Origin of the sequence: Serratia sp. Z4 (assembly GCF_009900725.1) — a bacterium.
GTDB lineage: Bacteria > Pseudomonadota > Gammaproteobacteria > Enterobacterales > Enterobacteriaceae > Serratia > Serratia nematodiphila.
In genome coordinates, this window is sequence record NZ_JAAABD010000002.1 from 629374 (window position 1) to 687044 (window position 57671).

The window sequence follows — 57671 nt, forward strand, 5'->3', positions numbered from 1 at the left end:
GGTGCGGGATGCTGTTTCTGCTGCTGGGCGCGTTGGCGCTCGGCGGTTGCATGTCTTCCGCCAAAAGCGTGCCGTCGCGCTACAGCCTGGTGTTCGATGCCGATCGCCAGGTCAACGCCGCCGCCGGCGCGCAACCGGCGCCGATAAAAATTCGCGTGCTGCTGCTGCGTTCGGATGCGGAATTCATGGATGCCGACTTCTTCAGTCTGCAAAACGACGCCAAAAGCGTGCTCGGCAATAGCCTGCTGGACAGCGATCAGTTCTTCCTGACGCCGGGCCAGACCGGCAAGACGCTCGGCGGGCAAAGCGCATTGGACGCACGTTACATCGGCGTGATCGCCGAGTATCAAAACCTGGACGGCAAGGCCTGGCGCATTTCGCTGCCGCTGCCGGAGCCCACCGAAACCAATTTCTACAAGGTATGGCAATTCTCGCCGGATGAGCTGGAAGCGCATATCGTCGCGGGCGTGAATGGCCTGCGCCCCGTAAAAAAGGTCGACTGATCTACCGCTGCGCTGAAGCGAAGTAACTATAGGTGTGATGATGAAAGATGCTCATAAGGTTGTCTGGACTGAGGGGATGTTTTTACGCCCTCACCATTTCCAGCAGGCGGAAAACTATCTCGAAGGCTATATGCGCAACTGGGGCCAGGCCCACAGCGGCTGTTTCTGGGGGTTCCTGACCCTGGATCTGGACCAAACGCTGCTGCGCCAGGGCAAGATTGCGCTCAACGCCGCCAGCGGCATCATGCCGGACGGCACGCCGTTTCGCTTTGCCGGTGCCCAGCAGGCGCCCGCGCCGCTGAGCATCGCCGACAACAAGACCGGTGAAAACGTGGTGCTGGCCCTGCCGACTTACCGCGCAGGGCGTGAAGACGTGATCTTTCAGGAAAGCCCGGAAGCGCTGGCGCGCTATCTGGCCTACGAGAACGAAGTCGACGATCTCAACGCCGTCTCGGTGGGCAGCGCGGCGCTGCAGTTCGGCCGCCTGCGCCTGCGGCTGATGCTGGAGAGCGAGCTGAACGCCGAATGGACGGCGCTCGGCGTCACCCGCGTGCTGGAAAAGCGCGGCGACAACAGCCTGCGTCTTGATACGGCGCAAATCCCGCCGATGCTGAACTGTCAGGGCAACCCGGTACTGAAGACCTTCATCAACGATCTGCAGGGCCTGCTGCAACAGCGCAGCCAGCAGATGAGTCAACGCCTGCTGCAGCCGGGCCGCGGCGGCAGTTCCGAAATGGTCGATTTCATGCTGCTGCAGCTGATCAACCGCCATCTCGGTCAGGTGAGCCATGCCTACCACCTCGACCATCTGCACCCGGAGCGCCTGTTCGCCGATTGGCTGCAGTTCGCCACCGAACTCGCCAGCTTCTCGGCGCAGCGCACCCCGGAAGGCCGCCTGCCGGTGTACGACCACGACAACCTGGCGCTGTGCTTCGGTAAGCTGATGCTGTTGCTGCGTCAAGGATTGTCAGTGGTGCTGGAAGACAACGCCATTCAGCTGACGCTGGTCGAACGATCCCACGGGTTGAACGTCGCCACCGTGCAGGACACCAAAATGATGCGCGACTTCGGTTTCGTCTTGGCAGTGCGCGCCGACGTGGCCGCCGAGGTGTTGCTGACCCACTTCCCGGCGCAAATGAAGATCGCCCCGGTCACGCGCATCCGCGATCTGGTGCAGCTGCAGCTGCCGGGCATCGGTCTGCGCACCATGCCCGTCGCGCCGCGCCAGATCCCTTATCACGCCGGCTATACCTATTTCGAGCTGGAAAAAGGCGGCGACCTGTGGAAACAGATGGAAAAATCCAGCGCCTTCGCCCTGCATCTGGCCGGCGAGTTCCCGGGGCTGGACATGGAATTTTGGGCGATTCGCAGCCATACGGACCGGTAACCTATGACTCAGGAAAATAGCATGGCGCCGGCGGCCAATCCGCTGGTGGACGCCGCCAACCCGCTGCTGAACGCCATTTCGCAGATCCGCCAGTCGGCCACGCACGCCAACCCGGCGCAGCTGCGCCAACAGCTGATCGACGAAATGCGCCGCTTCGAGATCCGCGGCCAACGCGCCAATCTGCCGTACGAAGTGATCATCGGCGCGCGTTATTGCCTGTGCACCGCGCTGGATGAAGCGGCGGCGCTGACCCCGTGGGGCAGCAACAGCGTGTGGTCCGGCAGCGGGCTGCTGGTGACCTTCCATAACGAAACCTGGGGCGGCGAAAAGTTTTTCCAGCTGCTGGCCAAGCTGTCGCAGAGTCCGCGTGAGCACATCAACCTGCTGGAACTGATCAATTATTGCCTGCTGCTGGGCTTTGAAGGCCGCTATCGGGTGATGGAAAACGGCCGTTCTCAGCTGGAAACCATGAAACAGCGCTTGCTGCAGCTGATCCGGACGGTGCGCGGCGGCTACGCCCCTCCCCTGTCGCCTCATGCGTTGGATCTGCCGGTACAGCAAAAACTGTGGCGCCCGCTGGTGCCGCTGTGGGCCTGCGTGGCGCTGACCGGCTTCCTGGCTTCGCTGCTGTTCATCGCCCTCAACTGGCGGCTGGGCGACAACACCAGCCCGGTGCTGGCGGCGATTTACCAAACCAATCTGCCGCAGGTGGCGATCGGTAACCCGGCGCCGGCCGCGCCGCCGACGCTGAGCCTGAAAAGCTTCCTGCGCAAAGAGATCGCCGAAGGGCTGGTGGTGGTGCGCGACGAAGCGCAGCAAAGCGTGGTGATCCTAAAAGGCGACGGGCTGTTCGACTCCGCCGCCACCACGGTGCGCGCCAACTATATCCCGGTCATCGACCGCATCGCCGCCGCCATGAACGGCGTCAGCGGCAAGATCCTGGTCACCGGCTACAGCGACAACCTGCCGATCCGCAGCGCCCGTTTCGCCTCCAACTGGGAGCTGTCGCTGGCGCGCGCCGAAGCGGTCAGCGCCCGCTTGCAAAAACACCTCGCCAACCCGCAGCGGGTCAAGGCCGAGGGCCGCGGCGAGAGCAACCCCGTCGCGCCGAACGATAACAAAGTGAACCGCGCGTTGAACCGCCGGGTAGAAATTACGCTGTTGGTCGCCCCGGAAAACACCCAGGCGGAAATCAACGGCTTGCCGCAAGGAACCGGAAAGTAATGCTCAGTACGTTATTCTCCATCATCACCAGCCGCCTGCTGTGGGGCTTTGTCGGCATTACCGCGCTGGCGTTCATCATCTGGATGATCGGCCCGCTGGTGGCCATCGGCGACTATCGCCCGCTGGAGCCGGAACTCAACCGCCAGATCGCCATTGGCGTCATCTACCTGATCTGGTTCCTGTGCCGCCTGATCCCGCGCCTCTACAGCGCCTGGTTCAACAGCCGCCTGCTGAGCAACCTGCGCGCCGCCGAAACGGTGCCGGCGGAAGACGGCAAGCCCGAGGTTAAACAAGACGATCAGCTGGCGCAGCGCTTCGACGAAGCGGCGCAGCTGCTGAAAAAGGCGCGCTTCGCCCCGGGCCAGGGCGACGGCAAACACCGCTGGATGACCCGCTTTAGCCGCCAATACCTGTACCAACTGCCGTGGTATGTGATCATCGGCGCGCCCGGCGCCGGCAAGACCACCGCGCTGGTCAATTCCGGCCTGCACTTCCCGCTCGCGGATCGCTTCGGCAAATCCGCGCTGCGCGGCGTGGGCGGCACCCGCAACTGCGACTGGTGGTTTACCAACGACGCCGTGTTGCTCGACACCGCCGGCCGCTACACCACCCAGGAAAGCCAGCGCGAAGAAGACGCCGGCGAATGGCAAAGCTTCGTCGCGCTGCTGAAAAAATATCGCACCCGCCAGCCAATCAACGGCGTGATGGTCACCATCAGCGTCGCCGATCTGCTGAGCGACAGCGCCGAAGCGCGCGCCGCCCAGGCCAGCGCGCTGCGCAAACGCCTGATCGAACTGTACGAACAGCTGGGCATTCACTTCCCGGTCTATGTGCTGGTGACCAAAACCGACCTGCTCAACGGCTTTATGGCCTATTTCGGCAGCTTCGACAAAGCGCAGCGCGACCAGATCTGGGGATTCACCTTCCCTTACGAACGCTCGCGGCAGCCGGACTTCAACCTGAACGCCGCCTTCGAACAGCAATATGCCCTGCTGCAACAACGGCTGGATGCGGCGCTGCCGGATACGCTGCTGATGGAGCACGACGCGCGCCAACGCGCCGAAAGCTATCTGTTCCCGCAGGAATTCGCCGCGCTGCGCCCGCTGCTCGGCCACTATCTGGAACAGGTGTTCGCCACCTCCAGTTTTGAAACCCGCTTTACCCCGCGCGGCATCTATTTCACCAGCGGCACCCAAGAGGGGCTGCCGTTCGACCGGGTGATGGGCGAACTGAACCGCTACCTGCAGCTGCCGACGGCCAACTCAGGGGCGCAGGCCAACGCGGCCTGGGACAGCGTGGGCCAGGAAACGCCGATCCCGGCGGCCAAGGGCCAGAGCTTCTTCCTGAAAGAGACGCTGGAATCGGTGATCTTCCAGGAGTCTGGGCTGGCGGGCAGCAACCGCTGGTGGGAATACCGCAACCGCGCCCTGCACTGGGCGGGTTACATCGCGCTGGCGGTGGTCCTGGCGGTGCTGGCGATGCTCTGGTTCACCAGCTACGGCAACAACAAGGCCTACCTGGCGGAAGTGGCCGCCAAGGTGCCCGGCGTCGAGCGCCAGGGGCAAAACCTGACGCAGGTGGGCAACGGCGACATGTTCTCGCTGCTGCCGTTCCTCAACAGCCTGCTGCACCTGCCGGACAGCCAGAACTTTTCGCTGGACGATCCGCCGTTCACTTACCGCATGGGGCTGTTCCGCGGCGATCAGGTCGGTGACGCCGGCAATGCCCTGTATCAAAAAGCGCTGAAAGAGCTGCTGCTGCCGCAGGTGGCGCAACAGATCGCCACCACGCTGCGCAACGATAACCACGGCGACGCGGACTTCAGCTATGAAGCTTTGAAGGCCTACCAGATGCTGTATCTGCCGAAGCAGTACGACGGCAAATTCCTGCGCGCCTGGGTGATGCTCAACCTGCAGCGCAACCTGCCGCAGGGCAGCACCCAAAAACAGCTGCAACAGATCGAATGGCACCTGAGCCAACTGCTGGATGCGCAGATCCAGGCCTCGCCCTACGCCAAAGATGAACAGCTGGTGGCGCAGGCGCAGGCCGCCATCAATCGGGCGCCGCTGTCGCAGCGCGTCTATGGCCGCCTCAAGCGCTTGCTGCTGAAACAGACCGACATCAAGCCGGTCAGCCTGGTCGATTTGGCCGGCCCGCAGACCGAGCTGGCGTTCAGCCGCAAAAGCGGCAAACCGGTCACCGACGGCGTGCCGGGCCTGTTCACCTCGCAAGGGTACTGGAAAGCGTTCAACGACAACATCGATCCGGTGACCGATACCCTGCGCAAGGAAGACGTCTGGGTGTTGAACAGCCAGACGCCGGAGCAGAAGAGCGCCGATTTGACCAAGACCATCCGCCAGCTGTACATGCAGGATTTCATCAGCGCCTGGGATGAGCTGCTGGGGGATATCCAACTGGCCAACATCGGCAACCTGACCCAACGCATCAGCAGCGCGCGCCTGCTGTCAGGCAACCCGTCGCCGATGCGCAACCTGCTGGTCAACGTCAGCAAAAACGTCACCCTGCGCGACGAGAAAAGCGACGCCGATTCCCGCTCGCTGCTGGCCAAAACCGAAGACAGGCTGAATCAAAACGCCAACCGCACGCTGGAGGCGCTGTTCACCAACCGGCCGGCCAACGCCGACGGCGACGTGTCGGCCCAGCCGGAACAGCTGGTGATGGCGCACTTCGCGCCGCTGCTGGAGCTGGCGCAAAGCCAGGGCGAAGGCAATAAGGCGATCCCTTTCGACAGCGTGCTGAAACAGGTCGATGAGCTGTACAGCTACCTGACGGCGGTGCAAGGCGCGGCCAACAGCGGCATGTCGGCGCCGCCGAGCGACATCATCCCGCGCCTGCAGGCCGAGTCCGGCCGCTTGCCGGTGCCGTTCAAACAGATGCTGCTGTCACTGGCGATCGGCGCCAGCAGCGACACCCAGCGCAAAGAGATGGAGAACGTGAAAAAGCGCATCAGCTTCGAGGTCGGCAGCTTCTGCCGCCAGGCGATCGCCGGGCGTTATCCGCTGGTGGCCCGGGCGCGCCAGGAAGTGACGCCGGACGATTTGGCGCGCATGTTCGCGCCGAACAGCGGGCTGATGGACAGCTTCTTCCGCGACAACCTGCAGGGCAAGGTCGACACTACCCGCGCCAACTGGCGCTTTACCCCCGGCGTGGACGGCAAGACGCTGCCCGGCGGCGAAGGCATCCTGCGTTCGTTCCAGCAGGCGCAGCGCATCCGCGACGCCTTCTTCGCCAACGGTACCGCGACGCCCTCGTACCGCGTGACCGTGCGGCCGGTGCGGATGGATAACGACATCCTCAACCTGACGCTGGATATCGACGGGCAGCTGTTCAAATACAGCCACGGCCCGCAGGTGCCGCTGGTGGTCAGTTGGCCGGGCACCCGCAATACCAACCAGGTGCATCTGCAGCTGGCGCTGGCCAACGGCACCACCGCCAGCCTGGTGACCAGCGGGCCGTGGGCGCTGAACCGCCTGGTGGATATGGCGCAGTCTTCGGGCACCGGCGGCCTCGGCCGTCAGGCGACGTTCAATCTCGACGGCCACCGCGTCACGCTGGAGTTCACGCCCAACAGCATTCGCAATCCGTTCCAACTGCCGGCCTTCTCGTGCCCGTAGCCCCGAAAGGACATGACCATGAGCACTGATTCAAGCGCCCCGACGAGCATCGGCTGGTACGGCAAACTTCCTTCCGCCGGTGACTTCCTGCAACGCCGTTTGCCTGACCCGGTGATCAACAACTGGGCCCACTGGTTCCATAACGGGCTGGTGAATTTGCAGCGCGATGCGCAGGGGCCAAACGATCACCCGTTCAGCAACGCGCCGGTGTGGAACTTCGTGATCCCCGCCACGCTCGGCAGCCAGTACGTGCAGATGGGCTGCCTGTTGCCGGCGCGCGACCGCGTCGGGCGGCGTTACCCCATCTGCGCGCTGCGCCTGTTCAGCCAACAGGATTGGCGCCCGCAACAGCTGAACATGGCGGCGAGCTGGTACCAACAGCTCGGCCATACCCTGCTGAACGGCGTGCGCAACGGCTTCTCCGCCGAACAGATCGACCGCACGCTGCAGGCGATCCCGGCGCTGCCCAGCCCGCCGGCGGAAGCGGACTCCGAGATATTGTCGATTATCGGGTTCCAGCATCCGGACGTACCGGGCCTCGGCTGGCAACAGGCCGCCGACTGTTTCGATCCGGCGCAGTACACCAGCTTCTGGTGGACCAATCAGGCCGACGGACACCCGCTCTACACCCACGTGCACAGCGGCAACCTCACCGTGCAGCTGTTTTCACTGCTGTTCGAGCCCAACGGCTGGGCGCGCCCCGGCCGCGGCGGCCAGTACCCGCAAATGTTTGATTAACATCGCTCGTTGAAGGAAATTTTATGGCTATCGACACCGATACCCTGCTGGCCCCGGTTGACGCGGACACGCCCTGCGGCGACAACCTGGAATACGACGCTGACTTTCTGGCCATGGCGCGCGCCGCCACCGGCAAAGCCGAACAGCAATTCGGCAGCACCATCATTCCGGAAGAAGCGCCGGATTGGGTGCAGGTCGAGCGTCTCGCAAGCTCGCTGCTGGCGCGCACCAAAGACCTGCGCGTCATGCTGTATCTCACCCGCGCCTGGACCCAGCTGCGCGGATTGCCGGGCTATGCCGACGGGCTGACGCTGATCCACCAGGCGATACTCCGCTACTGGGATGCCCTGCAGCCGCCGCTGGAGTTCGACGGCGAGGCCGACCCGCTGTTTCGCATCAACGCGCTGGCCGACCTTGGCGACAAGGCCGCGCTGGCCGCCAGCGTGCGCGCCGCGTCGCTGCTGAAAAGCGCCGCCGGTGAAATCTCGTTGCGCGATGCCGGCGCCCTGCTCGACGGCAGCAAGCAAGAGTGCCCCAACTTTCCCGGCGGCCGCGCACGGCTGCAGGATGAGCTGGCGCAACAGGATCGCCCCGAAGGCGCGCTGGTGATGCACATCGCCAACACCCTGGCCGCCATACGCAGCGAAGTCACCCGCCATCTGGGTGAAAGCGCGCTGCCGGAAATGAGCGCGCTGACCAAGGTCTTTTCGTTGGTGGCGCTCGCCGGCCAGAGCGAGCCCCCGGCCGCCACCGAAGCGGACGCCACACAGGAAACCGCCGCTGAGCAACCACCGGCCGCCGTGCAGAGCGCCTCTGCCCCACTCAACTGGCGCAGCGCGCAGATCCAGTCGCGCGACGACGCCCAGCTGATGCTGGACAAGGTGAAAAACTATTTTCGTCTTCATGAGCCAAGCCACCCGGCGCCGCTGATGATCGATCGGGTCCAGCGGCTGATTGCGCTGGACTTTATGCAAATCGTCCGCGATTTGGCGCCCGATGGGCTTAACCAACTGGAGACCATTCTCGGTCGCCCCGACCACGAGGAGAACAGCTAGCCGCCGACTTTTGTTCTCTTGACGACACCCGATACCGTCTGCCCCTGCGCAGACCCGAATCAGAACCTGACTCTCCCAGCCGGACGAGGCGCGTTCCCAATCGCCATTAGATGGAGTAAATCATGTCAAACTCGAAATCCCGCAGCGGGCAGAAATTCATCGCCCGCAACCGCGCGCCGCGCGTACAGATTGAATACGATGTCGAAATTTATGGCGCAGAGCGCAAAATCCAGCTGCCGTTCGTGATGGGCGTGATGGCGGATCTGGTGGGGAAAGCGGTCGATCCGCAAGCCAGCGTGGAAGAGCGCAAGTTCATGGAAATCGACGTCGACAACTTCGACGAGCGCATGAAATCGCTGAAGCCGCGCGTCGCTTACCAGGTTGACAATACCCTGACCGGCGAAGGCAAGCTGAACATCGATCTGACCTTCGAAAGCATGGAAGACTTCTCCCCCGCCGCTATCGCCCGCAAGGTCGACGCGCTGGACAATCTGCTGGACGCCCGCACCCAGCTTTCCAACCTGCTGTCCTACATGGACGGTAAAAACGGCGCCGAGGAGCTGATCTCCAAGATCCTGCAAAACCCGGCGCTGCTGAAATCCCTGACCGACGCGCCGAAGCCGGCGGTTAACGATGACAACAACGAGCGTGAGGATTAATCGATGAGCAACTCGCCTCAGCAACAGAATGCGTTGCAAACCACCGAGACTTTTTCCAGCGATGAGTTCAGCGCGCTGTTGAACAAAGAGTTCCGGCCGAAGACCGATCAGGCCAAAGAAGCGGTCGAGAACGCGGTGAAAACGCTGGCGCAGCAGGCGCTGGAAAATACCGTCACCGTTTCTTCCGACGCCTACCGCACCATCCAGGCGCTGATCGCGGAAATCGACGAAAAGCTGTCGCAGCAGATCAACCAGATCATTCACCACGACGATTTCCAGAAGCTGGAAGGCGCGTGGCACGGCCTGCACTACCTGGTTAACAACTCTGAAACCGACGAGATGCTGAAGATCCGCTTCATGAGCATTTCCAAGCAGGAGCTGGGCCGCACGCTGAAGCGTTATAAAGGCGTGGGCTGGGATCAGAGCCCGATCTTCAAGAAAATCTACGAAGAAGAGTATGGCCAGTTCGGCGGCGAGCCGTTCGGCTGCCTGGTGGGCGACTACTACTTCGATCACAGCCCGCAGGACGTGGAGCTGCTGGGCGAAATGGCCAAGATCGGCGCCGCCTCGCACTGCCCGTTCATCGCCGGCACCGCACCGAGCGTGATGCAGATGGAGTCCTGGCAGGAGCTCTCCAACCCGCGCGATCTGACCAAGATTTTCCAGAACACCGAGTACGCCGCCTGGCGCAGCCTGCGCGAATCGGAAGACGCGCGCTACCTGGGCCTGGTGATGCCGCGCTTCCTGGCGCGCCTGCCGTATGGCATCCGCACCAACCCGGTGGACGAGTTTGACTTCGAAGAAGATACCGACGGCGCGACCCACGGCAACTACACCTGGACCAACGCCGCCTACGCCATGGCCGCCAACATCAACCGTTCGTTCAAAGAGTTCGGCTGGTGCACCGCCATTCGCGGGGTGGAATCCGGCGGCGCGGTGGAGAACCTGCCGTGCCACACCTTCCCGAGCGACGACGGCGGCGTGGACATGAAGTGCCCGACCGAGATCGCCATCAGCGATCGTCGCGAAGCCGAGCTGGCCAAAAACGGCTTTATGCCGCTGGTGCACCGCAAAAACTCCGACTTCGCCGCCTTTATCGGCGCGCAGTCGCTGCAGAAGCCGGCGGAATACTACGACGCCGACGCCTCTGCCAACGCCCAGCTTTCCGCGCGCCTGCCGTACCTGTTCGCCTGCTGCCGCTTCGCGCATTACCTGAAGTGCATCGTGCGCGACAAAATTGGCTCCTTCCGCGAGCGCGACGACATGGAGCGCTGGCTGAACGACTGGATCATGAACTACGTGGACGGCGATCCGGCCAACTCCTCGCAGGAAACCAAGTCGCGCAAACCGCTGGCCGCGGCGGAAGTGCAGGTGGAAGAGATTGAAGACAACCCTGGCTACTACAGCGCCAAGTTCTTCCTGCGCCCGCACTACCAGCTGGAAGGCTTGACCGTTTCCCTGCGCCTGGTGTCGAAGCTGCCTTCGCTGAAACAAAACGACGCGTCCTGATGGACTGAAGTCAGGCCGCGGTAGTGCGGCCTGGCTGATGTATCAATCTCATCGTCAGCCTATCGCAGAAAACCCGGCTCGCATGTGGAACCAAGATAACGCGAAATAATTAAGCATTGAGCCATTAGCACTTAATAGTGGCTCGGTAACCCGTACCGATAGTTTTCGGTATTTAAGAAGGTGCATGGCACAAGGATATAAATTGGTAATGCATTACCACACTTGCAATTCCTGCTGCTATTACCTGAGTTTTTCAACGTAACGTTAATACTACTGTTAACCCTTAATAAAGAGTGAAGAAACTATGGCTATTGATATGTTCCTGAAAGTTGAAGGTGCCAGCGGCGAATCCAAAGATTCGAATCACAAAGGCTGGACCGACATTACTTCTTTCTCCTGGGGCGCTTCTCAACCGGGCAATATGGGCGTTGGCGGCGGCGGTGGCGCCGGTAAAGTGTGCTTCAACGATCTGCACGTCAACGCGCTGATCGACAAGTCAACCCCGGCCTTGCTGAAACACTGCTCAAGCGGCAAACACCTGACCAAGATTGAGCTGTCGGTTTGCAAGGCGGGCGGCACCCAGGTTGAATACGCAAAAATCACTCTGGAAGACGTGCTGGTCACCGCCGTGCAGTACACCGGTGCAGGCGGCGAAGACACCGTGGGCGTCACCTACTCCTTCCAGGCGGCGAAAGTGAAACAGCAGTACTGGGAGCAGAGCGACAAAGGCGGCAAAGGCGCCGAAAGCAGCGCAGGTTGGAACATCAAGGAAAACCGCGAAGCTTAATTGTTATACAACCTCCCCATTATGGGGAGGTTGGTTTGGCAAGCGATGTTTTTTAGATAAGGAAATCATGATGAAAGCGATTAGAAAAGGTGACAGAGGAAATCACGTAAAATCATTGCAAGAATTGCTTAATAAACAGGGGGCTATTCTTAACTCTGATGGCATATTCGGTCTAAAGACTGAATTAGCAGTAAAAAAAGTGCAACGTAAAAAAGGTCTGCATGTTGACGGCATCGCTGGTCGAAAAACATTCTTAGCCCTGGGTTCACACGTCGAAACTCGAGCACCACAACCTCCTATCGGTGGTAGTGCAGGTCGTCAAGGTCCCGGAGCTATGGGCATTTCACAAAGCGGTTTAAGGTTTATCTTTAACATTGAAGCATGGCGCGGAGTAAGTAACCACCTACATTGGCCTGGCGGTGCAAGCGGGGTCACTCTGGGGCCGGGTTATGATATGAAAGCTCGCTCTATAGAATCAATAAAAAATACCATGATCGCGATTGGATTAGACAACGCAACTGCAGATAAAATCAGTGCAGCCGCCGGGTTACATCATCAGCAAGCTAAAGACTTCGCGAAAGAAAATCACAATTTAGTGGTTTTAACCGACACACAGGAAACGGAACTACTTAAATTTATAGTACCTGCCTATGAAAGAGCTGTTAGGAATAAAATTCTTGTTCCACTCACACAACAAGAGTTTGATGCGTTAGTCTCCTTTGCTTATAATCCAGGTGGTCGACTCAACAACGTCGCAGCATTCATTAATCAGAGCAAAATATCTGATGCAATGACAGAAATAAAACGTGCCATTACCTCAGGTGGAAAAGTGATGAAAGGGCTGATAAACAGAAGAAATTACGAAGTCGAGCTCTATTTAAATGGAAACTATCGCTAAGGAATTCGCCACAATGAAATTATCTGCATTTTTAATTAGTAGCGTATTTTTCTCACTTACTGCATGTGCAGCAGAAAAAAACGTTAATGCCCCAACATCATCAACTATTGATGGCTTATGGCAAGTGACTCAGGTCAACATAGACAATGAGACTACCCGCACGCTTAGCTATCAATTTAACGATCCTCGATTACTAGGAAGAGTGATCAATATTTCCGCTCAATCAATAGAAAACAATCTGCCGGAAAAAGACGTCTGCACAGCGCCAACCTTAACTATTGAGAGAAGCACGCTAAATCAATTCATCGGCAAGTCGATGGGCGGAGATAAAAGCATCTCGGCTAAAAACTATGCATTGAAAGAAAACGGCCAAACAGAAGTCTCTCTTTTCAAGATCGCTTGTCACTCCGGATCATTCGGCCCAGCCGATAATGGTGCAGGCTCCAGCTTTGCCGCTCTCAATCCACAAAAAATGCTGGTTAATTGGTACGATGGTTCGCTACTGCAATTAGAACGGTTACCGAAAGATCCTAAACCTGCAGCGTCTTTCGACTGTGCTAAATCTACAAGCGTTGTTGAAAAAACTATCTGCTCAGACTTCAATTTATCCGCCTATGACAAAAGCGTTTCTCAAGCTTGGCTGTTGGCAAAAAAGCAGGCGGCCGATGCAGGAGATAAAAAACTGGTAGCCACTTTAAACAGCACGCAAAAATCTTGGTTACTGCAAAGGGATAAATGCCGTGATGACAAAGACTGCCTGGCCGATACCATGCAAAAACGAATCGATGAACTCACATCATACGATTAAAACTGTATTCCTACTCACGTTGGCGGTATTGAATACTGAAGCTTCCGCCAACGGAAAGTATTCCCCTGCCGAGTACCTCAGAAACTACGCGCTTAGCGTTTGTATCGCCGAGGGGTACTCAGCAAAAGAAGTCAAAAACGATGCCGCCGCCACCGCCAGGGGTTACATGGAGTTCGGCGATTACTCTCTGGAGGCACATACCGCCGTCAGGGCGCTGGCAAAAGAATTTCTGGCAAAGCCCTATGACAGCATGTCTGGGGAGCCGATGACGATGGCCAAGTGCATCGATCTTGTACATAGCCAAGCGTTGCAAGCCATCATCAAGAAGTACCAAGGGAAAGACGACAACTGATAATAAATACGCATCCTTACATATAATAAATGTTAGTTTAGAAAAATAGGAAAGGAATCCTGATGCAATACAAAACAAAAGCAGATCTGGATAGATCTGTCGATAAACTCAAAAAACTATCAAGAACGTTTTCACGACAGTATCTATACACCAACGAATCAAGAGCTAATTTTTCACTGGAAATAGACCAACTTATTCAGTTTGCACAAAGGGATATCAGTATACACTGCACATCCTACTCTGGGGCAATTAGTATAATTGAAGAGGAAATCAACAACCTCAAACAACAAGAATTCAGCATTAATACAGGTAAAGCCAAGCTCTTTGTCGCAATAAAAAAAGAAAAAAGAGAAAGATTTTCAAACCTGGTGATGAAACAAGTTGGTTTTGTCAGCGGCGGCTCTCAGATATTTGCCGGAATCGGAACCTGTGCACTTTCTGCAGGCATGGCCTGCGGGGGCGTTGGCGTACCGTTAATGGCTCAAGGAGCAAATAATGTTTACGAAAGTGGCTATTATTTACTTTTCAGAAAAGATAAGATTGGCAGTATAAGAGAGGCATACCACTACGCGGCTAACTATCTAGGCTATAATAAAAATGAAGCTGACATCGTTTATAGTTCCGTTGACATCTCACTATCCGGGTACGGTATATTTAGCAAGTCATTAAGACCTGACTCCTGGCGGTTGTTTAAACACATAAATAGCGATTATATTATTGGATGGAAAAAGCTTGGCACGGTTCCATTAGGCGCAGAGGTTTTTTCCAATGCCATAACTGGCTATGGAATTTACAAATTAATCGATGAGGAAACAAAACAGTGATCGATGACGTCACGCTTTCCACCTACTCTTACTCATTTGTGTTTTTATACTTTTTCCTGTCAGTCTTAGTATTTGTCGGGCTTTATCACCTAAAACAAAAAACCAACAATAAAAAATCCTATTCTCTTTTTGTGATGGCTACCATAGTGAATTTATTTGCAAGCATCATCCAGGGTTTAGTGTTTAACTATGGTTCTGAGATACTGGATCCAATGCTCAATATAAAATTTCAAGACTATGATGAGGTGTGGTACGCCAGTATTATATTCGCCCTTACTTACCTGTCTCAATTACCAACTAATCTCTATTACAAAAGAAAGGCTAAGAATAATGCGAATAATAGCAATGACATCACCTGACATATACAGTCTCACGTTATTATATTGAAGTTTTCGACCATATAATGCGTTAACCCAAAAAATTAGTCACTCACATTCAAAGATCTCTCTTAGGAAAGAAATTAAGTCAAACTCATCCAGTTATCGAGTTCCACTGTCTGGCCATAAGATCTAATCAGCAGGAATGCCTTATGCGATTTTCCATTGTAAAAAATAAAAGCGGCCAGGTTCCGCCGCAGAGCAGTTGCGATTTTCTGCCGCCGGGCGGCACCATCGGCCGCAGCGTGGACAACAACCTGGTGCTGCCGGACGAAGAGCGCGCCATTTCCCGCCTGCAGGCGATCGTGCATATTTCCGCTGACGGCGAATGCCGCATCACCAACCGTGGCAACGTCACCCGCGTGCTGCTGAACGACATTCCGCTGGAGCGCGGCCGCCAGGTTGAACTGCAGGACGGCGACGTGCTCGGCATCGACGATTACCAGATCGAAGTCAGCGCACTGCAGCAACACGCCGCGCCGCAGGCTCAACCGGTGGCCAAGGTCGCCGCCGTTGCCGCTGCTGCGGCCCCTGCAGCCGCCGCCAAAGAAAAATCCGCCGCGCCGATCCCCAACGAAATCTGGGACAGCCTGGTGGAAGAATTTACGCCGAACGCGCCGGCCGCCGTCACACCGCCGCCGATCGCCAATCCGGACAATCATCCGCTGCTGGATACCCCCGCTCGCGAGCTGAACCCGGCCGATCCGCTGGCGCAGCTGGCGGGCGATGTCGATCTGCGCCAACTGCAGCAACAGCAAACCGATCCGGCCGCCTTATTCAACACCGACTCCACTTTTGAGCGTGAGCATATCCTGGCCGATACCACCCCCAGCGCGCTGCTGGCGGAGCAGGCTGCGCCGCCGCGCCCGGCTCCCCCCGTCCAGAATGCGCAGCAACCGGAACAAGAGCTGGATCCGCTGGCGCTGTTCGGCGGCTCATCCGCGCCCGCTTCGCCAGAGACGCTGAACAGCAACGATCCGCTGGGGCTGCTGATGGGCGGCGCCGTGCCGCTGGCTCAGCCGGAGGAAGCGGTACAGCCGCCGTCCCCACCACCGGCGCCGATCGCCGCCCAGCCGGTAGCGCCGCGCCCTCAGCCGACGCCGCCGCCCGTGCAGAGACCCGAGCCGCAACCCCAACCCGCGCCGCAGTTCAGCCAGCAGGAACCGCCTGCGCAGCCGCCGCGTCCGCGCCAGGGCAACCGCCTGGGCATCGATCCGGTTGCCTACCAGTCCGCTCAGCGGCAGCACGCCGCCGCGCCGAATGGCGACACCTTGGAGGGGCCGCTGCTGACGGCGCTGCTGCAAGGCGTCGGTCTTGACGATCTGCAGCCGCAGCCACATTTCGACGAACAACAGATCCGCCTGGCCGGTCGCCTGCTGAGCCTGTTCTCGCAAGGCACCGTCGCCCTGCTCTCATCCCGCTCGATCCTCAAGCGCGGCGTGAAGGCGGAGATGACCATGATCCTCGACGAGGCCAACAACCCGTTCAAGCTGCTGCCTTCGGGCAAAACGGTGCTGATGCAGATGTTCGGCAGCCAGATGCCGGGCTTTATGCCGCCGGAACAGGCGGTGCGCGATGCGCTGATCGACCTGCAGGCGCACCAGCTGGGGATGATCGCCGGCATTCGCGCCATCATCGCCGCCATGCTGCAGTCGTTTAACCCGGAACGTCTCGAAGAAGAAGCGCGCAAGGAAGGCGTGGCGCCGCGTCTGTCGCTGCCCGCCAACCGCAAGGCCGCGCTGTGGGACTACTTCGTGAAGAACTATCAGCAAACCTCCGGCGAAATCGAGGACGATTTCCACACCCTGTTCGGCGAAGCCTTCCTGCACGCCTATGACGTTGAAGTGAATCAATACAAAGACTCACAGACCAAACCGGACGCGTAATGAATATCACCATAGCCTCTACCTCCAACCAGGGCGGCCGCGCCTCCAACCAGGATCAGACCGGCGAGGTGCTCGGCAACCGCGCCGCCTGCTTCGTGGTGTGCGACGGCATCGCCGGTTTTCCGGGCGGCGATATCGCCGCCAAACTGGCGCGCGACACCATTTTGCAAAACTTCGACGGCGAAAAGCACCTGAACGCCCAGAGCATTCGTCAGCACATTACGCGCGCCAATGCCGCCATCCACCAGCAACAGCGGCAGTCGGACGAATACAGCAAGATGGGCACCACGCTGGTCAGTCTGTTTATCGATCGCGATTACCAGCTGGCCTACTGGGCGCACGCCGGCGACAGCCGCCTGTACCTGTTCCGCCGCGGCTACCTGCATGCCGTCACCACCGACCACAGCCTGATCCAACAGATGCAGGACGCCGGTTATCAGACCAACGGCATCAACAGCAACCTGCTGTATTTCGCGCTGGGGCTCAACGAAGAGCGCGACGCCACCTACAGCGACGTGCTGCAGCTGGAAGACGGCGACGTTTTCCTGCTGTGCACCGACGGATTCTGGCACAGCTTCAGCCAGGCCGAACTGGAACAGTCGCTGCACATGGTCAACTCCCCCAGCGAGTGGATCGCCCTGATGCAGCAGGCATGGAAGAAAAACAATAACAGCGATAACTACAGCGCTATCGCCGTCTGGATTGGCTCACCGCAGGAAACCACCCTGCTGCATTCGCTGGCGGATGCGGAGCGGTTTCTGAGCCGCGACTGAGCAGCGCACATTCACAGCAAGGTTCACTATGAAATATTGGATGCCGGGGCTCGTCGCCCTGATGGCGGTGCCGACCGCGCAGGCGATGAACTATCGCCTGGTTTACTCCCCCAGCCAGAAGCTGGAAGTGTTTATCGATGACGTCAAAAACAGCAATCCGGCAAGCTGGTGCGGCAAAAGCATCCCGCTGCGTATCGTCTCGGCGCAAAGCCAGGATCCGGCGGTGCTGAACGACTTTCTGCCGCGCGTCGGCAATCTGTTGGAAAAGCAGTGCCCGAAAGCCGGCCACCTGCCCTGGACGCTGACCGACAAGCGCGGAGAGAAACTGGCCAGCGGCGAAGCCGCCAAAGCGCGCGGCTGGAAACCGGTGGTCAAACAAGCGGCCTCCGAGCCGCCGGAAACCCCGCCGCAACCGGCGATCCCTGCGGCGGTGGCCGTGACTTCTCCGCAGGCGGACAGCGCGCCGGCTCAGCGTTTCAGCCTGCCGCAGGGCTGCCACTTCCGCACCTTCTGGCGTGACGAGGCCAACGGCGGCTCGCTGTTCATTCCCGCCGGCGCTGCGCTGCGCTGCGGCGAGGACGGGTGGCTGCAGGGCAGCGGCGCGGTCACGCTGCAACAGGGCGGCCAAACCCTCTCGCCGACGCTATGGTTCCTGCAAGGTTACCCGCTGGCGCAGGTTAACGGCGGCGATCGCGCGCTGACCGTCGTCAGCGCCAACGCCCAACGGCTCATTTTGGGCGGCAACCCGCAGGCGCCGGGCAGCTTCCTGCTGCTGAACTTCGAACCGAAGCTGCACGCCTGGGCGTTCAACGGTGAAGCGATCGTTGAAATGCCGCGCGTCGACGCCGCCGACGAGAACAAGATCAAACAGCGCGTGCAGCAGGCGCAAACCGCCTGGCAGCCGCTGCTGAGCGCCCCCGCCCCGCTGACTTTCAAACTGGTGGAAAAGCTGGCCGCAGACCGGGTTGATCCCGCCAGCGGCAGCTACCTGTCGGTTAGCGGCGCCACTCACTGATTATAAGGAAAGCCTGTGAAATCATTAGCAAGCATGCTGCGAGGCCAGTCGATCGGCGCGGCCATCACCGCCGTCGAAAACGATATCAAGGCGAAACCGGCGGATGCCGACCTGCGCGCCGCGCTGGTGCAACTGCTGTGTCTGAGCGGCAACTGGACGCGCGCCAACGCGCAGCTGAAATCCTGGCAGGCGCTGAAACCGATCGCACAACCGACCACGCTGCTGCTGATGCAGTCAGTCAACGCCGAGCTGCAACGCCAGGCGGTGTTTGCCGGCACGGCCGCGCCGGCGCTGCTGCGGCAGGATCAGCCTTGGCTGAAACTGATGGTGCAGGCGCTGCATCAGGATGCGCAAGGGGCGGCCGAACAGGCCCAGGCGCTGCGTGATGAAGCGCTGGAGGCCGCTCCGGCCGGCGCCGGGCGGTTAACGCTGGCCGAAGGCGAACAAGAACGGCAGCTGCGTTTCGACTGGCTGACCGACGGTGACGGCCGCCTCGGGCCGGTATGCGAACTGGCGCTGAACGGCGTTTACTACTGGCTGCCGTTTGCCGACATCGCCGCGATCCAGTTCCAGGCGCCGCAGAGCGCCATCGACCTGGTGTGGAGCCATGCGCTGGTGCGCCTGACCGATGGCCGCGAACAGGTATGCCAACTGCCCGCCCGTTACCCGCTGGCAGAAGGCAGCGACGACGCGCTGCTGCTCGGCAAGCGCACCGAATGGCAACCGCTGGGCGACGGCACCCACTATGCGGGGCTGGGCCTGAAAACCTGGCTCAGCGAAAGCGATGAATTCCCACTGCACAGCCTGCGGCAGTTGAGCTTCGACGCGAGCGCCTGACCATGAACGATAAGCGCCCACCCCACTACGACGGCGGCGATCTGCGCCACCAGGGCTATCGCTATCGTCAGGACAGCGAACGCCTGACCTCGCGCGACAAAATGCAGCCGGTGCTGCTCGATATGCTGACCGACGACGAACCGCAGAAAAAGCAGGAGGCGCAGGTGCGCAACCTGGTGTCGCACAGCGAGCTGCGCCGCCGGGTATTGCGCGATCTGCAGTGGCTGTTCAACTGCGTCAACAGCGAATCCAATCTGGATCTCGGCGATTTTCCGCAGGTGCGGCGCTCCACCCTGAATTACGGCATCGCCTCGCTGGCGGGCAAGCGCATGTCGGACATCGAATGGCTCGACATTCAGCGCGCGCTGACCGAATCCATTCTCCATTTCGAGCCGCGCATTTTGCCCGAGGGGCTGCAGGTGCGCTGCATCTCGGATACCGGCTCGCTGGAGCTGCACAACGTGCTGTCGATCGAAATCAAGGGCCGCCTGTGGTGCGTGCCCTATCCGCTGGAGTTTCTGTTCCGTACCGACGTGGATCTGGAAAACGGCCACTTCGATCTGAAAGACATAGGGTAAGGCGATGGACAGTAAACTGTTAGATTATTACAACCGCGAGCTGGCCTATCTGCGTGAGATGGGCGCCGAGTTCGCCGAACAGTACCCGAAGGTTGCGGGCCGCCTCGGCATGCGCGGCATCGACGTGGCGGACCCTTATATCGAGCGCCTGATGGAAGGCTTTGCCTTCCTCACCTCGCGCGTGCAGCTGAAAATGGACGCCGAGTTCCCGCGCTTTTCTCAGCGCTTGCTGGAGATCATCTACCCCAACTACCTGTCGCCGACGCCGTCGATGGCGATCGCCGAGCTGCAGCCGGACAGCAGTAAAGGCGATATCAGCAACGGCTTCGTGGTGCCGCGCGGCACCATGATGGACAGCCAGACGCTGAAGAAAAGCGGCATCACCTGCAGTTACACCACGGCGCATGACGTCACGCTGCAGCCGGTGCGCATCGCCGGCGTCGAGCTGGGCGGCATTCCGGCCGATATCCCGCTGGCCTCGCTGGGGCTGCAGCACAGCGGCTGCGTCAGCGCGCTGCGCATTCGTCTTGAGTGCTACGAAAGTGTGACGCTCAACAACCTGCAGCTGGATCAATTGATGTTTTACCTGGCCGGGCCGGACATGCAGGCGCAGCAGCTGCTGGAGTTGCTGATGCAGCACAGCGTCGGGCTTGTCTGCCAAACGGTGGAGGCTCAGCCACAGCGGCGGGCGCTGGCGTTGGACGGGCTGCGACAGGAGGGCTTCGCCGCCGATCAGGCGCTGCTGCCCAACGATCTGCGCAACTTCGAAGGCTACCGGCTGCTGCAGGAGTATTTCGCCTTCCCGGCGCGCTTCCAGTTCTTCAGCGTCAACGGCCTGCGTCCGCTGCTGCAGAGCGTGCGTGAAGGGAAAAAGGGGCTGCGCCAGTTCGAGATCGTGGTGCTGCTCGATAGGCACGACGCCGCGCTGGAACGGGTGGTTGACGTTGCTCACTTGGCGCTGCACTGCACGCCGGTGATCAACCTGTTTCCGAAAGTGGCCGAACGCATCGCGATCAACGAAAAGAACCACGAATACCATCTGGTGGTCGACAATATCCGGCCGCTGGATTACGAAGTGTTTTCGGTGCAGCGGCTCGGCGGCAGCGCCAGCGAAAAACGCTACGAGCAAGAGTTTCGGCCGTTTTACAGCACCCTGAGCGCGGACGACGGCAACTATGGCGCCTACTTTTCGCTGCGGCGCGAACAGCGCACGCTGTCGGAGCACGCCCGCCGCTACGGCACCCGCACCGGCTACGCCGGTTCGGAAGTGTTCGTGTCGCTGGTGGACGAACGGCAATCGCCGTGGCACAGCGATCTGAAATACCTCACCGCCGACGTGCTGTGCACCAGCCGCGATCTGCCGTTGATGCTGTTGCAACAGGATCAGGGCAACTTCGTGATGCCCGATTCGATCCCGATCAAGCAGGTCTCGCTGCGCAAAGGCCCCACCCCGCCACGCCCGGCGCTGGCCGAAGGGATGATCACCTGGCGGCTGATCAGCCAGTTGCAGCTGAACTACCTCAGCATGATGGACGGCGATCCGGAACAGGGCGCCGCCAGCCTGCGCCAGCTGCTGGGGCTGTACGGCAACCTGAGCGAGCCGGCGATCGCCAAACAGATCCAGGGCGTGCGCCACTGCAACCTGCGGCCGGTCTATCGGCGTGTGCCGGAGCCGGGCCCGATCGTGTTCGCGCGCGGTATCGCCATCGATCTGACGGTCGATGAGCAGGCGTTCTCCGGCAACAGCCCTTACCTGCTCGGCAGCGTGCTGGAGCGCCTGTTCTCGCGCCTGGTGGCGATGAACACCTTCACCGAGATGACGCTCTCCAGCCAGCAGCGCGGCGAAATCGCCCACTGGCAGGCGCGCATGGGCAAAAGGACGCTGATATGAGCGCGGAGATGATCGCCACCGAACTGGCGCCGCCGCAGATCAATGCGCTGTATCGGCTGCCGGACGACTTCTGGCCGCGGCTGCGCAGTGCGCCTTACAAGCACGATCTGTTTCAACTGCTGCGACGCATCGACGCCCAGGGCGGCCAGCCCTATCTGCTGGGGCGCGCGCCGCTGCCGCGCCACGAGATGCTGCGCCTGGGCCAGGAGCCGTCGCTGTCGTTCGCGCCCTCCACGCTGGCGCAGGTGGCGCCACGCGCCAACAGCCCGCTGCACGACGTTTCGATCTTCAGCTTCGGCCTGTTCGGCCCCAACGGGCCGCTGCCGCTGCACCTGACCGAATACGTACGCGAACGGGTGTACCACCATCAGGACACCACCCTGCTGGCGTTCACCAACCTGTTCCATCACCGGCTGACGCTGCTGTTTTACCGCGCCTGGGCCGACGCGCAGCCGACGGTATCGCTGGATCGCCCGGACAACCGGCGCTTCGACGAGTATCTGTCGAGCCTGATCGGCATCGGCCAGCCGGCGCAACAGGAGCGCGACAGCATCAACGCCCACGCCAAGCATTTTATGGCCGGTCATCTGATTCGCCACAGCCGCGATCCGGAAGGCCTGAGCAAGATTTTGCAGCAGTATTTCAAGGTGCCGGTGCGCATCGTCGAAAACGTGCCGCACTGGCTGCGGGTGGAACCGCGCGAACAGGCGCGGCTCAAGGCCGGGCGCGGTGCGCCGCGGCTCGGCGAGTCGGCCTTTCTCGGCATCGCGGTGCGCGATATCCAGCACAAGTTCCGCATCGAGCTGGGGCCGATGCCGCAGCAGGACTATGACCGCTTCCTGCCGGGCGCCGAGCTGTGCCGGCAACTGCGCGACTGGGTGCGCCAATACCTGGGCATCGAGTTCGTCTGGGAAGTGCGCCTGATCCTGGCGAAGGAACAGGCGCACGGCATCCAGCTCGGCGGCGCGCAGCGATTGGGCCTGAGCAGTTGGCTGGCCGACCATCGGCGACAGCGCGATCTCGACGATCTGATCTTCAGCCCTGAACCGCTGGAAAACCCGTTCTGACCCTATTTCGGCCGACGCCCTGCGGCGCCAGGCCACCCTGAGACCTGAGGAAAACCATGTCTGAAATCAGCCGCTCGGTATTATTTGGCAAACTGGATAGCCTGTTATTCACCTCTCTGGAAAGTGCGACGGCGTTTTGCAAGCTGCGCGGTAACCCCTACGTCGAATTGGCGCACTGGCTGCATCAGCTGATGCAATCGCCGGACGGCGATCTGCAGCAGATCGTCCGCCACTTCGCGTTGGACGAGGCGCAGCTGGCGCGCGACATCGTCGAGGCGCTCGATCGCCTGCCGCGCGGCGCCAGCGCCATCTCCGATCTGTCCGAGCACATCGACAGCGCGGTAGAACGCGCCTGGGTCTATGGCTCATTGAAATTCGGCGCGGCGCGCATCCGCGGCGGCCACCTGCTGCTCGGCATTCTGAAAACCTACAGCCTGCGCCATCTGCTGAAGGCCATTTCCCCGCAGTTCGAGCGCATCAACGCCGATCTGTTGATGGAGCAGTTCGCCGTCATTACCGCTCACTCGGCGGAAAACGCCCAGGATGCGCCGGCGGAAAGCCGCGCCGAGAACGCATCCGGCGCGGCGCGCAGCGGTGAAAGCGTGCTGGCGCAGTATGCCCAGGATCTGACCGCCAGAGCGCGCGACGGCGAGATCGACCCGGTGGCCGGCCGCGATGAAGAGATCCGGCAAATCATCGATATCCTGATGCGCCGCCGCCAGAACAACCCGCTGCTGACCGGTGAGGCCGGCGTCGGGAAAACCGCGGTGGTGGAAGGCCTGGCGCTGCGCATCGTGGCCGGCGATGTGCCACCACAGCTGCGCGACGTGAAACTGTGCCTGCTGGACATCGGCATGCTGCAGGCCGGCGCCGGCGTTAAGGGCGAGTTTGAAAAACGGCTGCAGGCGGTGATCGACGAAGTGCAGTCCAGCCCGACGCCAATCATCCTGTTTATCGACGAAATTCACACCCTGATCGGCGCCGGCGGCGCCCAGGGCACCGGCGACGCCGCCAACCTGCTGAAGCCGGCGCTGGCGCGCGGCCAACTGCGCACCATTGGCGCCACCACCTGGTCGGAATACAAGAAATACATCGAGAAAGACCCGGCGCTCACCCGCCGTTTCCAGGTGGTGCAGGTGCACGAGCCGAGCGAAGACAAGGCGCTGCTGATGCTGCGCAGCACCGTCAGCCCGCTGGAGCAACACCACCGCGTGCTGCTGCTGGATGAAGCGGTGGACGCCGCGGTGCGGCTGTCCCATCGCTATATTCCGGCCCGCCAGTTGCCGGACAAGGCGGTGGCGCTGCTGGATACCGCCTGCGCGCGCGTGGCGGTCAGCCAACACGCCGAGCCCGCCCAGGTTGAAGACTGCCGCCATCGCATCGATGCGCTGCAGATCGAATTGGATATCGCCCGCCGCGAGGCCAAGGTCGGCATCGGCGATCCCCTGCGCCCGCAGGAGATTGAAGCTCAGCTGACCGCGCTGCGCCTGGAGCTCAAACAGCTGACCGAGCGCTGGCAGCAAGAGCTGACGCTGATCCAAGAGATCATCACACTGCGCGCCCAGCTGCACCGGCAGGAAGCGGAGGAGCCTGCCGGCGAAGAAACGGAGGCGGGCCCTGACGCCGACGCGCTGCGCGCCCAACTGGGCGAGCTGCAGCAGCAACTGAGCGCGCTGCAGGGCGAAGCGCCGCTGATCTTCGCCGCCGTCGACGCCAACATCGTGGCGGCGGTGGTGGCCGACTGGACCGGCATCCCGCTGGGCCGCATGGTGAAAAACGAGATTGAAGCGGTGCTGCAACTCTCCGCCACCCTGAACCAGCGCGTCATCGGCCAACGCCATGCGCTGGATCTGATCGCCCGCCGGGTGCGCACCTCACGGGCGCGGCTGGACGATCCGAACAAGCCGGTCGGGGTGTTCCTGCTGGCCGGGCCCTCCGGCGTCGGCAAAACCGAAACCGCGCTGGCGCTGGCGGAAACCCTGTATGGCGGCGAGCAGAACGTCATCACCATCAACATGAGCGAATTCCAGGAGTCGCACACCGTTTCGACGCTGAAAGGCGCGCCGCCCGGCTATGTCGGCTACGGCGAAGGCGGCGTGCTGACCGAGGCGGTGCGCCGCCGCCCATACAGCGTGGTGCTGTTGGACGAGATCGAAAAGGCGCACCCGGACGTGCATGAGATCTTCTTCCAGGTGTTCGACAAGGGCTGGATGGAGGACGGCGAAGGCCGCCATATCGATTTCCGCAACACCATCATCATTCTAACCTCCAACGTCGGCACCGATCTGATCGCCGGACTGTGCAGCGATCCGGAGCTGCTGCCGGAGCCGGAGGCGCTGAGCGGCGCGCTGCGCCAGCCGCTGCTGTCGGTGTTCCCGGCCGCCTTGCTCGGCCGCCTGCTGGTGGTGCCGTATTACCCGCTGACCGACGCCACGCTGGGCAACATCGTGCGCCTGCAGTTGGGCCGCATTCAGCGCCGCCTGGCGGAGAATCACGACATCGTCTGCACCTTCGACGACGCGGTCATCGAGCAGATCGTCAGCCGCTGCACCGAGGTGGAGTCCGGCGGCCGCATGGTCGACGCCATCCTGACCAACACCCTGCTGCCGCAGATCAGCCACACCCTGCTGACCGGCAGCGCCAACGACCAGCGCTATCGCCAGCTGCATATCGCGCTGCAGAACCACGAATTCATTTGTCAATTTCAGGCATAACGCCGCGGCCGCCGAGACGGCGGCCCTTTGAACACAGAGAGTCATCACTATGTCGGGAACCGGGATAACCAAACCGAATTCGAACAGCCTGCCGAGCGGCTATCGATTCAATGAATTCGAGATCCAGGAAGCGATCGGCGAAGGCGGCTTCGGCATCGTCTACCGCGCCTACGATCACCAACTGGAACGCACCATCGCCATCAAGGAGTACATGCCAACCTCGCTGGCGAAACGCAACGACGATCTCAGTATCGGGCTACGCGGCGAGCGCTTCGGCAAAACTTTCCAGGCCGGGCTGAACAGCTTTATTCAGGAGGCGCGTCTGCTGGCGCGCTTCTCGCACCCCGGCCTGCTGCACGTGTTGCGCTTCTGGGAAGAGAACGGCACCGCCTATATGGGCACCCAGTTTTACAGCGGCACCACGCTGAAAAACCTGCAGGCGCAGCAGCCGGAGAAAATCGACGAGGCGTGGATCCGTCGGCTGCTGCCGCCGCTGTTCAGCGCCATCAACACCATCCATCAGGAAGGTTATCTGCACCGCGACATTTCGCTGGATAATATCCAGATCCAGGAGAGCCAGCTGCCGGTGCTGCTGGACTTCGGGTCAGCGCGCAAAGAGATCGGCAACCTGTCGGACGAAACGGAGATCATGCTCAAACCGGGCTTCGCGCCGATCGAGCAGTACACCGAGAACAGCGACGGCGAACAAGGGCCGTGGACCGATATCTACGCGCTGGGCGCCGTGCTGCACACGCTGATCGTCGGTTCGCCGCCGCCGGTCAGCGTGGTGCGCAGCATCGAAGACAGCTACCAGCCGCTGACCGAGCGCCGCCCCGCCGGCTACTCGCCGGAGCTGTTGCGCACCGTCGATCGCGCGCTGGCGCTGAAGCCGGAAGACCGCCCGCAGACCATCGACGAAATGGCCGAGCTGTTGCACCTGCCGATCGCCGATGAAAACGAAATCATCAGCACCCCGGCCGCCGCGCCGGAGAACTTGCTGGTCGCCGCCAACCCGGCCGCCGCTGCGGCCGCCGCCGGCGCCGTTACCGCGCGCGGTACCCAATTCTCACGCCCGATGATGGCCGGCGCCGGGGTCGCCGCGCTGCTGGTGATCGGCGCGATCGCCTGGCTGAGCGGCGGCAAGGACGACGCCCAGGCCGTCGCCCAAAACACCGTGGCGTCACCGGCGCAGAAAACCCTGACGGAGCAGGCGAGCGCGCCGCAAACCGCGCAGCCTGCGGCGGCGGAACCTGAAAAAGCGGCGCCGCCGGCGCAACCGGTGGCGTTGGTGTACTTCAAACTGCAACCGGGTGAGCAGGTCAGCCTCGACGGCAAGCCGCAGCAGGTGACGCCGGGCGAAAACGGCTTCGCCAGCCTGAACCTGGCGCCAGGCCGTTATCAGTTGGAGATCCGCCACAACGATCGGCTGCGCCGCCAACAGCTCAGCATCGACACCGCCGGCACCTGGCTGGTCAACCCGGCCACCGCCGGTTAATCCCGTTCTGAAACTCCGCCGCGGCGGGGTTTTCCCTATTTCATGAGACTGACGAGCAACTGCCCCCTCATTGGCCGCGCGGCAAGGCCGCTGCAACGCCGGAGTATGCAGGGCATGACGTCAATCACAGAGGATGTTCTCATGTTGGATCGCATTATTGCGCACACGCCGCTGGGCCAGGAGCAACTGCTGTTCCGCTCGCTGGACGGCATCGAAGCGCTTTCCACTCCTTTCGACTTCTCTATTGAATTGCTGAGCACCGACGCGCGGCTCGATCGCAAAGCGCTGCTCGGCCAACCGCTGACGCTGGAGATCCCTACCCAGGGCTTTCTCAGCGCCCCGCGCTACCTGAACGGCAAGATCACCGCCATCGCCGTCAGCAGCGAAGAGATCGGCGGCACGCGCTACGCGGTGTATAACCTGCACGTGCAGCCGGATCTGTGGCCGATGACCAAAGACCGCAACTTCCGCATCTTCCAGGAACAGACGGTGCCGCAGATCGTCAAGACCCTGCTGGCGGAGCACAACGTGCAGCTGGAAGATCAGCTGACCGGCGACTATCGCCTGTGGGGCTACTGCGTGCAGTACAACGAAAGCAGCTTCAACTTCATCAGCCGCCTGATGGAGCTGGAGGGCATCTATTACTATTTCAAACACGAGATGGGCAAGCACACGCTGGTGCTCGGGGATGCGCCCCACCACCACCAGCCTTATCCCGGCTACGAGATGATCCCCTACCATCTGACGCCGTCCGGCGGCAGCACCAGCGAGGAAGGCATCAGCCAGTGGACATTGTCCGATCGCGTCACGCCGGGCATCTACAGCCTGGACGACTATGATTTTCGCAAACCTAACGCCTGGCTGTTCCAGGCGCGGCAAAACCCGGTCTCCCCCACGCCGGGGCAGATCGACGTTTACGACTGGCCAGGCCGCTATACCGAGCATCAGCAAGGGGAGTTCTACGCCCGCGTGCGCCAGGAAGCCTGGCAGGCCGAGCATCAGCAGATCCGAGGCACCGCCACCGCCATGGGCATCGCCCCCGGCAGCACCTTTACGTTGTATAACGCCCCGCACGCCGACGACAACCGCGAGTACCTGACGCTGCAGGCCAACTATCACCTGAAAGAGAACCGCTACGCCAGCGGCGACGATCAGAGTAGCGAACACCGTATCGACTTCACCGTGCTGCCGGCGGACGTGCCCTGGCACCCGCCGCAGCAGGCCAGCTGGCCGAAAACCCACGGGCCGCAGACCGCCCGGGTGGTCGGCCCGGCCGGCGAATCGATCTGGACCGATAAATACGGCCGCATCAAGGTGAAATTCCACTGGGATCGCTTCGGGCCGAAAGACGACGGCAGCTCCTGCTGGGTGCGCGTCTCCAGCGCCTGGGCCGGCCAGGGCTACGGCGGTGTGCAGATCCCGCGCGTCAACGACGAAGTGGTGGTGGACTTTATCAACGGCGATCCGGATCGGCCGATCGTCACCGGGCGCGTCTATAACGAAGCCAGCATGCCGCCGTGGGCGCTGCCGGCCGCCGCCACCCAGATGGGCTTTATGAGCCGCACCAAGGACGGCACCGCCGACAACGCCAACGCCCTGCGTTTCGAAGACAAGGCCGGCGCCGAGCAGGTGTGGATCCAGGCGGAGCGCAACATGGACACCCAGGTGAAAAACGATGAGAGCCACACCATCGCTAACGACCACACCCACCTGGTGGGCGGCAACCAGATCAAGCGGGTGGTGCTCAATCAGGCCACCGGCGTCAAAGGCGAATCCTCCGCGCTGACCGGCAAAACGCGCAGCGACGCCGTGGTCAATGCCTTTACCCTCGGCTCCGGCGAATCGCTGCGGCTCGAGTGCGGCGAAAGCGTGATCGAACTGCTGGCGGACGGCCAAATCAACATCACCGGCACCAGTTTCAATATCACGGTGAAAGAGGATGGCGCGATCAACACCGGCGGCCAGCTGGATCTCAACCAGCCTGGCGGCGCCGCACGCACCGCCGCACCGGGTGGCGGCCATCAGGCGGCAATCCAGAGCGCCGTCGATCAGTTGTTCCCTAAAGAGTAGGTAATTGGTACGCCGGGAAAGCCGGTTAACGCCGCCCCCCGGGCGGCAGTACCGGCAAAAACGCCGTCCGCTGTAACCCTTTTGGCAAGGAGATGAATAGGCTGGCGGCAAAATCACTGACGTTAAGCCAACACAACGGGCTGAATCTGTACCGCCCATCGATTCAGCCTTCTTTATCATTTCCCCTTCACCACTTCTTCACCGTCTGGTAAATCTCGAGGTCGAAATAGCCGTCGGCTTCGCAGTCGTTGAGATAGTGTTCATAGCTCACCCCCTCAACCGGCTGGTAGCCGCTGGCCGGCAGCAGCTTCTGATAGAACTCGCCCCACACCCGCTCGAAATCGCCATCGCTGATGCGCACGTGGTAGACCGCATACTGCCCGGCGGGCAGCGTCTGCACGGTGACGCCCTCGCTGCCCGCCGGCAGCGCGAAATCGTCCGCCACGCTCATCACCACGTCGGCGCGCAGCTTTTCCGGCGCCACTTCCGCCGGATCGTCCCAATACAACACCAGCCATTTGCCGAACGGCACGTCGTGGCGCTGCCGCCATGCCAACAGTTGCTGCGAGCCCTGCGGGATGGTCTGCGGATACGGCCCCACGACTCTCACTCCCACCACCTTCTCCGCCGCCTTATCGATAATCCTCACGCTCATCGCCCTTCCCCCTCACAATGTCTCAGGCGCCGATTTCGGTACGTACGTCCAGCAACTCGGGGAAAAAGGTCAGATCCAACGCCTTTTTCAGGAAACTGACGCCGCTGGAGCCGCCGGTGCCCGACTTAAAGCCGATGATCCGCTCCACCGTTTTCATATGGCGGAAACGCCACAGATGGAAACTCTCTTCGATATCCACCAGCTTCTCCGCCATTTCATAGGCTTCCCAGTAGGTTTGCGGGTTGTCGTAGATCACTTTAAACGCCGGCAGCAGATCCGGGTTGCGCTGGTAGGGCTGCGTCCAGTCGCGCTCGAGACACTCCTGCGGGATCGGCAAGCCGTGGCGCGCCAGGTACAGCAAGTATTCGTCGTACAGGCTCGGCGCTTCGAGGATCGCCTTCAGCGCGGCGTGCTTTTCCGCGTCGTTGCTGAACACCGCCAGCATGGCGGCGTTCTTGTTGCCGAGCAGGAATTCGATCGACCGGTACTGGTGCGACTGGAAGCCCGACGAACTGCCCAGTACGTCGCGAAACTCGACGTATTCCGACGGCGTCAGCGTTTCCAGCACCGCCCACTGCTCGAACAGCAGCCGCTGGATCTGTTTGACGCGCGCGAGGATTTTAAAACAGTGGCTGAGTTTGTCTTGCTGCACCAGCCGCAGCGCCGCCTGCAGCTCGTGCAGCATCAGTTTCATCCACAGTTCGGAGGTTTGGTGCTGTATCACGAACAGCATTTCGTCATGATGCGGCGGGTTGGAGAGCGGGTGCTGGCAGTCCAGCAGTTGGTCCAGGCACAGGTAGTCGCCATAGCTCATGCGTTTGGAAAAATCGGTGACAATCGCGCTTTCTAATTCCCGTTTGTTCATCTGTGATCTCCGTTGCGCCCAGCGCCCCATCGGCCTGGAACGTGCCGCAAAGAGAAAACAATAGTACAGAACCCGCCGCCCCGAAGGGCGATAAACGAGAGATGCTTCGCAGATCTCACTCATCTGCGTTAACACAGTGCCCCCACCCCCGCTGTTGTTTAGTAAACAACACGGCTGCCGCCTGACGACTCTCACAAATGCGCGATCCCATGCACGCGGCGCCCCGGTTGCAGCTTGCCTGCGGCCGGCTTCCCTTATAGATTGCAGGCTAACGGCAGGCAGCAAGGTAGCGGCAAATGGCAAATATTCGTGATGTGGCGCGGTTGGCCGGCGTGTCCATCAGCAGCGTGTCGAACCTGCTGAATAATCGCAGTCACCAGATGAGCGCGCAGACCCGTGAGCGCATCGAACGGGCGATGGCGACCCTGGGCTACCGGCCGGCTCAATCGGCGGCGGCACCCGCGCCGCAGGCGAAAATCATCGGCCTGCTGCTGCCGTCGATCGTTAACCCGAGCTTTTCGGCGCTGGCGCATGCGGTCGACGGCGCGGCGCGGGCTCACCGCTACCGGGTCTTGCTCGGCAACGCCTACCGCCAGGAGCAGGAGGAGGCCGCGTTTATCGACGATATGTTCCTGCACGGCGTGCGCGGCATCATCGTGGCGGCGAGCGACATTCGCCAGACCCATTTTGTTCGGGCCGCCGAGCGCGGCATGAAGATTGTCAGCTACGACAGCCCGTTTGCCGAACAGATGGCCACCGATAGCCGGCTGTTCGACAGCGTGTCGATGGACAATATCGCCGCCGGGCGCCTGGCCGCACAGCACCTGCTCGAACGCGGCTGCCGACACATCGTGTTCGCCACCGAAGCGACGCTGACCGTCGGGCGCAGCCACAAGATCGACGGTTTTCTGAGCGCCCTGGGGCACAGCCTGAGCGAACGCCAACGGGTGATCGAAGGCAAGGCCACCAGCGCCTACGGCGACACGGAAATGTTCGAATTGGGGCTGACGCTGGCGCCGCGCGTTCTCGCGTTGGCGCCACGCCCGGACGGCATCGTGGCGATTAACGATGCGTTGGGCATCGGGCTGATGGTGGGCCTGCGCGCCGCCGGCGTCCAGGTGCCCGCAGACATCTCTGTGATCGGCATCGACAATATCGCGCTGGCCGGCCTGGCCGAACCGGGGCTGACGTCCGTGCGGCCGCCGCTGGCGGAGATGGCGCAGCTGATGGTCGAACGCCTGATCGGCCGCATCAACAATGATTCGCAACCGCCCGGCGAGTTTCTCTTCCCGCCGACGGTCATCAGCCGGCGCTCGGTCAAAACCGCCGGTTAATACGGTAAAAACGACTTTCCCAGACGATGCGCAGTCGGCATCGTCCGGATCGTCACAGCTAAAAGCAGAAAAAATAGAATCGTCGCAATAAATAAACGGCGCGACGCTTTTATGCACGCAACGTCGTTATTCAGCTCTCCGCTCATTGCTTTGGGCCGGACCGCTATTATTCCGATTAACCACATGGGAAAAACCATGATGAAAAAAATAATGCCAAAGGATATTGAACGCAGCGCCATCAGGAAATTGACGCTGCATATCGTCCCCCTCATGATTTTATTGTATTTCCTGGCCTTTCTCGACCGTAACAATATGGCCTACGCCGCCAAAGCGCTGGAAGATAATTTGGGATTGACCGCCTCGGCCTTCGGCTTCGCCTCCGGAATTTTCTTTATCGGCTATTTCCTGTTTGAAATACCCAGCAACGCCGGCACCATAAAATTCGGCCCGCGCATCTGGTTCGCCAGAATATTAATTTCCTGGGGCATCTTCGCGACCCTGCTCGGTTTTGTGCGCACGCCGCTGGAGCTGTATATTTGCCGTTTTATGCTGGGCGTGTGCGAAGCCGGTTTCTTTCCCTCGGTGGTGTATTACTTCACGGTGTTCTTCCCGGAAAAGTACCGCACTAAAATTCTCGGCATGTTCATCATCGTCCAACCGCTGTCCAACGCGGTCGGCTCGCCGATTTCCGGCTTTATTCTCAATATTCAGCATGACTGGTTCGGGTTCGCCCCCTGGCAGCTGCTGTTCATCCTCGAAGGGCTGCCGCCGATCGTCATCGGCCTGTTGATCCCGTTCCTGATCAAGAACTCGCCCAAGGACGTCGGCTATCTGAACGTGGAGGAAAAGGCCTGGCTGATGAGCAACGCCGGCCGCTCCAAATCCGGTTCAAAAATCACGCTGGGCGACTTCCTCAAGGGCATTAAAAACAAGAAATACCTGCTCTACGCGCTGCTCAACTTCGGCATGGTGTGCGGCATTTACGGCTTCGGCACCTGGCTGCCGTCGATCATCAGCGCCATTTCCGGCGGCGATATCTTCCGCGTCAGCCTGCTGGCGCTCATTCCCTACGGCCTGGCCGCGCTGCTGGTCTATCCGTGGAGTCTGTGGGCCAGCAAAACCAAAAAACTCGGCGTGTTCGCCGGCCTCAGCATGGTGATCGCCGCCATCGGCCTGATGGGCGCGGTGACATTTTTTAAATACGACCCGTTCGTCGCGCTGTCATTCCTGTGCATCGCCGCCATCGGCATCTATACCGCCGTGCCGCCGTTCCTATCCATGCCCGCCAACATTTCCACCGGCGCGGCCGCAGCAGCCGGGCTGGCGGTGGTGAGCTGCATCGGCAATATCGGCGGTTTCGTCGCTCCCTATGCGGTGGGCGTGCTGAACGATCTGACCGGCAGCAGCGCGCCGGGGCTGTTTTTCCTGGCTTCGTGCCTGCTGGCCACCGGGTTGATCTGCATTTTCTACTGCGCCAAACAGCGTGAAGGCGTCATCAATTCTTAACGAACCAATAAGGAGTCAATCATGGGCGATCTTGCGGGCAAAAAGGTCTTTATCACCGGGGCGGAGCAGGGCATCGGCCGCGCCACCGCGGAGCGGCTGATCAAGGCCGGTTGCGACATCTATTTTCACTATCACAGCGACGAAAGCGGCCCCAAAGCGCTGGTGGCGCTGGCCCATTCATTGGGGCAAAAGGCCGCCTACGGCTACGCCGATCTCATCGATACCGACGAAACGCAGCGCTGCGTCTTGGCCGGCGCCGAGTTGCTCGGCGGCATCGATATCCTGATCAATAACGTCGGCGGCATCGTCGGGCGCAAATGGCTGGGCGAGATCGACCGCGCCTTCTGGCAAACCGTGATCGACGTGAACATGACCACCATGCTGAACGTCACCCAGAGCGCGCTCCCGCACCTGAAAGCGGCGCCGGACGGCGCCAGCATCGTTAACCTGGCCTCACAGGCGGGCCGCGCCGGCGGGCACGCCGGCTCGCTGGTCTATTCCGCCACCAAGGGCGCGGTACTCACCTGGACGCGCTCGCTGGCGGCGGAGCTCGGCGAGCACGGCATCCGGGTGAATGCGGTGGCGCCCGGCCTGATCCTCGGCACCCGTTTCCACAATCGCCACACCACCCAGGCATCGGCGGACGAAACCGTTCGCGCCATCCCGCTGGGCCGCGCAGGCACACCGGACGACGTGGCGCGCGCCATCGCCTTCCTGGCGGCGGAATACGACGGCTTCATCTCCGGCGCGACTCTCGACATCAACGGCGGCATCTACCGCATGTAATTCAGCTGCGGGCGGCGCGCTTGCCGCCCGCCCATTCAGGAATCGCTTTATGATCAAATCCGCCATCACTCACCCGCCGCTGCTCGCCGCGCTGGCGCAATGCGGGCATAAAACCCAGGTGTTGATTGCCGACGGCAACTACGCCTGCATGACGCATGCGCCGAAAGACGCCACCGTGGTCTATCTGAACCTGGCGCCCGGCACGCTCGCCGCCCCGCCAATCCTGGAAAAACTGCTGGCCTGCATCAACGTGGAAAGCGCGGCGCTGATGGCCTACCCGCCGGACTTCACCAACACTATCGAAGCCGAATACCGGCAGTTGCTGCCAGAACATTGCCCGATCGAGCACCTGCCGCGCGAGGCGTTTTACGCCGCGGTCAAATCGGATCGAACGCTGCTGGTGATCGCCTCCGGCGAACAGCGCCGTTTCGCCAATCTGCTGCTGACGGTGGCGCCGGTGGTGTGAAAGAGGTAGAGGGTGTGAGGGGTAAAATGAGGGGGCCAGCCCCCTCATGCCGTTACAGGTCAGCGACCCACTTCTCCAGCTCCCCCGCACGTTCCGCATCGATATAGCTGGTGGCCCAGCCAAACAGGTAAGCGAAGGCGAAAATGCCCACCGTCGACGACACCAGCGTCGGCGCGAAAAACGCGGCGATAGCGGAAAGCGTATACCCTACGCCGATCGACAACCCGAGCGCTTCGAGCTGGTTGCGGAACGCTTTCCAGTTGCCGGTTGAGAAACCTTCAATCGCGGCGTTTACCAGATCCGCGCCTTTGATCGCCCAATCCACCCCGGTGAAGACCTTGCCTAATACCCGCGCATTGCGGGCATACTGTTCCGCATCGATCATTTTCAGCCAGGTGACAATCGCCGCTTTGTCCTGCGCCTTAAGCTTTTTGTTCAGGCCCTTCGTCAATTGCTCGTAGGTTTTCTCCGCATCTTGCACGTTGCGGATATATTTTCCTTGTATTCCCGCCTCCAAATCCTTGGCGAGTTTGGCGTATTTCGCGCCGATCTTTTCCGCGATATCTTTATTGATACCTGCGGCCAGGCTGACGCCATCCTTGATGGCTTTTAATTCCGCATTTTGATATTCGACGAATTCCTTAACGATCGTTTTTACCGAGCCGGGCGATTTTACCGGTTTGCCGTTGGCATATTTCACCTCCATGGCATTCAGGTTATCCCCTCTCACCACGGCGATAAACGCGGGCCGGTTCTTATTGGCCTTATAGTAGAGGTTGTAGGTCGCCACTCCGTCTTGCTTTTCCACCTTCAAATGATGAAAACCGTAGTAACTCCCGGTCGTGCGGGTCGTCGAGAATTCGCCGGTTTTGCCGTTGCCATGCCAGCCGCTGACGGGCCGATCGCGATGCGAGTCTGTCACGAAACTGCCTAACGAAGAGGCGCCGATCTGCCCGGCATTCAGGCCATTGTTGCCGCCTTTGCCAGGAGTTGAGGGCTTGCGCGCATGGCCGGTTTCGATATCCCCGAGCGCCACTGTCACCCCCTTGGCGTTGACCCCCATCACCAGCCCCCCCAGGCCAATGTGCTTCGCCTGCTCGGCCGTCAAACCGGTGGCGGAAAGGCTCAGCGTGCCGGATGGGCTGACGCTTTCAATATGCAATTTCGCATCCGGGTTAATTCTGCGCGCCGCCTTAATCACCGCCTCCAGCTTCATGCGCAGCGCCGGATCGTTTTGGATCGCCGCTATCTGTTGCTGTTCCGGGCTGTTGCCAACGCCGGCGCCGCCGCGATCGCGATCGCCGGAATGGCCTTTATCGCCGCCCCCCGGCTCAGGGCCCGTACCGCGTTCAGAACTCCAGTTAGTCCCATCTCCTTTACCGCCATAATTAAATCCAGGCATATGCTTTCATCCTTATTTCGTTTTATTTTTAAGATGCCGATATTCTCGTTTAACGCGGATTGACACGCGCATTATCCCTATCGGCAAACCGTTTTTAGCTGCCCGTCATTTATAAAAAACTGCAGAAATAAGGACAACGGATGGCGGCTGTCTGGTCGGTGAAACAAATAGGATCGCGTCTGCAGAACCTGAATATATCGCCGCGGGACACACCTGGATGGCTGCGACCTGTTCAGAAGTCATTGGCACACACCATGAATTGCAATTACAATCATCGCACTTGCAACTTAAAGAGAATGCTCCGCATGTCGCCTCAACGTATAACACTGCCCGCCGCCTCGGCCAGAACCCAAACCCTGGCCGAAGCCTGTATCCGCAAGATGACCTCCGCCAGCCAAAAAGCCGGCGCTTCGCGCCCTTCTGCCAGCGCCTGGACGGCACAAACTCTGGGCGAACTCAACGCCAGCGGCGACATCTGGCTTATCGACGGCAGAAGGCGCGCCGAGCCGCCGATTTCCCGCTACGCCACCGCCTGGCCGCTCTGGTTTGGCCATCAATCAGAGCGTTATGAGAAGCCGCTGTTTTACTTCGTCAACACGCCCTCGGTGGACATGCTCCGCGGGCTTGAGCCGGAAACCAATCGCAAGGGGATTTTCATCAGCGATGCAGATACCGGCAGTGCCGATTTGCCGAAAGGCGTTCAGGCCTGGTTCCCGCTTCAGCTCACGGCCATGCCGGGCTGGTTGCCTTTCGATCCGGCCAATGCCAGAGAAACCGGCGCGATACTCCATCACGCCCTGCGCGCGCTCTATCTGGAGGGAACGAGAAAGATGGTGTATCTCGCGACCAACGCAGACAATGGCCCCCTCTCTTCAGGGGAGCCGTTTGTCGCAGAACAGGCGTTCAGGGGAATGTATCGCGTCGCCACCGCGGCAGACTCACCGTTGCAGGTTCGTCTGTGCGGCGCCGGCCGTGCGCTCGCCCGCGTTCAGCAGGCGGCCGAGGTATTGAAAAACTGGGGGATTGCGTCTGAAATCTGGAGCTGCCCCAGCTACACGCGGTTGGCGCAGGACGCCGAACTCGCCGACATGCAGCGCCAGGACAGCGGCGGCAAATGCCATCTGAAAACGTGCCTGGGTGCCGGGAATGCCCCCGTCGTCGCCGTCACCGACTATTCGCACCTGATTGCCAATCAGCTCAAGCGATTCATTCCCGCACGCTTTGCCGCGGTGGGCTCAGATTCACGGGTGCGCGGCGAAATCCACTACCCGCAGGCGGAATGGATTGCGCTCTGCGCCCTCAAACTGCTGGCCGACGAGCAGAAAATCCCTTCGGCGCTGATCGCCGATGCGCTGCGCGTTCTGCACATCACACCCGATGCCTGATCACTCTCTGGCCAGCTGCATCGCGTTGTCCAACGCGTCGGAGAAGCGTGCGATCTCTTCTTCGCTGAACTGGTTGAGAAAATGGGTGTTGACCACCGTGCGGTAGATCTCCCACATCTTTTTCCGCAGGGCCTTGCCTTCCTCGGTGATAGTCGCGAAGGAGGCCCGGCGATCGTCATCCGATCGAAAACGCGTGACCAGCCGCTCTTTTTCCAGGCGATCCATCAGGCGGGTCAGGTTGTAACGCTCAATCACCAACACGTCCGCCAGCTCATGCATGCGGCGTGTGCCGTTTTCCCCGCTTTCCAATCCCCATAACACGTCATACCAGGCGTAAACCGGCAGCCCCGCCTCCGACAACTTCGCCTCTATCTTTCTGATCATCGCCCGATGCGCGCGCACAAAGGAGAACCACAGGTCGGGTTGTTTATCTGTCATGTCATTTTTCTCGTCAAAAGCGGTGAGTTGCAATTGCAATTGTAAAGGGATAGAGTGGCTTTCGCCATTATTGCATTTGCAACTCTTGCACTTGCAATTCAATAAACCCCTGTATCGCTCAGCGCCTTATCAGGTAAGTACATTTGGAGCTTTTATGAACCAACCCGTGGTTAAAGCAGATCTTGACCCGCAAGAGACGGCTGAATGGCTTGAGGCATTTGAAGGCGTCACCGATATCGATGGCCGTGAGCGCGCGCATTTTCTGTTGGAAAGAATGGCCGAAGCCGATCAGCGAAAACACGGCGATTTCTTCAGCCTGGTCACCACGCCCTACGTGAACACCATTCCGGCTTATAAGCAACCGACGTATCCCGGCGATCTGGCCGCTGAAGCGCGCATCAATGCGTTTATTCGCTGGAACGCCATGGCGATGGTGCTGCGCGCCGGCAAACATTCCAACGTTGGCGGGCATATCGCCACCTACCAATCGGCCGCAGTGCTTTACGATGTGGGATTCACGCACTTCTTCCGTGGGCGCACCGATGATTTCGCCGGCGACATGGTGTATATCCAGGGCCACTCCGCCCCCGGTATTTATGGCCGTGCCTATCTCGAAGGCCGCATCGACGAGGAGCTGCTCGACAACTTTCGTCGCGAATCCGCGCGCCGTGGCCTCTCCTCCTACCCGCACCCGCGGCTGATGCCGGATTTCTGGCAATATCCCACCGTTTCGATGGGGCTGGGGCCGCTGACCGCCGCCTACCAGGCGCGCTACATGCGTTATCTGGAATACCGCGAGCTGAAACCTCACCAGGGAAGAAAGGTGTGGGCGTTCCTCGGCGACGGCGAGATGGATCAACCGGAATCGCTGGCGGCGATTGCGCTGGGCGGGCGAGAAAAACTCGATAACCTGATCTTCGTCGTGAACTGTAACCTGCAGCGGCTGGATGGCCCCGTGCGCGGCAACGGCAAGATCATTCAGGAACTGGAGGGCACCTTCAAAGCCGCCGGCTGGCAGGTGATCAAGGTGATCTGGGGCAGCGGCTGGGACAAACTGCTGCAAAAAGACCGCTCCGGACTGCTGATGCAGCGGATGATGGAGTGCGTCGACGGCGATTACCAGACCTTCAAATCGCAAAGCGGCGCCTATGTGCGGGAGCATTTCTTCGGCAAGTACCCGGAATTGCTCGAGCTGGTCGCCGACCTGAGCGACGATGAGATCTGGGCGCTGCACCGCGGCGGCCACGATCCGCAAAAGGTGTACGCCGCCTACCATCAGGCGGTGCATACCACGGGCAGACCGACGGTGGTGCTGGCCAAAACCGTCAAAGGGTTTGGCATGGGGGAAGCCGGTGAAGGGCAGAACATCAACCACCAGCTGAAAAAAATGAGCCAGGATGCGGTGAAAGCCTTCCGCGACCGTTTAGGGCTGACAATCTCCGACGCCCAACTGGCAGAGATCCCTTACCTGAAGCCTGAACCCGACAGCGCGGCGGCGAAGTACATCACCGCGACGCGCACTGCGCTGGGCGGCTACATCCCTGCCCGCTTCGGCCAATCCGCTCCGCTGGCGATACCGGAACTATCGCGCTTCGACGGCCTGCTGAAGGGCAGCGGCGAACGCAACATGTCGACCACCATGGCTTTCGTCAATATCCTCGGCACGCTGCTCAAAGACGCCAACATCGGCAAACTGATTGTGCCCATCGTGCCGGACGAATCGCGCACGTTCGGCATGGAAGGCCTGTTCCGCCAGATTGGCATCCATTCCTGGCTCGGCCAGCTGTATACCCCGCAAGACGCCGGGCAGCTCAGCTACTACAAAGAGGCCAAAGACGGCCAGATTTTGCAGGAAGGCATCAACGAATCCGGCGCGATATCGACCTGGATCGCCGCCGGCACCGCCTACAGCAACCACGATGTCGCGACAATCCCGTTCTATATCTTCTACTCCATGTTCGGGCTGCAGCGGGTGGGCGATCTCGCCTGGGCAGCGGCAGACGCGCGCACCAAGGGCTTCCTGCTCGGCGCCACCTCCGGCAGAACCACTCTGATGGGCGAAGGCTTGCAGCATGACGACGGCCACAGCCACGTGCTGTCTTCCGTCATTCCCAGCTGCGTCTCCTACGATCCGACCTATGCCTATGAACTCGCAGTGATCGTTCAGAGCGGCATGCGCAGGATGTTCGTTGAACAAGAGGATATTTACTACTACATCACCTTGCTCAACGAAGGATACCCGCAGCCGCCGATGCCGGCGGGCGTGGAGGACGGGATTATCCAGGGCGCCTATTTGCTCAAACAGAACGAAACGGCAAACCAAGAGAGCCCGCGCGCTCAGCTGGTCGCCAGCGGCGCCATCATGCGCGAGGCGCTGGCGGCGGCGGCGCTGTTGGCCGAGGACTTTGGCGTCGCCAGCGATATCTGGAGTGCCACCAGCCTGAGCGAACTGCGCCGTAACGGCATGGCGGCCGAACGCTGGAACCTGCTGCACCCGGAAGACCCGCCGAAAGTCCCTTATATACAGAGTCTGCTGGCGGCGCATCCTGGCCCGGTGGTGGTGGCGACGGACTATATGAAGATCGTCGGCGATCAGATCAAACCGTTCTTGCCGGACCGCGCCTTTATCACCTTGGGCACCGACGGCTTTGGCCGCTCGGACACCCGCGAGGCGCTACGTGAGTTCTTCGAGGTCAACCGCCATTTCATCGCGATCGCCGCGTTGAAACTGCTGGCTGACGAAGGCCGTATCGCCCGCAGCGAGGTCAACCGCGCCATGGTGCTGTATGGCATCACCCCCGATAAGCCGGACCCGGCAGCGGTGAAGTAACGCATAGCCTACCCACGCCGCCGGCTGTCACCCGCGGCGTTTTTCCTCCTTCGGCTCGGCGGCGCGCGGCTCCCGCTCCCCCAGCCGCACCAGCGGGATATCCGCCAGCCGGGTGGTGTAAGCCGGCGACAGCATTTCGCGCTTCATTTGCCACGGTTTGACGATCCCCTGCCCGGCGAACCATACGCGCCCGCGCCCTTCCTGATTCAGGCGATCGAGGGTCGCCATCAGCCGCTCGCTGTTGCGGCGCGGCGGGCAGTCGTCGAACAGGTCGATCTGCGCCATGGCGGCGGCGCTGAAATCCCCCAGCACCACGCCGCCCTTCAGGTAGCGTCGCCCTTCCTGCCAGATGCTCTCCAGCGCGCGCACCGCCATGGCGATAATGTCGCGGCTGTCGTTGCTCGGCGTTTGCAGCCGGGCGGTGCCCATATTGCTGTAATAGCCTTCGCCCGCCGAATGCGGGCTGGTTTTGATAAACACCGACACATTGCGACAGTAGCGCTTTTCCTGCCGCAGCTTCTCGGCGGCGCGTTCGGCGTAGCTGCAGATCGCCTCGCGCATGTGCGGGTAATGCGTCAGGCGCTGGCCGAACGAACGGGAACAGATGATCTGCTCTTTGGCCGCCGCTTCATCTTCCCATTGCAGGCATGACTCGCCGCGCAGCTCTCGTATCGTGCGCTCCAGCACCACGCTGAAGGTTTTACGCGCCAGCCGGGTATCGCAGTCCGCCAGCTGCAGCGCGGTGTGAATGCCCATCGCCTGCAGCTGACGGGTCAGGCGGCGGCCCACGCCCCACACCTCCTCCACCGGGATTAACGCCAGCAGCTTGCGCTGGCGCGCCGGATCGGACAAGTCCACCACGCCGCCGGTCCCCCGCCATTTCTTGGAGGCAAAGTTAGCCAACTTGGCCAGCGTTTTACTCGGTGCAATGCCGACCCCGACCGTCAAATGCAGCTCGCGCCGGATGCGATCGCGCACCCGATGACCGAACGGTTCCAGCGCCTCGCAGTGCGCCACGCCGTCCAGCCGCAGAAAGGCTTCGTCCAGCGAATAAATCTCCACCGCCGGCGCCATCTCCTCCAGCGTGTCCATCACCCGGCGGGACATATCGGCGTACAGCGCGTAGTTGGAGGAGAACACCGCGACGTTGCGGCGGCGCATCTCCTCTTTGATCTTGAAATAAGGCGCGCCCATCGGCACGCCCAACGCCTTCGCCTCGGCGCTGCGGGCGATCACACAGCCGTCGTTGTTGGACAGCACGATCACCGGCCGCCCCCGCAGATCGGGCCGAAAGATGGTTTCGCAGGAGGCGTAGAAGCTGTTGACGTCTACCAGGGCAAACATGGTTACAGCGCCGCGTAGACGATAAAGGTCACCACGCCGAAGATCTCCAGCTGCGCCTCGTCGTTGAACACGATTGGCGCATAGGCGGGGTTCATCGGCAACAGCCGCACGTCGGGGTAGCGCTGCAGTTTTTTGACGGTGAATTCACCGTCCACGGCGGCGATCACAATATTGCCGTGTTCCGGCGTCAGGGCACTGTCGACGATCAGCAGATCGCCGTCCTGAATATTGCCGTCGATCATCGACTCGCCGCTGGCGCGCACGAAGTAGGTGGCGTTGGGATGCCGCACCAGCAGCTTGCCGATATCCAGCCGGCTCTCGACATAGTCCTGCGCCGGGGAAGGAAAGCCGCAGGCCACGCGATCGGCAAACAGCGGTAACGTCAGAGACTCACCTGGTGAAAAAGCATACAACCTTGAATTGCTCAGCATAATCATAACCAAACTGTATATTTATACAGTAAAGCATAAACAAAACGCGAACGCGCGCAACCCCAAATTCCCCTGCGGATCGCGCTTTGCCGCGTAATATAATAATTTTCTGAGTGATTTTTCCTGCAGATTTTGGCGTTCTTCACGTGTGTTTGCACACATGATACCCACCAAAACTGTGGATAATTCGGCACTCAGACCGTTGGCGTATCGATGGGCAGGATGAGTGAGGGATTGTCATTGCGAACGGCGCCGACGGCGGGCGATACCGGACGCGCGGCCGTCGGTCTCTGCTGCGTACAGCGCCGCAAAGAACAGCAGCAGGCCTTGCCTCAGCAAGATCCCACGGGAGGAACGGCGGACGGCCTTACAAAATGACGCCAATAAAATTGCGACTGGCAATGGCATCAATGGGACGGCCAGAGACGAAAGTCAGTACGTTATGCCAGGAGCTTGGGATCACCCGACAAACGCTGTACCGCCACATTTCCCCTGATGGTCCACTGCGAGCTGACGGTATAAAGCTGCTCAACCGGGGATAATTTTAGCGGACGGAAAAATCTGGGGTTCCGGCGTAGAACCCCGAATAAGGAATAATCCTTAATTCATTTCAGGATTATTAATTCCATCTAAAACCTCTTGGCAATATTCTTTTTTATAGGCTTCATCATTACTTAATGACTTAACCAAAAAATCAGCATTTTTCCAACCATTATCCCAATGCGTATCGAATCCTGACTGTTCATACTTTAATGTTCTAGTTAATGAGTCTTTTATTTGTTTTTTATATTTATCAATTTTCTCATTGGTTGCCCCACAAACATCATGTGCAACACGAGCATTTGAGCCAGAAAAACCTATTGCTGAAATTGCCATCGCTTCATTTGATTTGTCGAAATCATTCGCATATGCCACAGCATTAGATAAAGCGAATATGACAAGAGCAGGTATGGTTTTTTTGTATGAAATCATCTTTCACCTCTCACTCATTGATTGTTCATGGGGTCAGTTTGGATATAGAAAATTATTGTACATTAAGGCTGCTTTTTAATCAGTCTCAACTTCTTTATAGAAGGCCTGAATGCGACAAACTTGGGAAGTACTGCAGCCTGTCGCGTCTGCTGTTTCTCGGATGCTCAGTTTCTTAATCTGTCGGTAGTGCCTGATCCATCCTGCTCGCTCCATCTCACCGCTGGCGCGCACGAAATAAGTGGCATTAGGATGGCGCACCAGCAGCTTGCCGATATCCAGCCGGCTCTCGACATAGTCCTGCGCCGGTGAAGGAAAACCGCAGGCCACACGATCGGCAAACAGCGGTAACGTCAGGGGCTCACCTGGTGAAAAAGCATACAACCTTGAAGTGCTCAGCATATTCATAACCAAGCTGTATATTTATACAGTAAAGCATAAACAAAACGCGAACGCGTGAACCCCCCTATCCCCCGTCAGAACACAGTTTGACGCGTAATATAATAATTTTCTGAGCGATTTTTTTTTACGCCTGCTAACGGTTTCACTCTGCCTTGCACACACGTTATCCACTAAAACTGTGGATAACATGCTGAGCTGCAGTGGCGTCTTCAGAACATGCGCCGTCGCCTCACCGCTCCGCCGCGGCCAGGCAAAAACGATGCACCGCTTCAACCATCTGATCGAGGCCCGGCTGCTCGAGGGGATAATGCCCGGCGTTCTCGAGCATCACGGTGGTCACCGGCACCCGCCGAATGCGCCGCAGAAACAGTTCACTCAGGTGCAACGGCGTCCAGCGATCCTGCGCCGGTTGCGTCAACAGAACCGGGCAAACGTCGAACGCTTCCGGTTCAATGGCGGGTGCATACTCCGCGTACGAGGCCAAAAACCGCATCGTCACCCAGGCTCCCGCCGAGGTGTTGTCCGCCAGGCACGCCTTGAGCGCCGCCTTGTCATTGACCAGCGCATGCATCTTGCTCGCCAGCGCCATCGGCATCGCCATACCCGCCAGCGGCGTGGCGGCCGTCAGTCGCGCCAACGGAATGCCCAGGCGACTCATCAACAGATTCAATGCCGTCTCGTCGCGCACCTGCTGTTCACGCTGATCGAGAAACGTCATGCCGACAATGCCTTTCACCTGCCGGTTCAACGCCGCCACGTGGTAAGTCTCCATCCCGCCGGCGCTCAGGCCGTACAGCACAATCGGCCGCGCATCCTTCGCCCGTTCCGCGTCGATCAGATCGCTGCCGATCTGCACCCAGTCGTCGTAACGCACGCGCCGCCGTTGGCCGCCCATCTGCGTCATTCCGTACCCCGGCATGTCGACGGCGATCGTCTCTATCCCCCGGCGCGCCAGCGGCGCTCCCAGGATGGTCGACATCTGTCGGCCGTTGGTGCCCACCCCATGGAACAGGATCACTTTCACCGGCGCCTCCGGGCGGCGATAGCAGTCCAGATGAATACGGTGCTGCCGCCAGGGCCACCACACCTCGGTCGGTTCTTCCCCCGGCCGCAGCCGAAAATTTTCCGGCAGGAATCGTTGAATCTCCTGCCAGTGAGATTGATTGGCGTAATTCTCCATACGAAACCTCTGGCGTTATGGCGCTTGGTTGACGGGTTCAATTTCAGTATAATCCAACAAATGTCGGATCATTAAAATACAACTTATGTCGGAAAAAGCGATGCCGCAAGCAAAAAAAAATGTGCGCGTGCCGATTCAGGAACGCGCGGCGGCGCGCATGGCCAAAGTGCTGAGCGCCGCCGAACAGATGCTCGCCACCCTCGGGCCGGAAAAAACCTCCATTCCCGCTCTGGCGGAAGCGGCCGATGTGCCGCGCGCCGCGATCTACCCGTTCTTCCCGGACAAATACGCGTTGTTTTCACACCTGGCTCAGAGCCATATGGCGCAACTGGCGCAGGCGCTGCGTGAAGCGGAGCTCGAGAGCGCCGACACCCTGCACGATTGGGTGGATGCCGCCGTGGCGGCCACCGCACGCTACTACAACGCGCATCCGGCGGCGAGCGTCTTGCTGCTACGCGGCGCGTTCACCGAACCGGAGCAAGAGGCGCACGCCGCCAAGAACCTGACGATCGGCGAGATGTTCCGCGCCAAAGTGCGCGAGCTGCCCGAACTTGATGCGCTGCCGTCAGATCCCGACGTCGTCTTGATCGCCATAGAATTGGCGTTCGCCTGCATGAAATACGGCTATGCGCGGGAAGGCACCGTTTCGCCGGCCATTTGCCGCGAGGCGACGCGGGCGGTCACGAGCTATCTCGGGCAGTGGCGCGCCGCGCCGTAAGGCGGTGGCAAAGACGCCCCGTTTCGCCCTGTTCAAGCACGCCATCTATGATAAAATCGGCTATCACTCATCAGACTCTATCTGACGCCGGCGCTGTATCCGCCGGCGCCGCGAAACCATCATGAACAAGCATTTGATTCTCGACGAACCCGGCGATGCAGACTCGGCCTGCCTGTCTCGCCATGCGGTCTGGCAGCGCAACGATCTGGCTCAGGCGCAGCAGGATTGGCTGGCGGAAGAAGTGCCGGTTGCCCTGGTATACAACGGCATTTCCCACGTGGTGATGATGGCGACGCCGAAAGACCTGGCGGCCTTCGCCATCGGTTTTTCGCTGTCCGAAGGCATCATCGCCTCCCCCGACGATATCTACGACATCCGCCAGCAACCGTCCTGCAATGGCATTGAAGTGCATGTGGAGCTCTCGAGCCGCCGCTTTATGCAGCTGAAAGAGAAGCGCCGCAGCCTGGCCGGCCGCACCGGCTGCGGCGTCTGCGGGGTCGAGCAGCTGCAGGAGGTTGCTCAACCCATCGCGCCGCTGCCTTTCACGCAGCGTTTCGATTTGGCGCTGCTCGATCGGGCGTTGGCGCAGCTGCAGGAAGTGCAAACGGTGGGAAAACTGACCGGCTGCACCCATGCGGCGGCCTGGATCCAACCGGACGGCGCGCTCAGCGGCGGATGTGAAGACGTTGGCCGCCATGTGGCACTCGACAAACTGCTGGGTTATCGCAGCCAACAGGCGTGGTTGCAAGGGGCGGCGCTGGTGTCGAGCCGCGCCAGCTATGAAATGGTGCAAAAATCCGCCATGTGCGGCGTCGAGATCCTGTTCGCCGTTTCCGCCGCCACCCGCCTGGCGGTGGAGGTGGCCGAGCGCAGCAACCTCACGCTGGTGGGCTTCAGCAAGCCGGGGCGCGCCACCGTCTATACGCACCCGCAGCGGCTCTGGCAATCGACAACGGCGGCCTAACGCCGCCGGATAAGAATCGACTATTCTCAATAGCAGGACACCAGGAAGCGCCCACGTTATGATAATCCGCCCGCACCAGAACTGGTTTTTTCGCCTGTTCGCCTGGCACGGTTCCGTGCTGTCAAAGATCACCTTTCGCCTGTCGCTGAACGTGCTGATGTCGATAGTGGCGGTGATCAGCTACCAATGGTACGAACAGCTCGGCGTGCATTTGACTATCGCGCCGTTCAGCCTGCTGGGCATCGCCATCGCGATTTTTCTCGGCTTTCGCAATAATGCCGGCTACAGCCGCTTTGTCGAGGCGCGCAACCTGTGGGGCTCGCTGCTGATTACCGAGCGATCCCTGCTGCGCCAGATCAAAAGCCTGCTGCCGGACGAACCGGCGGTGCAGCAAAAGGTCGCCAAGCTGCTGATCGCCTTCAGCTGGAGCCTGAAGCATCAGCTGCGCGCCACCGATCCGACCGCCGATCTGTACCACAATCTCAGCAGCAAAGAGCTGGCCGAAGTGATCGCCAGCCCGATGCCGACCAACCGCATCCTGCTGATGCTGGGCCAGGAGATCGGCAAGCTGCGCCGACGGGGGCTATTGAGCGACATCACTTTCGAGCTGCTCGACAACAAGCTGAGCGAGCTGTCCCACGCCCTCGGCGGCTGCGAACGGCTCGCCAGCACGCCGGTGCCGTTCGCCTATACCCTGATCCTGCAGCGCACCGTTTACCTGTTCTGCAGCCTGTTGCCTTTTGCCCTGGTGACCGATCTGCATTACATGACACCGTTTGTTTCGGTGTTCATTTCCTATACCTTCTTATCCTGGGACTCACTGGCCGAAGAGCTGGAGGATCCGTTCGGCGTGTCGGCCAACCATCTGCCGTTAAACGCCATTTGCAACACCATTGAGCGCAACCTGCTGGAAATGAATGACCAAAGCCCGCTGCCACCGCCGATGAAACCCGACGAGCACTTTAATTTGATCTGAGCTATTTCACCCGAACACACTGGAGCCGAATGCAATGAATGCAAATACCCCCCTGCCGCAAGCCGTATTCACGCCGGTGACGCGCCATGCCATCTTTATCGTCGCCACCCTGTCGCCCGTTCCCGCCCATCTGGCGGCGGTGCGCGCCTGGTGCGGCGACATCGCCGCCGTGGTGCGTTCGGTCGGCAAACGCGCGCCGGCGGGTAACCTCACCTGCGTCTGCGGCTTCGGCTCCGAGGCCTGGGATACGCTGTTCGGCGCGCCGCGCCCTCGCCAGCTGCATCCATTCAGCCCGATCGGCAGCGGGGAACGCGTCGCCGTCGCCACGCCCGGCGACATTCTGCTGCATATCCGCGCCGATGAAATGGATCTGTGTTTTGAACTGGCCTCTCAGCTGATCGGCAAGCTCGGCGACGCCGTAACGGTAATCGAGGAGGTGCACGGCTTCCGTTACTTCGATCAGCGCGCCATGATCGGCTTCGTCGACGGCACGGAAAACCCGGAGGGGCACGAGGCCTTCGACTACACGGTGATCGGCGACGAAGACGCGGCGTTCAGCGGCGGCAGCTATGTGCTGGTGCAGAAATACCTGCACGACATGCAGGGCTGGAACTCGCTCAGCGTGGAAACGCAGGAGAAGATCATCGGCCGCCATAAGCAGTCCAACATCGAGCTGGATGAAGCGGTCAAACCGTCGTCGTCGCACAGTTCGCTGACCACCATCACCGACGAGCAAGGCAACGAGGTGAAAATTCTGCGCGATAACATGCCGTTCGGCCGCCCCGGCCTGCGCGAATTCGGCACCTACTTTATCGGCTACGCGCGCTCTCCGCAGCCGATCGAGCAGATGCTGGAAAACATGTTCATCGGCCGCCCGGCCGGCAACTACGATCGGCTGCTCGATTTCAGCCACGCGGTGACCGGCACTCTGTTCTTCGTGCCTTCCGCTCCGCTGTTGGAAGCGCTGGCCGACCGCAGCGGCGCCGAACTGCATTAATCCGCTCGCCCTACAGCAGCAGCGCCAGCTCCATCGCCGTGCGCTGCAGCTGCGGCAGCACTCGTTCGCGCAGCTCCGCCGCCGAGATCTGCGACGCATTGACGCCAACGTTCATCGCCGCCACAACCCCGCCTTTACGTGAATGCATCGGCACCGCAATGGAACGCAGGCCGATCTCTAACTGTTGATCGTTGATGGCATACCCCTGTCTGCGAACTCTGGCTAACTGTTCCTGCAGCTGCTCCGCACTGGTGACGGTAAACTCGGTCAGCGGTTCGAAAGTGACCCGCGACAGATAATCCTCCAGCTCTCCCTCGTCCAGCGCGCTAAGCAACACCAGCCCCATCGATGTCGCATAGGCCGGCAGACGGCTGCCGCGCCCCAGATCGATAGTCATGATGCGTTTAACCGAGGCCCGGGCGATATACAAAATGTTATCGCCATCCAGCGTCGCCACCGAGCAGGATTCATTAAGCAATTTGCTGAGATAGTCCAGCGAGTTTTGCGCCGCCTTCGCCAGCTCGGAAGAGGAAAGATAAGCGTGACCGATAGTTAGCACACGCGGCAGCAAGCGATAGTGGCGCCCATCGGGACAATGCACGAATCCCAGCGCTCGTAGGGTATACAAACAACGGCGCACCGCTGCGCGCGGAATGCCGGTTTGTTGACTGATCTCTGACACCGACATCTGCGAATACTGTGGCTTGAAGGCCTGTAACACCTCCAGCCCTCTGGCCAGCGAGGCCATAAAATTAGGATCGCCCTTGTACTGGTCGTTGCTTAAATCACCGATCTCCTGCAGCCGACGCAGTTCTTCGGTGCCAAATTCAGGAACTTCACTCATTCAGGCCTCCCATTAGTATCTGCTCTCAATTTACACGCTCAATACGGCAGCAAAGCCCTGCGTATCGCATCCGATGCCAATTTAGCCGCCTGCATCACAAAATGCAGACCTAAACCCTCAATGCACCGATAATCGCACAATGTTCTGATATTCGCACTTGCTGATGCTTTTTTCATCCTCTAGGTTAATTTCAAACCCGCTATTTGTTGGCGCAACGTCCCAACCGAGCCTTGAGGAGAACTGATGATCGATAAAAGCATGGCGTCCGCAGACGCCGCCGTCGCAGATATTCCGGATGGCGCCACCCTTATGGTTGGGGGATTCGGCCCGGCCGGGCAACCCTACGCACTGTTGGATGCTCTGATCCGTCACCGGCCACGCGCGCTTACGCTGATCAGCAACAATGCCGGCAACGGCGATTTTGGTCTGGCGGCTCTGCTGAAAGCCGGCTGTGTGCGCAAAGTAGTGTGTTCTTTTCCGCGGCAGGCTGATTCTTGGGTGTTTGACGACCTCTACCGCCGTGGCGAGTTGGAGCTGGAGCTGGTTCCGCAAGGCAATCTGGCGGCGCGCATCCAGGCCGCCGGCGCCGGGCTCGGCGGTTTCTATACCCCAACCGGCTATGGCACCCAATTGGCGGAAGGGAAGGAAACCCGCGAGATCGACGGCCGCCGATATGTTTTCGAACTGCCGCTGAAGGCCGACTTCGCGCTGATCAAGGCAGAACAAGCCGACCGTTGGGGCAACCTCCGCTATGACAAAACCGGACGCAACTTCGGGCCGATTATGGCGATGGCCGCCAACTGCACCATCGTCGAAGTCAACCATATGGTGCCGTTGGGCGAACTGGATCCGGAGAACATCATCACGCCCGGCATCTTCGTACAACGCCTGGTGCCCTCTTCTCCCCGTGCAGCACGGCTTTCGGCTTAAGGAGCGCATCATGAGCAAACTGACCCATCAACAGCTGGCTGAGCGCATCGCGCGCGATATTCCCGAAGGCGCCTACGTCAATCTGGGTATCGGCATTCCAACCCAGATCGCCAACTATCTGCCGGCCGATAAAGAGATCTTCCTGCACAGCGAAAACGGCATTCTCGGCATGGGCCCGGCGCCAACGCCGGGCGAAGAGGACCCGGAATTGATCAATGCCGGCAAACAACCGGTTACGTTGCTGAAAGGCGGCTGCTTTTTCCACCACGGCGACTCTTTCGCCATGATGCGCGGCGGCCATCTGGATATTTGCGTGCTGGGCGCCTATCAGGTCTCCGAACGCGGCGATTTGGCGAACTGGAGCACTGGCGCACCGGGGGCGATTCCGGCGGTCGGCGGCGCGATGGATCTGGCGATCGGCGCACGTCAGGTGTTTGTGATGACCGAACACCTGACCAAAACGGGTGAATGCAAAATCGTCCGCCAATGCAGCTATCCGTTAACCGGCATCGGCTGCATCGACCGCATCTACAGCGATCTGGCGGTGATGGACGTCACTCCCCAGGGACTGGTGGTGCGTGAAATATTTGCCGGCCTGACCCCGCAACAACTGCAGGACGTCACCCCGGTCGCACTGACTTTCACCCTTCAACACGGGGAACCGCGCCATGAATCCAGCTTATCTGTGTGACGCCGTCCGCACGCCCTTCGGTCGCCTCAATGGGAGCCTGGCCGGCATACGCGCCGACGACTTGGCCGCTCTGCCGTTGAAAGCGCTGCAGGCACGCCATCCGACGCTCGACTGGAGCCAGGTGGACGACGTGTTGTTCGGCTGCGCCAATCAGGCGGGGGAAGACAACCGCAATGTCGCGCGCATGGCGCTGCTGCTCGCCGGCCTGCCGGTGCAGGTGCCCGGCTGCACCATCAATCGCCTGTGCGGATCCAGCCTGGATGCGGTAGCAGCTGCGGCGCGCGCCATCAGAACCGGCGAGAGCGAGCTGATGATCGCCGGCGGCGTGGAAAGCATGTCGCGGGCGCCTTATGTGATGGGCAAGGCGGAAAGCGCCTTCAGCCGCACGATGAAGATTGAAGACACCACCATGGGCTGGCGTTTTATCAACCCACAGATGCAGGCGCTGTACGGCGTGGACACGATGCCGCAGACCGCCGAAAACGTGGCATCGCAATTCGGTATCAGCCGTCGCGATCAGGACGCCTTCGCCCTGCGCAGCCAGCAACGCACCGCCGCCGCGCAGGAAAGCGGCTTTTACAGCGACCAACTGATCGAAGTGCTTATCCCGCAGAAGAAAGGCGAGCCGCTGACCTTCAACCAGGACGAACATCCGCGCGCCACCACCTTAGCCGCACTGGAAAAACTCAGGCCGGTGGTCGCCCCGCAGGGCAGCATTACGGCCGGCAACGCATCCGGCCTGAACGACGGCGCCTGCGCGCTGCTGCTGGCCGGCGAGCGCAGCGTGGCTCGCCATGGCCTGCGGCCAATGGCACGCATCGTTGCCAGCGCCGTCACCGGCATCGAACCGGCGATCATGGGGTTTGCCCCGGCGGCGGCGGTGCGCAAAGTGTTGCATATTGCCGGCCTGACCCTCGAACAGATGGACGTGATCGAACTGAACGAAGCCTTCGCCGCGCAAGCGCTGGCGGTGACCCGCGAGCTGGGACTGCGCGACGATGCGCCGCAGGTGAACCCGAACGGCGGCGCGATTGCGCTCGGCCATCCTTTGGGCGCCTCCGGTGGCCGGCTGGTGATGAACGCCGCCTGGCAACTGCGAAAAACGCGCGGGCGCTACGGGCTGTGCACCATGTGCATCGGCGTCGGTCAGGGCATTGCGCTGATTATCGAACGGGTATGAGGTCAATCATGGATATTGAATATCGTCTCGACGGCCCGGCCGACGCACCGCTGCTGGTGCTGTCCAACTCGCTGGGCACCACTTTCGAGATGTGGCAACCGCAGTTGGCGGCGCTGACCGAACGCTTTCGCCTATTGCGTTACAACCAGCGCGGCCACGGAGCCACCCCGTTGGCGAAAGCGCCACTGCAACTGCAGCAGTTGGCTGAAGACGTCATCACCTTGCTCGACCATTTGGATGCGCCGAACGCCCATTTTTGCGGCATTTCGATGGGCGGATTGACCGGGCTCTGGCTCAGTCGTTATCACCCCGAGCGCATCGGCCGGCTAGTGGTCGCCAATACCGCCGCCCGCATTGGCGACGCTGAAGGCTGGCGACAACGCGCGCAGCAGGTACGGGAACACGGGTTGGCGCCGATCGCCGCCGCCTCCCCCGCGCGCTGGTTCTGCGCGGCATTCGCGCAGCGCCACCCCGAGCAGGTGGCGGCGCTGGTGGCAGCGCTGGCGGCCGGTAATCCACAGGGATACGCCGCCTGCTGCGAGGCACTGGCGCGGGCCGACCTGCGCGCCGAGATTGCCTTGATGACGCGGCCGATGCGGGTGATTGCCGGTGAGCAAGATCCGGTCACGACGGTGGCGGACGCCGAGTTTTTAGTCGCCAATGCGCCACTCGCCGATCTGCGGCGGTTGCCGACATCGCATATTTCCAACATCGCCTGTCCGGATCTCTTCAACCGCTGCGTTGTCGAGTTTCTTACTGAAAAGGAATGAAGCATGGAACTTCGCATTGAACGCATCGACAGCTGGCTGGTGGATATTCCCACTATTCGGCCACACAAATTGTCGATGGCCACGATGGGCTGCCAAACGCTGACGCTGGTGCGCATGACCTGCGCCGACGGCCTGATCGGCTGGGGGGAAGCCACCACCATCGGCGGGCTGAGCTACGGCCCGCAAAGCCCGGAGGGGATCAAGTCGGCGATCGACGGCTACCTCGCGCCGCTGCTGAGCGGCAAAAGCTTCAGCGGTCTGGCGCCGTTGGTTGCGTTGATGAATGGCCAGGTCCAGGGCAATACCTTTGCCAAGTCGGCGCTGGAAACCGCCTTTCTCGATGCCCAGGGCAAACGCCTCGGCCTGCCGGTCAGCACCCTACTCGGCGGCGCGCTCAGCAACACCCTGCCGGTGCTGTGGACGTTGGCCAGCGGCGATACGCAGCAAGACATCATCGAAGGGCAACGCCTGTTGGCGGAAGACCGTCATCGCGCCTTCAAGTTGAAGATCGGCGCCCGGCCGCTGGAGGAAGATCTGCGCCACACCCAGGCTATCAAGCAAGCGCTGGGGCCGGAGATCAGCATTCGCGTCGATGTTAACCAGGCCTGGGATGCCGCCACCGCCGTACGCGGAATGGCGGCGCTGCAGCAGATCGGCATCGATCTGGTCGAACAGCCGGTGCCGCAATGGGATCGCACGGCGTTAATCCGGCTCAGTCAGCGCTTCACTCTGCCGATCCTGGCCGACGAAGCGGTGGCCGACGCTCACGACGGTTATGCATTGGCTGCGGGCGGCTTTACCGGCGCCTACGCGCTGAAGATAGCCAAGGCCGGCGGCCCGGCGCAGGCGCTGAAACTGGCGCAGGTCGCACAGGCCGCCGGAGTCGGCGTCTATGGCGGCACCATGCTGGAAGGCACGCTGGGCACCGTCGCCTCGCTGCACGCCTGGTCGACGCTGAAGCTGGACTGGGGCAGCGAGATGTTCGGCCCGCTGTTGCTGAAAGACGACGTGGTCACCACGCCGCTGCGTTTCGCCAACGGTCACGTCAGTCTGCCGTCAGGCCCGGGCCTGGGGGTCGATATCGATGAAGACAAACTGCGCTTTTATCGACGCAAATAACTACGAGGGACTACGCCATGCTATTCAAAGTTGAAATGGTCGTGAAATTACCGCTCGATATGCCTAAAGCGCTCGCCGACGAAATAAAAACGCGCGAAAAAGCATATTCGCAAACCCTGCAGGCGAGCGGAAAATGGCGACATCTTTGGCGCGTAGCCGGTAGCTACGCCAATGTCAGCATTTTCGATGTGGAAAGCAATGCCGAGCTGCACGAGCTGTTATTCGCCCTGCCGCTTTACCCTTATATGAAAATCCGCGTAACGGCGTTATGCCGACACCCGTCATCGATCCGCGACGATGACAAATAAAATACCGGGATAATAACCCGCAAGGTTAGCTGTTAATTCCTGTTCTCTGTATAACCTACATTATAAGCAATGAGGAATTCGCAATGTCTATATCCTTCAATCAACGTCAAGACATTATCAAATTGCTGGAAATCAGCAGCGGTTTTACTAATGATAACGGAGATCCGCGTTTCAAAAAAATCATGCATCATCTGCTGGGCGATATTTGTCAGCTCATCGATCGCTATGATATTTCCCCTGAGGAATTCTGGCAGGCGATCAACTATCTGCACGTCTTGGGCGAACACCAAGAGGCGGCGCTCCTGGCCGCCGGCTTGGGACTGGAACACTACCTCGATCTGCGCGACGACGAGCGCGAACGTCAACAAGGGCTGAGCGGCGGTACGCCACGCACCATCGAGGGGCCGCTGTATGTGGCCAATGCGCCACTGAGCGCCGGCTTCGCGCGGATGGACGACGGCGACGACGACGGCGAGGTGATGTGGCTGCACGGACAGGTCAAAGGTGCCGACGGCAAGCCGCTGGCGGGGGCGGTGGTCGATATTTGGCACGCCAACACGTTGGGCAACTACTCTTTCTTCGATAAATCGCAGAGCGGCTTCAACCTGCGCCGGCGGATAACCACCGACGCCGATGGCCGCTACGCGGCGCGCAGCATCGTGCCGTCGGGCTACGGCTGCCCGCCCGATGGGCCCACTCAGGCTTTGCTTAATCGACTGGGGCGCCACGGCAACCGTCCGGCGCATATTCATTTCTTCGTCTCCGCACCGGCGCATAAACACCTGACGACGCAAATCAATCTCAATGGCGACCGTTATCTGTGGGATGACTTCGCTTTCGCTACCCGCGATGAGCTGATCGCCAACCCGGTGAAAATCACCGATCCGGCGCTGGCGGCAAAACGCGATCTGCCCGGCCCGCATACCGAAGTGCAGTTTGATTTTACGCTTTATGCCGCGGCGGACCGCATCGAGCAGAACAGAATAAATCGCCCTCGCGCGCTGCAAGATTAATATTTTTCGCACAAAAGAATAGCGACGCTAATAACGGGCAATCGGTTATTGATTGCCCACTGCCCCGTCTATCCATTTTCTATGAGGCCATGAATATGCATTCATTATTGAATCCGACAATATCTAAGCTGAAAGAAAAAATAAATCACGCTTTAATTATTGATAAAGAAAATGGCATATATCAGTGCAATCGCGGTATTTTTACCGATGAGGCGCTGTTTGAACTCGAAATGAAAGCCATTTTCGAAGGCAATTGGATTTATCTGGCGCATGAAAGCCAAATCGCCAACTCAGGCGATTATTACACGCTCACCATTGGGCGTCAGCCGGTGATGATCACGCGCGACAAAGACATGCGGCTGCATGCCATGATCAACAGTTGCTCGCACCGTGGCGCGATGTTGGCCAGCCGCAAGGCCGGCAATAAAAGTACCTTCACCTGCCCCTTCCACGGCTGGACCTTCAATAACGCCGGCCACCTGCTGAAAGCCAAGGACGAGAAAACCGGCGCTTATCCTCCCTGTTTCAAGCGGGACGGCTCACACGATTTGAAACAGCTGCCGCGTTTTGAATCTTATCGCGGATTTCTGTTCGGCAGCCTGAGCGATGAGGTGCAACCGCTGGAGGAGTATCTGGGTGAAACGCGACAGATCCTCGATCTCATCGTCGATCAGGCTGAGAGCGGGCTGGAAGTTCTGCGCGGCTCATCCTCCTACACCTTCGACGGCAACTGGAAACTGCAGATGGAGAATGGTGCGGACGGTTACCACGTCAGCGTGGTGCACTGGAACTATGTCTCCACCATGGCGCATCGGGATGCCGCCAGCGGCATCCAAACCATGGACGCCAACTGCTGGTCATCAAAAAACGACGGCGGCGCCTATGGCTTCAAGAATGGTCATCTGCTGTTGTGGACCCGGGTGCTGAACCCGGAGTCCCGCCCCATTTATCGGCACTTCACCCGTTTGAACGATGCCTTCGGCGCACACCGTGCCGACCTGATGGTGAACCAAACCCGCAACCTGTGCCTTTACCCCAATCTGTACATCATGGACCAGCTTTCCAGCCAGTTGCGTGTAGTGCGCCCGATTGCCGTCAATAAAACCGAAGTGACCGTATTCTGCTTTGCGCCGAAGGGCGAAAACGCCGACGAGCGAGCCTTGCGCATTCGCCAGTATGAGGATTTCTTCAACGTCAGCGGCATGGGTACGCCGGACGATCTGGAGGAATTCCGCGCCTGCCAGCTCGGGTTCAACGCCGGCAACATGCCCTGGAGCGATCTGAGCCGCGGCGCTACCCGCTGGCTGGAGGGCCAGGCTGACGACAATGCCAAAGCGCTGGGGATCGTGCCTGACATGACCGGCCCGCGCCCGGAAGATGAGGCCCTGTATCTCAGCCAGCATCATCATTGGCAAAACATTCTGCTGCGCCAGCTGGAGCGCCAGCAACGAAACGACGAGGTGGCGCAATGAGTACATTTAACCTGCAACAGCGGGTGGAACAGTTCCTGTACCGCGAAGCACGCCTGCTGGATGACCGGCAATGGGATGACTGGCTGGCCTGTTACCATCCGCAGGTCGAATATTGGATGCCGGCCTGGGCTGACGACGATCGCCAGACGACGGACCCTCATAGCGAGATTTCGCTGATTTATTACGCCAATCGCGAAGGACTGGAAGATCGCGTTTACCGCATAAAAACCGAACGTTCAGCCGCCAGTAGCATGCCGGAGCCGCGCACGGTGCATCTTATCAGCAACGTGGAGCTGTTATCGTCCGGCGCGGAACAGGCCGAGGTGAACTACCACTGGGCCACCTTCTATCACCGCTACAACCACACGGACACCTATTTCGGCTCAACCCGACTGTGGATAGATCTTAGCGGGGAGGCGCTGCAAATTAAGCGCAAGAAAATTCGTCTGGATAATGACTATATCAATCATGTAATTGATATTTATCATCTTTAATGCAGGAGGTGAGGTATGTCTTTTACCGTGGCCCTTAATTTTGAAGACGGCGTCAGCCGCTTTATTCAATGCAACCCGAATGAAAAAGTACTCGACGCCGCCTACCGACAAAAGATCAAC

54 protein-coding genes and 1 pseudogene (2 of these 55 only partly in view) are annotated in these 57671 nt (G+C 60.2%); 45 read left to right on the top strand and 10 right to left on the bottom strand.

Features of this window, described 5'->3' with window-relative positions:
• From tssJ to GT753_RS10995, 24 genes are all read left to right on the top strand, one after another.
• Nucleotides 1–503: the 3' portion of a type VI secretion system lipoprotein TssJ gene (gene tssJ, locus GT753_RS10880; RefSeq protein ID WP_015378277.1), read on the top strand. The gene continues 28 nt to the left of window position 1, outside the view; only the last 503 of its 531 coding nucleotides appear in the window; the start codon falls outside the window, past its left edge; its stop codon occupies nt 501–503.
• 40 nt (nt 504–543) lie between these two features.
• Nucleotides 544–1890 carry a type VI secretion system baseplate subunit TssK gene (tssK, locus tag GT753_RS10885; protein ID WP_075684525.1) on the top strand — a complete coding sequence of 449 codons (1347 nt, stop codon included), beginning with the start codon at nt 544–546 and terminating at the stop codon, nt 1888–1890.
• 21 nt (nt 1891–1911) lie between these two features.
• Nucleotides 1912–3114 (top strand): DotU family type VI secretion system protein, encoded by a 1203-nt coding sequence (locus GT753_RS10890; protein ID WP_004934945.1) that lies wholly within the window; start codon nt 1912–1914, stop codon nt 3112–3114.
• Nucleotides 3114–6749 carry a type VI secretion system membrane subunit TssM gene (tssM, locus tag GT753_RS10895; RefSeq protein WP_160125584.1) on the top strand — a complete coding sequence of 1212 codons (3636 nt, stop codon included), beginning with the start codon at nt 3114–3116 and terminating at the stop codon, nt 6747–6749. The genes GT753_RS10890 and tssM overlap by 1 nt, the downstream gene beginning before the upstream one ends.
• An 18-nt stretch (nt 6750–6767) precedes the next feature.
• Entirely contained in the window at nt 6768–7487 is a 720-nt protein-coding gene (tagF, locus tag GT753_RS10900; protein ID WP_004934950.1) for a type VI secretion system-associated protein TagF, read from the top strand.
• Between the two features lie 23 nt (nt 7488–7510).
• Complete coding sequence (tssA, locus tag GT753_RS10905; RefSeq protein ID WP_076740727.1) at nt 7511–8542, top strand: type VI secretion system protein TssA; 1032 nt, start codon at nt 7511–7513, stop codon at nt 8540–8542.
• 122 nt (nt 8543–8664) lie between these two features.
• Entirely contained in the window at nt 8665–9201 is a 537-nt protein-coding gene (gene tssB / locus GT753_RS10910) for a type VI secretion system contractile sheath small subunit (RefSeq protein WP_015378282.1), read from the top strand.
• Between the two features lie 3 nt (nt 9202–9204).
• Entirely contained in the window at nt 9205–10710 is a 1506-nt protein-coding gene (gene tssC, locus GT753_RS10915; RefSeq protein WP_004934958.1) for a type VI secretion system contractile sheath large subunit, read from the top strand.
• Between the two features lie 304 nt (nt 10711–11014).
• A complete protein-coding gene (locus GT753_RS10920; protein WP_004934962.1) occupies nt 11015–11497 on the top strand; it encodes a type VI secretion system tube protein Hcp in 483 nt (160 codons plus the stop codon).
• Between the two features lie 70 nt (nt 11498–11567).
• The gene (locus GT753_RS10925; RefSeq protein WP_015378283.1) at nt 11568–12395 is read left to right on the top strand and encodes a pesticin C-terminus-like muramidase; all 828 of its coding nucleotides are present in this window, start codon (nt 11568–11570) and stop codon (nt 12393–12395) included.
• A gap of 13 nt (nt 12396–12408) precedes the next feature.
• Nucleotides 12409–13203 carry a lysozyme inhibitor LprI family protein gene (locus tag GT753_RS10930; protein WP_015378284.1) on the top strand — a complete coding sequence of 265 codons (795 nt, stop codon included), beginning with the start codon at nt 12409–12411 and terminating at the stop codon, nt 13201–13203.
• Nucleotides 13181–13555 carry a T6SS amidase immunity protein Tai4 family protein gene (locus GT753_RS10935; protein ID WP_015378285.1) on the top strand — a complete coding sequence of 125 codons (375 nt, stop codon included), beginning with the start codon at nt 13181–13183 and terminating at the stop codon, nt 13553–13555. The genes GT753_RS10930 and GT753_RS10935 overlap by 23 nt, the downstream gene beginning before the upstream one ends.
• A 62-nt stretch (nt 13556–13617) precedes the next feature.
• Complete coding sequence (locus GT753_RS10940; protein WP_015378286.1) at nt 13618–14379, top strand: DUF4225 domain-containing protein; 762 nt, start codon at nt 13618–13620, stop codon at nt 14377–14379.
• Nucleotides 14376–14738 carry a hypothetical protein gene (locus tag GT753_RS10945; RefSeq protein WP_015378287.1) on the top strand — a complete coding sequence of 121 codons (363 nt, stop codon included), beginning with the start codon at nt 14376–14378 and terminating at the stop codon, nt 14736–14738. Before GT753_RS10940 ends, GT753_RS10945 begins: the two co-directional genes overlap by 4 nt.
• Before the next feature lie 170 nt (nt 14739–14908).
• Nucleotides 14909–16642, top strand: coding sequence for a type VI secretion system-associated FHA domain protein TagH (gene tagH / locus GT753_RS10950; protein WP_015378288.1), 1734 nt, complete (start codon nt 14909–14911; stop codon nt 16640–16642).
• Nucleotides 16642–17415, top strand: a complete 774-nt coding sequence (locus tag GT753_RS10955; RefSeq protein ID WP_015378289.1) for a PP2C family serine/threonine-protein phosphatase — start codon at nt 16642–16644, stop codon at nt 17413–17415. The genes tagH and GT753_RS10955 overlap by 1 nt, the downstream gene beginning before the upstream one ends.
• A 28-nt stretch (nt 17416–17443) precedes the next feature.
• Nucleotides 17444–18430: a hypothetical protein gene (locus tag GT753_RS10960; RefSeq protein ID WP_015378290.1), complete on the top strand. Its 987-nt coding sequence runs from the start codon at nt 17444–17446 to the stop codon at nt 18428–18430.
• Between the two features lie 15 nt (nt 18431–18445).
• Complete coding sequence (locus GT753_RS10965; protein WP_015378291.1) at nt 18446–19267, top strand: type VI secretion system accessory protein TagJ; 822 nt, start codon at nt 18446–18448, stop codon at nt 19265–19267.
• A gap of 2 nt (nt 19268–19269) precedes the next feature.
• Nucleotides 19270–19845: a type VI secretion system baseplate subunit TssE gene (locus tag GT753_RS10970; protein ID WP_004934985.1), complete on the top strand. Its 576-nt coding sequence runs from the start codon at nt 19270–19272 to the stop codon at nt 19843–19845.
• A 4-nt stretch (nt 19846–19849) separates the two neighbouring features.
• Nucleotides 19850–21736, top strand: a complete 1887-nt coding sequence (gene tssF, locus GT753_RS10975; RefSeq protein ID WP_004934987.1) for a type VI secretion system baseplate subunit TssF — start codon at nt 19850–19852, stop codon at nt 21734–21736.
• Nucleotides 21733–22803: a type VI secretion system baseplate subunit TssG gene (tssG, locus tag GT753_RS10980; protein WP_015378293.1), complete on the top strand. Its 1071-nt coding sequence runs from the start codon at nt 21733–21735 to the stop codon at nt 22801–22803. Before tssF ends, tssG begins: the two co-directional genes overlap by 4 nt.
• A gap of 56 nt (nt 22804–22859) precedes the next feature.
• Complete coding sequence (tssH, locus tag GT753_RS10985) at nt 22860–25517, top strand: type VI secretion system ATPase TssH (RefSeq protein ID WP_015378294.1); 2658 nt, start codon at nt 22860–22862, stop codon at nt 25515–25517.
• A gap of 49 nt (nt 25518–25566) precedes the next feature.
• Nucleotides 25567–27012 carry a serine/threonine-protein kinase gene (locus GT753_RS10990; protein ID WP_015378295.1) on the top strand — a complete coding sequence of 482 codons (1446 nt, stop codon included), beginning with the start codon at nt 25567–25569 and terminating at the stop codon, nt 27010–27012.
• A 141-nt stretch (nt 27013–27153) separates the two neighbouring features.
• On the top strand, nt 27154–29082 hold the full coding sequence (locus GT753_RS10995; RefSeq protein WP_015378296.1) for a type VI secretion system Vgr family protein: 1929 nt from the start codon (nt 27154–27156) through the stop codon (nt 29080–29082).
• 187 nt (nt 29083–29269) lie between these two features.
• Here GT753_RS10995 and sbmC read toward each other — a convergent pair whose 3' ends face one another.
• Together sbmC and kynA are read right to left on the bottom strand one after the other, a co-directional pair.
• Complete coding sequence (gene sbmC / locus GT753_RS11000) at nt 29270–29737, bottom strand: DNA gyrase inhibitor SbmC (RefSeq protein WP_015378297.1); 468 nt, start codon at nt 29735–29737, stop codon at nt 29270–29272.
• 22 nt (nt 29738–29759) lie between these two features.
• Nucleotides 29760–30602: a tryptophan 2,3-dioxygenase gene (kynA, locus tag GT753_RS11005; protein WP_015378298.1), complete on the bottom strand. Its 843-nt coding sequence runs from the start codon at nt 30600–30602 to the stop codon at nt 29760–29762.
• Between the two features lie 296 nt (nt 30603–30898).
• Between kynA and GT753_RS11010 the strand changes: the two genes are divergently transcribed.
• The 4 genes from GT753_RS11010 (at nt 30899) to GT753_RS11025 (ending at nt 34694) form a co-directional block, all read left to right on the top strand.
• Nucleotides 30899–31936, top strand: a complete 1038-nt coding sequence (locus GT753_RS11010; RefSeq protein ID WP_015378299.1) for a LacI family DNA-binding transcriptional regulator — start codon at nt 30899–30901, stop codon at nt 31934–31936.
• A 210-nt stretch (nt 31937–32146) separates the two neighbouring features.
• Nucleotides 32147–33442, top strand: coding sequence for an MFS transporter (locus GT753_RS11015; RefSeq protein WP_170310332.1), 1296 nt, complete (start codon nt 32147–32149; stop codon nt 33440–33442).
• 21 nt (nt 33443–33463) lie between these two features.
• The gene (locus GT753_RS11020) at nt 33464–34228 is read left to right on the top strand and encodes an SDR family NAD(P)-dependent oxidoreductase (RefSeq protein WP_015378301.1); all 765 of its coding nucleotides are present in this window, start codon (nt 33464–33466) and stop codon (nt 34226–34228) included.
• A gap of 49 nt (nt 34229–34277) precedes the next feature.
• Nucleotides 34278–34694, top strand: a complete 417-nt coding sequence (locus GT753_RS11025) for an RbsD/FucU domain-containing protein (protein ID WP_015378302.1) — start codon at nt 34278–34280, stop codon at nt 34692–34694.
• A 52-nt stretch (nt 34695–34746) separates the two neighbouring features.
• Here GT753_RS11025 and GT753_RS25940 read toward each other — a convergent pair whose 3' ends face one another.
• Nucleotides 34747–36096, bottom strand: a complete 1350-nt coding sequence (locus tag GT753_RS25940; protein WP_015378303.1) for a colicin-like pore-forming protein — start codon at nt 36094–36096, stop codon at nt 34747–34749.
• Between the two features lie 305 nt (nt 36097–36401).
• Here GT753_RS25940 and GT753_RS11035 point away from each other — a divergent pair, with 305 nt between their 5' ends.
• Complete coding sequence (locus GT753_RS11035) at nt 36402–37481, top strand: hypothetical protein (RefSeq protein WP_015378304.1); 1080 nt, start codon at nt 36402–36404, stop codon at nt 37479–37481.
• Here the strand turns inward: GT753_RS11035 and GT753_RS11040 are convergent, their stop codons facing one another.
• Nucleotides 37482–37919, bottom strand: coding sequence for a MarR family winged helix-turn-helix transcriptional regulator (locus GT753_RS11040; RefSeq protein WP_015378305.1), 438 nt, complete (start codon nt 37917–37919; stop codon nt 37482–37484).
• A gap of 154 nt (nt 37920–38073) precedes the next feature.
• On the opposite strand from GT753_RS11040, the gene aceE reads away from it, so the two are divergent.
• On the top strand, nt 38074–40749 hold the full coding sequence (gene aceE / locus GT753_RS11045; RefSeq protein WP_015378306.1) for a pyruvate dehydrogenase (acetyl-transferring), homodimeric type: 2676 nt from the start codon (nt 38074–38076) through the stop codon (nt 40747–40749).
• A 27-nt stretch (nt 40750–40776) separates the two neighbouring features.
• Here the strand turns inward: aceE and umuC are convergent, their stop codons facing one another.
• On the bottom strand, nt 40777–42093 hold the full coding sequence (gene umuC, locus GT753_RS11050; protein WP_015378307.1) for a translesion error-prone DNA polymerase V subunit UmuC: 1317 nt from the start codon (nt 42091–42093) through the stop codon (nt 40777–40779).
• 2 nt (nt 42094–42095) lie between these two features.
• Nucleotides 42096–42530, bottom strand: a complete 435-nt coding sequence (umuD, locus tag GT753_RS11055; RefSeq protein WP_015378308.1) for a translesion error-prone DNA polymerase V autoproteolytic subunit — start codon at nt 42528–42530, stop codon at nt 42096–42098.
• A gap of 302 nt (nt 42531–42832) precedes the next feature.
• On the opposite strand from umuD, the pseudogene GT753_RS25845 reads away from it, so the two are divergent.
• A pseudogene (locus GT753_RS25845) lies at nt 42833–43066 on the top strand (resolvase); the annotation flags it as partial.
• 58 nt (nt 43067–43124) lie between these two features.
• Here the strand turns inward: GT753_RS25845 and GT753_RS11060 are convergent.
• The 3 genes from GT753_RS11060 to GT753_RS11070 form a co-directional block, all read right to left on the bottom strand.
• The gene (locus GT753_RS11060) at nt 43125–43496 is read right to left on the bottom strand and encodes a hypothetical protein (RefSeq protein WP_126181107.1); all 372 of its coding nucleotides are present in this window, start codon (nt 43494–43496) and stop codon (nt 43125–43127) included.
• Nucleotides 43497–43571: 75 nt separating this feature from the next.
• Entirely contained in the window at nt 43572–43901 is a 330-nt protein-coding gene (locus tag GT753_RS25965) for a helix-turn-helix domain-containing protein (protein WP_158497934.1), read from the bottom strand.
• A 223-nt stretch (nt 43902–44124) separates the two neighbouring features.
• The gene (locus tag GT753_RS11070) at nt 44125–45075 is read right to left on the bottom strand and encodes an alpha/beta hydrolase (RefSeq protein WP_019453527.1); all 951 of its coding nucleotides are present in this window, start codon (nt 45073–45075) and stop codon (nt 44125–44127) included.
• Nucleotides 45076–45175: 100 nt separating this feature from the next.
• Between GT753_RS11070 and GT753_RS11075 the strand changes: the two genes are divergently transcribed.
• The 4 genes from GT753_RS11075 (at nt 45176) to GT753_RS11090 (ending at nt 48730) form a co-directional block, all read left to right on the top strand.
• Nucleotides 45176–45793: a TetR/AcrR family transcriptional regulator gene (locus GT753_RS11075; RefSeq protein ID WP_015378310.1), complete on the top strand. Its 618-nt coding sequence runs from the start codon at nt 45176–45178 to the stop codon at nt 45791–45793.
• Between the two features lie 121 nt (nt 45794–45914).
• A complete protein-coding gene (gene fdhD / locus GT753_RS11080; protein WP_160125585.1) occupies nt 45915–46757 on the top strand; it encodes a formate dehydrogenase accessory sulfurtransferase FdhD in 843 nt (280 codons plus the stop codon).
• A 58-nt stretch (nt 46758–46815) separates the two neighbouring features.
• Entirely contained in the window at nt 46816–47733 is a 918-nt protein-coding gene (locus GT753_RS11085) for a bestrophin family protein (protein WP_004935069.1), read from the top strand.
• Nucleotides 47734–47767: 34 nt separating this feature from the next.
• Nucleotides 47768–48730 (top strand): Dyp-type peroxidase, encoded by a 963-nt coding sequence (locus GT753_RS11090; protein WP_015378313.1) that lies wholly within the window; start codon nt 47768–47770, stop codon nt 48728–48730.
• 10 nt (nt 48731–48740) lie between these two features.
• Here the strand turns inward: GT753_RS11090 and GT753_RS11095 are convergent, their stop codons facing one another.
• Nucleotides 48741–49574 carry an IclR family transcriptional regulator C-terminal domain-containing protein gene (locus tag GT753_RS11095; RefSeq protein WP_015378314.1) on the bottom strand — a complete coding sequence of 278 codons (834 nt, stop codon included), beginning with the start codon at nt 49572–49574 and terminating at the stop codon, nt 48741–48743.
• A gap of 243 nt (nt 49575–49817) precedes the next feature.
• Here GT753_RS11095 and GT753_RS11100 point away from each other — a divergent pair, with 243 nt between their 5' ends.
• The 10 genes from GT753_RS11100 to benC form a co-directional block, all read left to right on the top strand.
• On the top strand, nt 49818–50504 hold the full coding sequence (locus tag GT753_RS11100) for a 3-oxoacid CoA-transferase subunit A (RefSeq protein WP_015378315.1): 687 nt from the start codon (nt 49818–49820) through the stop codon (nt 50502–50504).
• 10 nt (nt 50505–50514) lie between these two features.
• Nucleotides 50515–51195, top strand: coding sequence for a 3-oxoacid CoA-transferase subunit B (locus tag GT753_RS11105; RefSeq protein WP_015378316.1), 681 nt, complete (start codon nt 50515–50517; stop codon nt 51193–51195).
• Nucleotides 51173–52375, top strand: coding sequence for a 3-oxoadipyl-CoA thiolase (gene pcaF / locus GT753_RS11110; protein WP_015378317.1), 1203 nt, complete (start codon nt 51173–51175; stop codon nt 52373–52375). The genes GT753_RS11105 and pcaF overlap by 23 nt, the downstream gene beginning before the upstream one ends.
• A gap of 8 nt (nt 52376–52383) precedes the next feature.
• The gene (gene pcaD, locus GT753_RS11115) at nt 52384–53145 is read left to right on the top strand and encodes a 3-oxoadipate enol-lactonase (protein WP_015378318.1); all 762 of its coding nucleotides are present in this window, start codon (nt 52384–52386) and stop codon (nt 53143–53145) included.
• A 3-nt stretch (nt 53146–53148) separates the two neighbouring features.
• Nucleotides 53149–54264: a muconate cycloisomerase family protein gene (locus GT753_RS11120; protein WP_015378319.1), complete on the top strand. Its 1116-nt coding sequence runs from the start codon at nt 53149–53151 to the stop codon at nt 54262–54264.
• A gap of 17 nt (nt 54265–54281) precedes the next feature.
• Nucleotides 54282–54572: a muconolactone Delta-isomerase gene (gene catC, locus GT753_RS11125; RefSeq protein ID WP_015378320.1), complete on the top strand. Its 291-nt coding sequence runs from the start codon at nt 54282–54284 to the stop codon at nt 54570–54572.
• 83 nt (nt 54573–54655) lie between these two features.
• Nucleotides 54656–55585, top strand: coding sequence for a catechol 1,2-dioxygenase (catA, locus tag GT753_RS11130; protein WP_015378321.1), 930 nt, complete (start codon nt 54656–54658; stop codon nt 55583–55585).
• 95 nt (nt 55586–55680) lie between these two features.
• Entirely contained in the window at nt 55681–57057 is a 1377-nt protein-coding gene (locus GT753_RS11135) for a Rieske 2Fe-2S domain-containing protein (protein ID WP_015378322.1), read from the top strand.
• The gene (gene benB / locus GT753_RS11140) at nt 57054–57551 is read left to right on the top strand and encodes a benzoate 1,2-dioxygenase small subunit (protein ID WP_063918582.1); all 498 of its coding nucleotides are present in this window, start codon (nt 57054–57056) and stop codon (nt 57549–57551) included. The genes GT753_RS11135 and benB overlap by 4 nt, the downstream gene beginning before the upstream one ends.
• A 15-nt stretch (nt 57552–57566) precedes the next feature.
• Nucleotides 57567–57671, top strand: partial view of a benzoate 1,2-dioxygenase electron transfer component BenC gene (benC, locus tag GT753_RS11145; RefSeq protein ID WP_015378324.1) — the 5' end (the start) only. 921 nt of this gene lie beyond the right edge of the window; only the first 105 of its 1026 coding nucleotides appear in the window; its start codon is at nt 57567–57569; the stop codon falls past the right edge of the window.

Bases quoted from the DNA above. Each gene is read 5' to 3' on its own strand.
- tssK (WP_075684525.1), top strand. From the start codon at position 544: ATGAAAGATGCTCATAAGGTTGTCTGGACTGAGGGGATGTTTTTACGC.
- GT753_RS10890 (WP_004934945.1), top strand. From the start codon at position 1,912: ATGGCGCCGGCGGCCAATCCGCTGGTGGACGCCGCCAACCCGCTGCTG.
- tssM (WP_160125584.1), top strand. From the start codon at position 3,114: ATGCTCAGTACGTTATTCTCCATCATCACCAGCCGCCTGCTGTGGGGC.
- tagF (WP_004934950.1), top strand. From the start codon at position 6,768: ATGAGCACTGATTCAAGCGCCCCGACGAGCATCGGCTGGTACGGCAAA.
- tssA (WP_076740727.1), top strand. From the start codon at position 7,511: ATGGCTATCGACACCGATACCCTGCTGGCCCCGGTTGACGCGGACACG.
- tssB (WP_015378282.1), top strand. From the start codon at position 8,665: ATGTCAAACTCGAAATCCCGCAGCGGGCAGAAATTCATCGCCCGCAAC.
- tssC (WP_004934958.1), top strand. From the start codon at position 9,205: ATGAGCAACTCGCCTCAGCAACAGAATGCGTTGCAAACCACCGAGACT.
- GT753_RS10920 (WP_004934962.1), top strand. From the start codon at position 11,015: ATGGCTATTGATATGTTCCTGAAAGTTGAAGGTGCCAGCGGCGAATCC.
- GT753_RS10925 (WP_015378283.1), top strand. From the start codon at position 11,568: ATGAAAGCGATTAGAAAAGGTGACAGAGGAAATCACGTAAAATCATTG.
- GT753_RS10930 (WP_015378284.1), top strand. From the start codon at position 12,409: ATGAAATTATCTGCATTTTTAATTAGTAGCGTATTTTTCTCACTTACT.
- GT753_RS10935 (WP_015378285.1), top strand. From the start codon at position 13,181: ATGAACTCACATCATACGATTAAAACTGTATTCCTACTCACGTTGGCG.
- GT753_RS10940 (WP_015378286.1), top strand. From the start codon at position 13,618: ATGCAATACAAAACAAAAGCAGATCTGGATAGATCTGTCGATAAACTC.
- tagH (WP_015378288.1), top strand. From the start codon at position 14,909: ATGCGATTTTCCATTGTAAAAAATAAAAGCGGCCAGGTTCCGCCGCAG.
- GT753_RS10955 (WP_015378289.1), top strand. From the start codon at position 16,642: ATGAATATCACCATAGCCTCTACCTCCAACCAGGGCGGCCGCGCCTCC.
- GT753_RS10960 (WP_015378290.1), top strand. From the start codon at position 17,444: ATGAAATATTGGATGCCGGGGCTCGTCGCCCTGATGGCGGTGCCGACC.
- GT753_RS10970 (WP_004934985.1), top strand. From the start codon at position 19,270: ATGAACGATAAGCGCCCACCCCACTACGACGGCGGCGATCTGCGCCAC.
- tssF (WP_004934987.1), top strand. From the start codon at position 19,850: ATGGACAGTAAACTGTTAGATTATTACAACCGCGAGCTGGCCTATCTG.
- tssG (WP_015378293.1), top strand. From the start codon at position 21,733: ATGAGCGCGGAGATGATCGCCACCGAACTGGCGCCGCCGCAGATCAAT.
- tssH (WP_015378294.1), top strand. From the start codon at position 22,860: ATGTCTGAAATCAGCCGCTCGGTATTATTTGGCAAACTGGATAGCCTG.
- GT753_RS10990 (WP_015378295.1), top strand. From the start codon at position 25,567: ATGTCGGGAACCGGGATAACCAAACCGAATTCGAACAGCCTGCCGAGC.
- GT753_RS10995 (WP_015378296.1), top strand. From the start codon at position 27,154: ATGTTGGATCGCATTATTGCGCACACGCCGCTGGGCCAGGAGCAACTG.
- sbmC (WP_015378297.1), bottom strand. From the start codon at position 29,737: ATGAGCGTGAGGATTATCGATAAGGCGGCGGAGAAGGTGGTGGGAGTG.
- kynA (WP_015378298.1), bottom strand. From the start codon at position 30,602: ATGAACAAACGGGAATTAGAAAGCGCGATTGTCACCGATTTTTCCAAA.
- GT753_RS11010 (WP_015378299.1), top strand. From the start codon at position 30,899: ATGGCAAATATTCGTGATGTGGCGCGGTTGGCCGGCGTGTCCATCAGC.
- GT753_RS11015 (WP_170310332.1), top strand. From the start codon at position 32,147: ATGCCAAAGGATATTGAACGCAGCGCCATCAGGAAATTGACGCTGCAT.
- GT753_RS11020 (WP_015378301.1), top strand. From the start codon at position 33,464: ATGGGCGATCTTGCGGGCAAAAAGGTCTTTATCACCGGGGCGGAGCAG.
- GT753_RS11025 (WP_015378302.1), top strand. From the start codon at position 34,278: ATGATCAAATCCGCCATCACTCACCCGCCGCTGCTCGCCGCGCTGGCG.
- GT753_RS25940 (WP_015378303.1), bottom strand. From the start codon at position 36,096: ATGCCTGGATTTAATTATGGCGGTAAAGGAGATGGGACTAACTGGAGT.
- GT753_RS11035 (WP_015378304.1), top strand. From the start codon at position 36,402: ATGTCGCCTCAACGTATAACACTGCCCGCCGCCTCGGCCAGAACCCAA.
- GT753_RS11040 (WP_015378305.1), bottom strand. From the start codon at position 37,919: ATGACAGATAAACAACCCGACCTGTGGTTCTCCTTTGTGCGCGCGCAT.
- aceE (WP_015378306.1), top strand. From the start codon at position 38,074: ATGAACCAACCCGTGGTTAAAGCAGATCTTGACCCGCAAGAGACGGCT.
- umuC (WP_015378307.1), bottom strand. From the start codon at position 42,093: ATGTTTGCCCTGGTAGACGTCAACAGCTTCTACGCCTCCTGCGAAACC.
- umuD (WP_015378308.1), bottom strand. From the start codon at position 42,530: ATGATTATGCTGAGCAATTCAAGGTTGTATGCTTTTTCACCAGGTGAG.
- GT753_RS11060 (WP_126181107.1), bottom strand. From the start codon at position 43,496: ATGATTTCATACAAAAAAACCATACCTGCTCTTGTCATATTCGCTTTA.
- GT753_RS25965 (WP_158497934.1), bottom strand. From the start codon at position 43,901: ATGAATATGCTGAGCACTTCAAGGTTGTATGCTTTTTCACCAGGTGAG.
- GT753_RS11070 (WP_019453527.1), bottom strand. From the start codon at position 45,075: ATGGAGAATTACGCCAATCAATCTCACTGGCAGGAGATTCAACGATTC.
- GT753_RS11075 (WP_015378310.1), top strand. From the start codon at position 45,176: ATGCCGCAAGCAAAAAAAAATGTGCGCGTGCCGATTCAGGAACGCGCG.
- fdhD (WP_160125585.1), top strand. From the start codon at position 45,915: ATGAACAAGCATTTGATTCTCGACGAACCCGGCGATGCAGACTCGGCC.
- GT753_RS11085 (WP_004935069.1), top strand. From the start codon at position 46,816: ATGATAATCCGCCCGCACCAGAACTGGTTTTTTCGCCTGTTCGCCTGG.
- GT753_RS11090 (WP_015378313.1), top strand. From the start codon at position 47,768: ATGAATGCAAATACCCCCCTGCCGCAAGCCGTATTCACGCCGGTGACG.
- GT753_RS11095 (WP_015378314.1), bottom strand. From the start codon at position 49,574: ATGAGTGAAGTTCCTGAATTTGGCACCGAAGAACTGCGTCGGCTGCAG.
- GT753_RS11100 (WP_015378315.1), top strand. From the start codon at position 49,818: ATGATCGATAAAAGCATGGCGTCCGCAGACGCCGCCGTCGCAGATATT.
- GT753_RS11105 (WP_015378316.1), top strand. From the start codon at position 50,515: ATGAGCAAACTGACCCATCAACAGCTGGCTGAGCGCATCGCGCGCGAT.
- pcaF (WP_015378317.1), top strand. From the start codon at position 51,173: ATGAATCCAGCTTATCTGTGTGACGCCGTCCGCACGCCCTTCGGTCGC.
- pcaD (WP_015378318.1), top strand. From the start codon at position 52,384: ATGGATATTGAATATCGTCTCGACGGCCCGGCCGACGCACCGCTGCTG.
- GT753_RS11120 (WP_015378319.1), top strand. From the start codon at position 53,149: ATGGAACTTCGCATTGAACGCATCGACAGCTGGCTGGTGGATATTCCC.
- catC (WP_015378320.1), top strand. From the start codon at position 54,282: ATGCTATTCAAAGTTGAAATGGTCGTGAAATTACCGCTCGATATGCCT.
- catA (WP_015378321.1), top strand. From the start codon at position 54,656: ATGTCTATATCCTTCAATCAACGTCAAGACATTATCAAATTGCTGGAA.
- GT753_RS11135 (WP_015378322.1), top strand. From the start codon at position 55,681: ATGCATTCATTATTGAATCCGACAATATCTAAGCTGAAAGAAAAAATA.
- benB (WP_063918582.1), top strand. From the start codon at position 57,054: ATGAGTACATTTAACCTGCAACAGCGGGTGGAACAGTTCCTGTACCGC.